The organism is Kluyvera genomosp. 1, assembly GCF_001266615.1.
Lineage (GTDB): Bacteria > Pseudomonadota > Gammaproteobacteria > Enterobacterales > Enterobacteriaceae > Kluyvera > Kluyvera cryocrescens_A.
The window spans coordinates 1-57,671 of record NZ_LGHZ01000022.1 but is presented as its reverse complement, the minus strand read 5'-3'; the positions used below and the strand labels follow the sequence as shown (position 1 = coordinate 57,671).

Here is a 57,671-nt window from a genome sequence, read left to right as displayed (position 1 = left end):
GCACTGCTGGCAGGGTGATGACGTCGCGGGTTTTGAAAATCCAGAAGGCAATTTAACGGGTGGGATCCAGGCGACCGGTAACTATCCGGGAAAAGCGCGTAACGCCACCGAGCTGCGTGCCGATCTGGAACAGGCGCTGAGCCTGATCCCAGGGCCAAAGCGTCTGAATCTGCATGCCATCTATCTGGAGTCTGATACCCCGGTTGCACGTGACCAAATCAAACCAGAGCACTTTAAAAACTGGGTGGAGTGGGCGAAAAAACACAAGCTGGGTCTCGATTTCAACCCGTCATGCTTCTCACACCCGCTGAGCGCAGATGGCTTTACCCTGTCCCACGCCGACCCAAAAATCCGTCAGTTCTGGATCGATCACTGTAAAGCCAGCCGCCGCGTGTCCGCCTATTTTGGCGAGCAGTTAGGAACGCCATCGGTGATGAATATCTGGATCCCGGACGGCATGAAAGATGTCACCGTTGACCGTCTGGCACCGCGCCGGCGTCTGGCCGCCGCGCTGGATGAAGTGATCAGCGAAAAACTCGACCCGGCGCACCACATCGATGCGGTGGAAAGCAAACTGTTCGGTATCGGCGCGGAAAGCTACACCGTCGGCTCTAACGAATTCTATATGGGTTACGCCACCAGCCGCCAAACCGCACTGTGCCTGGATGCGGGTCACTTCCACCCTACTGAAGTGATCTCCGACAAAATCTCCGCCGCTATGCTGTATGTCCCTCGCCTGCTGCTGCACGTGAGCCGCCCCGTGCGCTGGGACAGCGACCACGTGGTGCTGCTGGATGATGAGACCCAGGCCATCGCCAGTGAAATCATCCGCCATGACCTGTTTGACCGCGTTCACATTGGCCTCGACTTCTTCGACGCCTCTATCAACCGTATCGCCGCATGGGTTATCGGCACCCGCAACATGAAGAAAGCCTTGCTGCGCGCGCTGCTGGAGCCAACCGCCGAGCTGCGCCAGCTGGAAGCCTCCGGCGACTACACCGCCCGTCTGGCACTGTTGGAAGAACAGAAATGCCTGCCGTGGCAGGCGGTGTGGGAAATGTACTGCCAGCGCAATGACACTCCGGCGGGTAGCCAGTGGCTGGAAAGCGTGCGCGGCTACGAGAAAGCGATTCTGAGCAAGCGTGGGTGAGTGACCCTCCTCCTCTCCCTAAAAGGGAGAGGGGAAAACCCACACCAATAACAGTCATTGCCAGCCCGATAGGCGCTGCGCCATCGGGCATCAAAGTACACAGGACAACAAGATTATGCAGAAAATTACCGATTCCTGGTTCGTCCAGGGGATGATCAAAGCCACTTCCGACGCCTGGTTAAAAGGTTGGGATGAGCGGAATGGCGGCAACCTGACCCTGCGTCTGGACGAGGTCGATATCGCGCCATTCACCGCCGATTTCCACGCGAAACCGCGCTATATCGCCCTGAGCCAGCCGATGCCAATGCTGGCTAATACGCCGTTTATCGTGACCGGTTCCGGTAAGTTCTTCCGTAACGTTCAGCTTGATCCCGCGGCAAATCTCGGCGTAGTGAAAGTCGATAGCGACGGTGCGGGCTACCATATTTTGTGGGGGCTGACTCACGAAGCGGTACCAACCTCCGAGCTGCCTGCGCATTTCCTGTCACACTGTGAACGTATCAAGCTGACCGATGGTAAAGACCGCGTGATCATGCACTGCCACGCTACCAACCTGATTGCGCTGACCTACGTGCTGGAAAACGACAGCGCGCTGTTCACCCGCAAACTGTGGGAGGGCAGCACTGAGTGTCTGGTGGTCTTCCCCGACGGCGTCGGCATTCTGCCGTGGATGGTACCGGGTACCGATGAAATCGGTCAGGCGACCGCCGTTTCGATGCAGCAGCACTCCCTGGTGCTGTGGCCGTTCCACGGCGTCTTTGGCAGCGGTCCAACGCTCGATGAGGCTTTCGGTCTGATTGATACCGCCGAAAAATCTGCCGAAGTCCTGGTGAAGGTGTACTCGATGGGCGGCATGAAGCAGACCATCACCCAGCAAGAACTGATTGCCCTCGGCCAGCGCTTTGGCGTGACCCCGATGGCCAGCGCGTTAAATCTGTACAAGTAAGAACATCGCATAACCCCTGCGGGCAACGATCCGCAGGGGAAAAATTCTGTTACCTGCAAACCAACTAACTCAAAACCGTGGAGTACAAGCAATGAAAATAAAAGCAAGCTTCATCCTCACCGTTGCCGCCCTGGCGTTGTCCGGTTCCGCTTTAGCTGAAGTGAAAATTGCCCTGGTGGCAAAGTCATTAGGCAATGGATTCTTTGAGGCCGCAAACGTCGGCGCTCAGGAGGCTGCCAAAGAGTTAGGAGATGTTAAAGTCATTTATACTGGCCCCACTACCACCACTGCCGAAGCACAGATCGAAGTGCTTAACGGGTTGATCGCCCAGGGTGTCGATGCGATCGCTATTTCCGCCAACGATCCCGATGCGGTCGTCCCGGTGCTGAAAAAAGCCATGCAGCGTGGCATTAAAGTCGTGTCATGGGACTCCGGCGTCGCCGCCGGCGGGCGTCAGATCCACCTGAATCCATCAAACAACCAGCTTATTGGCGAAACCAACGTCAAGCTGGCTGCCGATGCGCTCAAAGCGCTGAACGTGGATAAGGGGGATGTCGCCATCCTCAGCGCCACGCCAACCTCGACCAACCAGAACATCTGGATTGCCGAGATGAAGAAAGTATTACCGAACTACCCGTCAATTAATCTGGTGACCGTAGCCTATGGCGACGATCTGTCAGATAAAAGCTACCGCGAAGCGGTTGGCCTGCTGAAATCCTATCCCGATCTGAAAGTCATCGTTTCACCCTCGTCCGTCGGCATTGTCGCTGCCGCACAGGCGGTAAAAGACCAGGGCAAAATCGGCAAAGTGTACGTCACCGGGCTGGGGCTACCGTCTGAAATGGCGGGCGCAATCAAGTCCGGTGCCAGCAAAAGTTTCGCCATCTGGAACCCCATCGATCTGGGCTACGCCGCTACCTATCTTGCCGATGATCTGGTCAAAGGATCCGCCACGAAAACCGAAGCCAGCATGGGCAAACTGGGCAAAGTGAAGTTGGATGCTGACGGCAGCGGCGCGATGTCTGAGCCGTTCGTCTACGATGCCAGCAATATTGATAAGTTCTCAAAAATCTTCTGATGCGTTTTGTAGACCGGATAAGCCCCGCGCCATCCGGCAAACCGGCGGGTGGCGCTCTCGCTTACCCGTCCTACAAAACCTCCCACGATGGAGAACTATCATGTCGACACCTTTGCTACAGCTTAAGGGGATAACCAAAGTTTTCCCCGGCGTGCGCGCGCTTGAAAATGTGCAGCTCGATCTTTGGCCCGGAAAAGTCACCGCCTTAATCGGTGAAAACGGCGCGGGAAAATCGACGCTGGTCAAAGTCATGACCGGCATCTATCAGCCCGAAGAGGGTGAAATTCTCTATAAAGCCATCCCCATTTCGCTACCGACGCCGGATTCGGCACACAAAATCGGTATCACCGCTATCCATCAGGAAACCGTACTGTTCGATGAACTGTCGGTCACCGAAAATATTTTTGTCGGCCAGTATCTGTATAAAGGCTGGTTAAAAAAGCTCGATTGGCCCGCCATGCACCAGAAAGCGCACGCCATCTTAAGCCGCCTCGACGTGCAGATTGACCCACGCGCCATACTGAAAACCCTTAGCATCGCCCAGCGCCATATGGTCGCCATCGCCCGAGCGCTGTCGTTTGAAGCACAGGTGGTGATCCTCGACGAACCGACTGCCGCCCTATCCCAGCATGAAATTCTGGAGTTCTACCAGATCGTTGAGCGCTTAAAACAGGAAGGTAAAGCCATCCTGTTTATCTCGCATAAGTTTGATGAAATCTTCGAGCTGGCCGATCACTACACTATTTTGCGCGATGGCGTGTACGTCGGCTCCGGTACGATAAACGACATTACCGAAGAACGCATGGTCGCCATGATGGTCGGGCGCGCGATTACCCAAACCTACCCAAAAATCGCCTGCGAGAAGGGCGAGACGGTGCTGAAAGTCAACGATCTCTGTCACCCCACCGAGTTTGCCCATATCAATTTTACGCTGCGTAAAGGTGAGATCCTCGGGTTTTATGGTCTGGTCGGTGCCGGACGGACCGAGCTGATGCAGGCGCTTTCCGGGGTGACACATCCGTCATCTGGGCAAATCGTGCTTAACGGAAATACGGTCAATTTCCGCCAGCCCGCCGACGCCATCAACGCCGGGATTGTCTGCGTGCCGGAAGAACGACAAAAGCAGGGCGCGATTATCGAGCTGCCTATCGCGCAGAACATCAGCCTGCCGCAATTAAGCAAACTCAATCCTCGCGGCGTGCTCAACGATGCCCGCGAGTGGCAGTTAGCCGACGAGTACGCGCGCCGCCTGCAGGTAAAAGCCTTTAGCTGGCGACAGCCGGTGGAGACGCTTTCCGGCGGGAACCAGCAAAAAGTGGTGATCGGAAAATGGCTGGCCACCCATCCGGACGTCATCATCCTCGATGAACCGACCAAAGGTATTGATATCGGCTCCAAAGCTGCGGTGCATCAGTTTATGTCTGAGCTGGTGGCGCAGGGACTGGCGGTGATTATGGTGTCGTCGGAACTGCCGGAAGTAATGGGCATGGCCGACCGCATTATCGTTATGCATGAAGGGCTGATAGTCGCCGAATATCAAGCTGGCGAAGCCACCGCAGAAACCATCGTCAGCGCCGCAAGCGGTGCAGGTAAGGAGGCAGCATAAATGTGGCAATCCTTATTTAAGCATCGCGAAGCGCTGCTGGCGGGCGTCATCATTCTGATGGTGGCGGTGATTGGCAGCCGCGTCCCATCTTTTGTTTCCCCGGGTAATCTGGTCGAGATGTTCAACGATACCGCCATCTTAATCATCCTCGCGCTGGGGCAGATGATGGTGCTACTGACCAAAGGTATCGATCTGTCGATGGCCGCCAACCTGGCGCTCACCGGGATGATTGTCGCTCTGCTCAATTTCCACTACCCGGCTATTCCCGTTTGGGCGCTGTTGCTGCTGGCAACCACCCTGGGGCTGGTGATGGGAATGATTAACGGCCTGCTGGTCTGGAAGCTGGGCATCCCTGCTATCGTGGTAACGCTGGGCACCATGAGTATCTACCGGGGCATTATCTTCCTGCTCTCCGACGGCGGCTGGGTGAATTCACACCAAATGAGTGCCGATTTCCTCGGCCTGCCGCGCGCCGCGCTCCTGGGTTTGCCGGTGCTGAGCTGGTTCGCCATCGCTGCCGTCGTTCTGGTCGGCTATTTCTTGCGGTTTAGCCGTACCGGGCGTGCACTGTACACCGCCGGCGGCAACGCCACTGCGGCGTACTACACCGGAATCAACGCCGGGAAAATGCAGTTCGTCAGCTTCTGCCTCTCCGGTGCACTGGCCGGGTTCTGCGGCTACTTGTGGATTTCGCGCTTTGCCGTCGCCTATGTTGACGTCGCCAACGGCTTCGAACTGCAGGTGGTAGCCGCCTGTGTGATTGGCGGCATCAGTACCATGGGCGGCACCGGCCGCGTCATCGGTTGTCTGTGTGGGGCGCTGTTCCTCGGCATTATCAACAATGCCCTGCCGGTGATTGGCATTTCGCCATTCTGGCAGATGGCCATTTCCGGCACGGTGATCGTGGTGGCGGTGCTGTTGAATGAACGCGGTAATAAGCGCAAAGGACGGCTGATTCTGCGCGATGCCGCGCTGGCTCGACAAAAACAGGCGGTGCGCTCATGAGCAAAATTATGATGCCGGAAGAGATTAAAACCGAGATCGCTGCGCCGTCGTTTGTTCAGCGACTGCTGTGTTGGGAAGGCTTTTTACTGGCAGTTACCCTGCTGGTATTTGTCGTCAACGCCCTGGCGTCGCCGTACTTCCTTAATATCTGGAATCTCTCGGACGCCACGTTCAATTTCACCGAGAAGGCAATCATCGTGCTGCCGATGGCGATGCTGATAATCGCTCGCGAAATTGATCTATCCGTTGCGTCAACCATCGCTTTGAGCTCAACGCTGATGGGCTTTTGCGCCGCTGCTGGCGTCGACACTCCACTGTTGGTTTGCGTGGGGCTGGTCGTTGGATTGCTGTGTGGTCTGTTTAATGGCCTGCTGGTGACACGCTTTAACCTCTCCTCCATCGTCATCACCATCGGCACCATGAGCCTGTATCGCGGGATCACCTACATTCTGCTGGGCGATCAGGCGCTGAATAAATATCCGGAGAGTTTCGCCTGGTTTGGACAGGGCTACGTGTGGGGCGCGCTGTCATTCGAGTTCGCGCTGTTTATCGTACTCGCCGCCCTGTTTGCCTTCCTGTTACACAAGACCAACTTTGGCCGTCGCACCTACGCCATCGGCAATAACCCGACCGGCGCCTGGTATTCCGGGATTAACGTCAAGCGTCACAACCTGATGCTGTTCGCGCTGGTCGGTCTGATGTCGGGGCTTGCGGCAGTGCTGCTGACTTCACGTCTGGGCAGCACGCGCCCAACCATCGCCATGGGCTGGGAGCTGGCAGTGGTGACGATGGCGGTATTGGGCGGCATCAATATTCTTGGCGGTTCCGGCAGCATGGTCGGCGTGATTATTGCGGCATTCCTGATGGGGCTGGTCACCTTCGGCCTGAGCCTGCTTAACGTGCCCGGCATCGTAATGTCGATAATCATCGGCGCGATGCTGATTGTGGTGATTTCGCTGCCGATCATCACCCGTCGGATCACGCAGCGGCGACGAATTTAAATTTCCCCCTCACCCCACAGGATGAGGGGAAGACAGGATTTCACAAAATAGGTATCAAGGAGAAACACCATGAGTTTTATGTTAGCACTGCCAAAAATCAGCCTGCACGGTGCGGGCGCTATCGCTGATATGGTTAACCTGGTTGCCGGGAAGCAATGGGGCAAAGCGCTGATCGTCACCGACGGTCAGCTCGTGAAGCTCGGCTTACTGGACAGCCTGTTCACCGCATTAGACGCACATAAAATGTCTTACCATCTGTTCGACGAGGTTTTCCCCAACCCAACGGAAGAACTGGTGCAAAAAGGTTATGCGGCATATCAGGCGGAGTCTTGTGACTATATCATCGCCTTCGGCGGCGGTAGCCCGATAGACACCGCCAAGGCGATTAAGATCCTCACCGCCAACCCTGGTCCCTCCACCGCCTATTCCGGTGTTGGCAAAGTGGTCAATGCCGGAGTGCATTTGGTGGCCATCAACACCACCGCCGGTACCGCCGCAGAGATGACCAGTAATGCTGTGATTATCGACACCGCGCGCCAGGTGAAAGAAGTCATTATTGATTCCAACATTATCCCGGATATCGCAGTAGATGATGCCAGCGTGATGCTGGATATCCCAGCCTCCGTGACCGCTGCAACCGGTATGGATGCCTTGACCCACGCGGTGGAAGCGTACGTTTCCGTCGGGGCGCATCCACTCACCGATGCCAACGCGCTGGAAGCCATTCGCCTGATTACCTTGTGGCTACCGAAAGCCGTCGACGACGGTCATAACCTCGAAGCGCGCGAGCAGATGGCGTTTGGTCAGTACCTGGCCGGCATGGCGTTTAATAGCGCCGGTCTGGGCCTGGTTCACGCGCTGGCGCACCAGCCGGGGGCAACTCACAACCTGCCGCACGGCGTTTGTAACGCTATTTTGCTGCCAATCATTGAAAACTTTAACCGTCCTAATGCGATCGCGCGTTTTGCCCGCATCGCACAGGCAATGGGCGTCGATACGCGCAATATGAGCGATGAAACAGCCAGCATGGAAGCCATCAACGCCATCCGTCAACTGAGCGCTCGCGTGGGGATTCCGGAAGGATTCAGCAAACTGGGTGTGACTAAAGCCGATATCGAAGGGTGGCTGGATAAAGCGCTGGCTGACCCTTGCGCACCGTGTAATCCACGCACCGCCAGCCGCGACGAAGTTCGCGAGCTGTATCTGGAGGCATTATGATCCGCAAAGCCTTTGTGATGCAGGTTAACGCCAACGCACACGAGGAATACCAGCGACGCCATAGCCCAATCTGGCCAGAGCTGGAGGCCGTGCTAAAAGCACACGGTGCCCACCATTACGCTATTTACCTCGATAAAGAGCGCAACCTATTGTTCGCCAGCGTGGAGATCGAATCCGAAGAGCGCTGGAACGCGGTTGCCAATACCGAGGTGTGCCAGCGTTGGTGGAAACACATGGCTGACGTGATGCCCGCCAATCCGGATAACAGCCCGGTGAGCGCAGAGTTAAAAGAGGTGTTTTACCTGGCTTAGTGCGCTAAAAGTAAAAGGCCTCTGCTTGCAGAGGCCTTTTATGGCATTAGAAGTAGTATTTGAAACGAACGCGTGCACCGTAACGATCGTCAGATCCGGTACCATTATGGTTATCGCCATCGCTATCCAGGATGGAGTAATACGCGCCGAGATAGATATTAAAGTTCTGCATATCCATGACGTTAGCAAACTGATACGACGCATGGAAAGTATGAATATCATACGTCCCTTCATCGTTAATCCAGCAGTCGTTGTCGCACACGACGCCCGCATAGTCGTCAACCTTGTTATGGGCGTAAATGTAGCCCAATTCAAAGCGTTTCCACAGCACGTTAGCCGCCGCGGTAAAGTCTTTTTCGTTATCCGCATCAAGGTAGGCGGTGTTCGCGTTAATCACGACGCCATCATCCGGATCGCTCTTCAGCCCGTTCCAGGTCATGGTTAAGCCGTAGCCCGTACGGTCAGACTGGTCGACAAACTGTCCCTGGCCGTTGGTATAGCCGTAAGCGTTATTAATAACGTTACTTTCCATACCCGCAGATACGGTGAAATTATCCGTTGCAGACCACGCCACAACGGGACGCAGATAGATGACGTTTTTCTGCTGATCGATATCACGCCCGTGATATTGCTGATCCTGGTACAGCGAAGTACCGTCTTCCATCAGGGTGTTTAATTCAAAGTACCAGTTATCAATCTGCTTGCTCATCAGGAAATTGCCGCCAGAATCAGAACGACCACGACCTTCTTTCATCATGTAAATATAGCCGCTGCCGTCGTCATAAAGATCGTTCGCGGTATTTCCTGAATGTTCAACAAAGGTATCCTGATTAAGCGGGAACATATCGTAGGCTTCAAAACGACCCACTTTAATTTTCCAGTCATTTTCTTTACCAAAGAAGAACACTGAGTCATCGATATTCACAGAACCGGAGAGATCGCCCAGCGGCTGCGCTGAGAAGCCGGCATAATAACCGTTGTCTAATTTACGCGTACCATCAAAACCGAGCAGTATACGGCCATTTACATCCCATTTTTCATTCGAGGGATCGCTGCCATTCGGATTCGTCATAGCCAGTACGCCATGATTACTTGCTGCATCCATGTTGAATTCGACATCACCATAGATTTTCAGATCGCCATAGCCTGAAAGTATCAGGTTTGGCGTTGAGGCGTTTTTCTTGGTTTCTTCCGCTGGCGTCTGGCCATTCACCGGCGTATTGCCTTGTGCGGCCTTAATCTCTTTAATTTCAGTTGCCTGCTGAACCTGCAGGTCCTGCACTTTCTGCTCCGCCTGATCGGCGCGCGTTTCTGCGGCTTCCAGACGTGTTTCTAACTGTTCCAGTCGCTGTTCCAACGTCATTTTCGTTGTTTTAGCGAAACCGGTATTGGCCACTAATAATAATCCAATAGCGATTGCTAAGGTCGATTTCTTCATTATTCACTTTCCTTGAAATAAAGAATACCTCTGAAATCCCAGGAGAGATTCCGTGCGCATTTATATAATAACGATGAATGTTTTTGTAATTTAACCAGAAAACAAAATGTTCAGACTTAAATAAACACATTTTTAAGCTGACCCAAGCACACTAGCTAATAAATTTTAGCGCGTAAACAACGGCTACTTAAAGATCGTGAGCGAGATAACACTGAAAATGAAGAAAGAGTCACTACTGTCGATAAATATCAAGGATGGTTATTTTTAAATTAAAATAATAAAAATATAATATCTGTCTAGCGATATGATTATTATTAACGGATACGATTATATATATGTATTATCGTATCCGTTCATCTTTTAATTTTGTTCAGCTACCAGCAGTGCCATTGTATCCGGCTCCAGCGCTTTGAACAGATGCTCTTCATCGGCCGGATAGCAAATATAATCTCCGGCACCCAGTTCTTCAGGCCCACTGGTTAAGCCGACCAGCGCTCGCCCCTGTGTGATAATAATGTGCTCAACCGAACCCGGCGGGTGAGGATGCGAAATTCTATCCGCACCAGGTTGGGTGGTTAGCAGATAGATATCACGACGTGCGCCTGGCGGACAGGCGGCGAGCAGCGTGGCCTGATAATTTGCCTGCTCGGCAATCACCTTAGTCCCCTCGCCACGACGAATAACCTGCGTTTTGTTCGGCTGTGGCTCAAGCAGGCGGGCAAAGGGAATCCCCAGAGCCACGCACAGCGCCCACAACGTTTCGAGGCTTGGGTTACCGTTCCCCGCTTCAAGCTGAGACAACGTAGACTTAGCAATACCGGCACGGCGAGCTATTTCAGCTAAAGACAGCCCCGTCCTTGCACGTTCACGGACCAGACTTTTTGCAATCACGCTGATTGGCTGTGTCATACACAACTCCATCGTTTTATATATCGAACAAATCGTTCGCCTTGAACTACCACTCTGATTCGTTCATTATAATGGAGATCTCGTTCGATATGGTAAACTTAGATGTCTCTGAAAATGTTCTCCTGCCTGAAAGGCGGTACGATTAAAGCCATTTTCCTCGTCTGCCTTGCCGTCGGCGTCGTGGGCGTTTCCTACGGCTCGCTGGCAATGGCGTATGGATTTCCGCTTTGGGTTCCGCTGTTGCTTTCAGTTTCTGTGCTTGCGGGCGCATCAGAATTTATGTTTATCGGTATTGTTGCCAGCGGAGGTAATCCACTCGCCGCCGCCGCCGCAGGGCTGCTGGTGAATGCCCGACACATCCCATTTGGCGTAACGGTGCGAGATCTCGTGGGGCGTCGCACCGCCAGCTTTATTGGCTGCCATATCATGAATGATGAGAGCGTCGTTTTTGGCCTCTCACAACCCACACCTGAACAGCGCAAAGCCGCATTCTGGCTATGTGGAATGGGTGTCGCACTTTTCTGGCCGCTGGGCGCACTATTTGGCGCGGCAGTGGGCAAGCTCTTACCCGCCCCAGAAACCATCGGCCTCGATGCGGTATTCCCAGCCATTTTGCTTGCGTTAGTGGTTCCCGCCTTTAAAAACCGCACAACACTTATTCGTGCCTGCAGCGGTGCTGCGCTTTCGCTGGCTAGCGTGCCTTTTGCGCCGGTTGGCTTACCGGTGCTGTTGTCCCTGTTTGGCCTGCTGGCGAGGAAAAAATAATGGAAAACATGACGCTGTTTATTGCCGGTATTGTCATTCTGTCGGTGGGAACTTATCTCATGCGCCTTGGCGGTGCAAAACTGGGAAATCGTCTGGCATTTTCAGAACGCTCACAGGCGCTACTTTCTGATGCCGCAACGGTACTGCTTTTTTCCGTCGCACTGGCGACAACATTTTATGAAGGAGAACACTTCTCCGGAATGGCACGCGTACTGGGGGTGGGATTTGCGGTTTTTCTTGCCTGGCGTAAGGCGCCGTTAATCGTGGTGATCTTTGCGGCGGCTATCGTCACAGCGCTATTGCGTCTAGCAGGTATAAACTAAAAAAGCGCCCCAGGGGCGCTCTTTCGACAGTGGCTAGCGGCTTATTTGGTCAGTTCAGCCGTCATGTGAACACGGTTACCGGTGTAAGCCTGAGTGATTTTGTAAGAGCTTGCACCTGCTTGTTCAGCCTGAGCAGCAATTTTCGCTTCTGCACCATCAATAGTAGAGGCGGTTGCGGTCACGGTTTGTGCTGCAAAAGTACCGAAAGAAGTAGCCAGAGCGATAACTGCGACGAAAGTTTTGATGCTTTTCATGATATAAACCCTTTAATTTAGTTGTTTGGATAAGGCGTGTCGCCTTGATGTGATAAATAATAGGTCACATCTTCATCAACTAAAAGCGGAAGGATTTGCTGATCTCAGTCAAAATAATTGACTTAATTTTAATCGACATTATTCCCTTCAAAAAAATCCCAAAATCTACCGTTTCACTACGTATGAACTGTGGGCTGCCGCACAAAGTCCACGCTTACTTATTAAGCAAAATGTCATAGACGGCTGACATATTGCCGCTCATCACCCTCTACGCGCGTCGTTAAAATTGGGCTTCACCTATTTTAATGGAGCCCCACCGTGCCCGCCCTTACAGCAAAGTGCATCAACCTGAATATTCAGGGCAATAGTGTGTATTCCATTCTTAAACAGCTGGCAGATATGGCTTTTCACAACGGGCATATCACCGACCGTCAGGCGTTTCTTCAAACGCTGCTGTTGCGAGAAAAAATGCACTCCACCGGATTCGGCTCCGGCATCGCCGTCCCTCATGGCAAAAGCGCCTCAGTACAGCGGCCTTTTGTTTTGTTCGCCAGAAAATCTGAGTTCATTGACTGGAAGGCCAGCGACGGCGAGGCCGTCAATTGCTGGATCTGCCTTGGCGTACCGCAAACCGGTGAAGACGCCCAGGTCCAAATCATCGGCACCCTGTGCCGAAAAATTATCCATCAGGATTTTATCAGCCAGCTGAAACAGGGCGATGCCGACCAGGTACTTGCTTTGTTAAATCAAACCTTAACCTCATAGGGAAATAGCCATGGCGTCATCCTTACGTTTAGTGGCGATCACCAACTGCCCTGCTGGAATTGCCCACACCTACATGGTTGCAGAAGCGCTAGAGCAAAAAGCCCGTGCGCTCGGCCATACGATTAAAGTCGAAACTCAAGGTTCCAGCGGTGTCGAAAACCGGTTGACCAATGATGAAATCGCCGCCGCTGATTACGTTATTCTGGCGACTGGACGCGGCTTGAGCGGTGAAGACCGAGCGCGTTTCGCGGGGAAAAAAGTATATGAGATTGCTATTTCACAAGCACTGAAGAATATCGACCAGATATTCTCGCAATTGCCTTCACATTCACAGCTTTTCACCGCAGATAGTAGCGTGAAGCTGGGTCAGCAGGATGTACCACAAGGCAGCGTGATGAGCCACCTGATGGCCGGTGTTTCAGCGGCCCTACCCTTTGTTATCGGTGGCGGTATTCTGGTTGCTATTGCCAATATGCTGGTGCAGTTCGGCCTTCCCTACACCGATATGTCGAAAAGCGCGCCGTCGTTTACCTGGGTGGTCGAATCTATCGGTTATCTGGGTTTCACCTTTATGATCCCCATTATGGGAGCGTATATCGCATGGTCGATTGCCGATAAACCCGCATTCGCGCCTGCGTTTCTGGTGTGTTACCTCGCCAACGATAAGGGCCTGCTGGGCACACAGTCCGGCGCGGGGTTTCTCGGCGCGGTAGTACTGGGGCTGGCAATCGGCTATTTCGTCCTGTGGTTTCGCAAAGTGCGCCTTGGTAAAGCACTGCAGCCTTTGCTCGGCTCCATGCTAATCCCCTTCGTCACTCTGCTGATTTTCGGTGTGCTGACCTACTACGTTGTTGGTCCTGTGATGTCAGATATCATGGGCGGTCTGCTTCACTTCCTGAATACGATTCCACCTTCCATGAAAATGGGTGCCGCCTTCCTTGTTGGGGCGATGCTGGCCTTCGATATGGGTGGGCCAATCAACAAAACCGCCTGGTTCTTCTGTTTCTCTCTGCTGGAAAAACATATTTATGACTGGTACGCCATTGTTGGCGTCGTGGCATTGATGCCGCCCGTCGCGGCGGGTATTGCCACCTACCTGGCACCCAAATTATTTACTCAACAAGAGAAGGCTGCTGCCAGCAGCGCAATTGTCGTTGGTGCAACGGTTGCCACAGAACCAGCCATTCCTTACGCCCTTGCCGCACCGCTGCCGATGATTACCGCGAATACGCTCTCTGGAGGTATTACCGGCATGCTGGTGATCGCCTTCGGGATAAAACGGCTGGCTCCAGGTTTAGGTATTTTTGATCCGCTGATCGGCTTGATGTCTCCAGTAGGCGCATTTTATCTGGTATTGGCGATTGGTCTGGTACTCAACATTTTGCTCATCATCATTCTGAAAGGATTGTGGCTCAGACGTAAAGCCACGCAGCAGGAGCTATCCCATGAACATTGAGTTACTACAGCAGTTATGCGAAGCCACCGCCGTCAGCGGGGATGAACAGGAAGTTCGCTCAATTTTAATTCACGCCCTGGAAGACTGTGTTGACGAAATCAGCTTTGATGGTCTCGGCAGCTTCGTTGCCAGAAAAGGGGCTCGCGGGCCAAAAGTCGCCATCGTCGGCCATATGGATGAAGTGGGCTTTATGGTGACTCACATCGATGAAGGTGGATTTATTCGCTTCACCACCATCGGCGGTTGGTGGAATCAGTCGATGCTTAATCACCGGGTGACTATTCGTTGCCGCTCAGGTGCCAAGATTCCTGGCGTAATTGGTTCCGTAGCACCACATGCGCTGACTGAAAAACAGAAACAACAGCCGTTGTCATTTGATGAGATGTTCATTGATATCGGGGCGAATTGCCGCGAGGACGTAGAGAAATTCGGCATTGCGATCGGCGATTTTATTAGTCCCGAAGCGAATTTTGCTCGCTGGGGGAAAGATAAAATCGTCGGCAAGGCGCTGGATAACCGCGTAGGCTGCGCGCTGATGGCTGAGCTCATACAGGCCGTTGATAACCCAGACATCACTCTCTACGGCGTTGGCAGCGTCGAGGAAGAGGTCGGCTTACGCGGAGCGCAAACCTCCGCAGAACATATCAAACCTGATCTTGTCATCGTACTGGACACTGCCGTAGCAGGCGATGTACCCGGTATCGACAGCATCAAATACCCGCTTAGGCTGGGCGATGGTCCGGGACTAATGCTGTTTGATAAGCGCTATTTCCCTAATCAGCGCCTGATTTATGCGCTAAGAAACTGTTCCCAAAGCAGCTGTACGCCACTCCAGTTCTCCACCATGAAAACCGGCGCGACGGATGGCGGCCGCTATAACGTCATGGGCGGTGGCCGGCCGGTTGTGGCGTTATGCCTGCCTACCCGCTACCTCCACGCCAACAGCGGTATGATTTCCTTAACAGATTACGATGCCTTGTTTACGTTAGTACACGAGCTGCTCATCTCGCTTAATGCCGAAACCGTCAACGCCTTTCGCGATTTTCGTCAGGTACCCTGATGCTCAGTGAACGCCAGCTAAAACTCGTGGACATTCTCGAACAGCGGCCCAGCTCGCTAAGCGAACTTGCACGGCAAACCGGTGTATCAAGCCGTACGATTCTGCGCGACATTGATTACCTAAACTTTACGCTCAGCGGCCGGGCCCGCATTCAGCCCGGCGGTAGTGCTGGCTATCAGCTAGATATCGCCGACAGACGCAGTTTTTTCCAACTTTTACAACGTCATGATAATGATGATCGGTTGCTGGCGTTTCTGCTACTTAACACCTTCACGCCACGAGTAGAACTTGCCGCAGCGCTGAATTTGCCTGAAACCTGGGTGGCAGAAAAATTGCTGCGCCTGAAGCAACGCTACGAGCGGGCCTTTTGCCTGAGTAGCCGTCCAGGAATGGGGCACTTCATCGATGTTCCAGAAGATAAACGCATTATTTTGCTGGCAAACCTATTGAAGCGTGATCCCCTATTAATTCCACTTCCAGGCATTACGACAGGCAATATTGAAAAACTCTACGCGGCATGTGGGGCTATTGATGCCTATCCTCAAATTTCAGGTGAGTACCTCACTAGCTTGATTCTGGCAGTCTATGCTCTGCGCAATCAGCTCACGGTCATCTGGCCAGAATCTCGTCATTTCTCATTGAAGAATGCGGTAGAGCAGGCTGACATTTACCTTAGCAATAAAACATTCAGAACGTTGACGGGCCTTCTGGAAAAACAACGGCGGCAGGCGATGGCTATCTCCTCAGATACTGTTGTCTCACTATTGCAAAGCATTCCTGGCGTCACCTCATTAAATATCATCGACGACCCGCTTATCGAAAACATTACCGGGCACCTGCTCAGATGCCTATCCGCTCCCGTGTGGCTACCAGAACATCGACAAGGCAGCATGAACAACCTGAAGGCCGCATGGCCAGCCGCTTTCGACATGAGTCTGCGTTTTTTGGCGTTGCTACGCGAAAAGCTCGATATCCCACTATTCGATAGCGATCTCATAGGGCTTTACTTTGCCTGTGCGCTGGAAAGGCATCAAAACGAACGCCAGCCCATTATTTTGCTGTCCGACCAGAATGCCATTGCAACGATTAACCAGCTGGCTATCGAGCGGGACGTCTTAAATTGCCGAGTGATGATTGCGCGAACACCTTCAGAAGTGACCGCAATGAGTCTGGAAGTGGAGCCCATACTGATCGTCAATAACAGCCACCAGTTGCTGGAGGATTCACTCAACAACGTCCTGACAATTAAAAATATCATTACATCAGCGGGTACTGAGCAGATCAAAAATTTCCTCACCACTGCCTTTATTCGCCAGCAGCCGGAGCGTTTCTTTTCGTCACAGGGCAGTTTTCACTATGCCAATACACCTGATGAATCATGGCAAAGCATTACCACTCAGATATGCAGCCAACTCACAGCGCTGGGTTTGATCACAGACGATGAAGCACAGAGAATCTGCGCCCGGGAAGAAGAAGGCGAGAATTTGATCGTCAATCATCTGGCAATCCCTCACTGCTGGAGCGAACAGGGCCGCCATTTTCGCGGATTTTTTATCACGCTAGACCACCCATTGCTGGTCAACAATGAGCCGGTACACCACCTGCTCGTCGCATGCGCTGCCGCCGACGCGCGCAGTGAGCTAAAAGTATTCAGTTATTTAGCAAGCGTTCTGTATAGCCTTCCCGCTGACATGATTCACGGGCTAACCGGCTACAACGACTTCATTGCATTGCTCAAACGGTAGAAACGAAAAAAGCGCCCCTGGGGCGCTCTTTCGACAGTAGCTAGTGGCTTATTTGGTCAGTTCAGCCGTCATGTGCACACGGTTACCGGTGTAAGCCTGAGTAATTTTATAAGAGCTTGCGCCTGCTTGTTCAGCCTGAGCAGCAATTTTCGCTTCTGCACCGTCAATAGTAGAGGCGGTTGCAGTCACAGTTTGTGCTGCAAAAGTACCGAAAGAAGTAGCCAGAGCGATAACTGCGACGAAAGTTTTGATGCTTTTCATGATATAAACCCTTTAATTTAGTTGTTTGGATAAGGCGTGTCGCCTTGATGTGATAAATAATAGGTCACATCTTAATCAACTAAAAGCGGAAGGATTTGCTGTTATCTGTCAAAATAATTGAATATAAATCAAGCACCGATTAATCGCTGTGGATGGGTATAAATCGTCGCTCTTCCCGGCTTGCAGAAACCGACCAGCGTCAGGTTGCAGCGCTCAGCCACTTCCACCGCCAGTGTGGTAGCCGCAGAGACGGCAAACAGGATCTCGACGCCGCACATCGCCGACTTTTGCACCATTTCATAGCTGGCGCGACTGGAGACCAGCGCAGCTCCTGCCTGCCAAATGGCGCCTTCTTTTGCCCGGTGCCCCAGCAGTTTGTCGAGCGCCACATGGCGCCCCACATCTTCATGTCCCCCCACCAGCTTGCCCGATGGCATAATCCAGGCAGCAGCATGAGTACAACCCGTTTCGCGACCGACCGGCTGAACGTCGTTTAAATGGTGAAGCGCATGGTCGAGGTAGGCCAAATCGAACGTCTGGCTAAAAGGCAGCGGCTTGATGGGTTTACCAATATCGTTAAGCTGTTCAACGCCGCAAACACCACAGCCCGTGCGTCCAGCAAGCGCACGGCGACGCTCTTTAAGCCCCATAAAACGGCGGCTGGAGAGTTCAATGTGAACTTCCATGCCATTACAGGCAGGAACCACGTCCATACCGAAGATTTCCCGTGGATGCTCGATAATGCCTTCAGATAACGAGAAGCCAATAGCGAATGCTTCCAGATCTTTCGGCGTCGCCATCATCACGACGTGCGAAATGCCGTTGTAGACCAACGCAACGGGAACTTCTTCAGCAAGAATGTCCTGGGTGGGTTGCATAATGTGTGGCCTTCTGAAGACAGAACGCTCGACCGCACCAATCAACTGCAGCGTGGGTTTAGGTTCGACTTCATCTTTAAAATTAAACACGGCAAATACTCTGAACAACGTCGGGAAATACGGGGCCTCTATTCCATCACAAGATGAGGGAATTGAGGCTTATTATGGATCAAGTTTGTGGTGCAATAACGCACAATTCCTATTTTTGATGCCATATCGCGAAAAAAGCCTGGCGAACGGCGCATAACCCCTAATGGTTAATGCTGTTAATAATGTCCTCAAATGCACCAAAAATCAGACTAAATTGCGATCAACATCGCAGTTCAATGTTAATTCGAGCAAAATCCATTCACCTACCATTAACCGCATTAGAACAAGCCTACCGATAATGTGGTATTCTGAATCAAAGCCCTCCTGGAATTGAGGGCATAGCAGGATTCAGTGCCTTTGCCACACCCCGGCGAAGAAAAACTACAAGCAATGACAATGTCGAAACAAGGAGCGATCCATGCAGGTCAGCAGAAGGCAGTTCTTTAAGATCTGCGCTGGCGGTATGGCAGGAACCACGGCAGCGGCGCTGGGCTTTGCCCCAGGTATCGCACTCGCGGAAACACGGCAGTACAAATTGCTGCGCACCCGCGAAACCCGTAACACCTGCACTTACTGCTCTGTCGGTTGTGGGCTTTTAATGTATAGCCTCGGCGACGGCGCAAAAAACGCGAAAGCCTCAATTTTCCATATCGAAGGGGATCCAGATCACCCGGTAAACCGCGGTGCTCTATGCCCGAAAGGTGCTGGTCTGGTGGACTTTATCCACTCCGAAAGCCGCCTGAAGTATCCAGAATATCGCGCGCCAGGCTCCGATAAATGGCAGCAAATCAGTTGGGATGAGGCATTTGACCGCATCTCTAAACTGATGAAAGCCGACCGCGATGCCAACTTTATTGAGAAAAACGATGCCGGCACGACCGTCAACCGTTGGCTCTCCACCGGTATGCTGTGCGCATCAGCATCCAGTAACGAAACCGGCTATTTAACACAGAAATTCACTCGCGCGCTGGGTATGCTCGCGGTCGACAACCAGGCGCGTGTCTGACACGGACCAACGGTAGCAAGTCTTGCTCCAACATTTGGTCGCGGTGCGATGACCAACCACTGGGTCGACATGAAGAACGCCAACCTCATCGTAGTGATGGGTGGGAACGCGGCAGAAGCGCATCCGGTGGGATTCCGCTGGGCGATGGAAGCCAAGATCCACAATGGCGCGAAGCTGATTGTTATCGATCCCCGCTTTACGCGTACCGCGTCAGTGGCGGATTTCTATGCCCCTATTCGCTCCGGTACTGACATTACTTTCCTGTCAGGCGTCATGCTGTACCTGTTGAATAACGAAAAATTCAACCGTGAGTACACCGAGGCCTATACCAATGCCAGCCTGATCGTGCGCGAAGACTTTAGCTTCGACGATGGCCTGTTCAGTGGTTATGACGCAGAAGCGCGTAAATACGATAAAACCTCCTGGAACTACGAGCTGGATGAGAACGGTCACGCTAAACGCGATACCACCCTCAGCCATCCACGCTGCGTCTGGAATCTGTTGAAACAACATATTTCCCGCTATACGCCGGAAGTGGTTGAACAGATTTGCGGTACGCCGAAAGCCGACTTCCTGAAGGTCTGTGAGTACATCGCAGAAACCAGCGCTCACGACAAAACCGCATCGTTCCTGTACGCACTGGGCTGGACTCAGCACTCCATCGGCGCACAGAACATCCGCACCATGGCGATGATCCAGCTGCTGCTGGGCAACATGGGGATGGCCGGTGGTGGTGTGAACGCCCTGCGCGGCCACTCCAACATCCAGGGGCTAACTGACCTTGGCCTGCTGTCACAAAGCCTGCCAGGCTATATGACGTTGCCAAGCGAAAAACAGGCTGACCTGCAAACCTATCTCACCGCCAACACGCCAAAACCGTTGCTGGATGGTCAGGTTAACTATTGGGGCAACTACCCGAAATTCTTCGTCTCAATGATGAAGTCCTTCTACGGCGATAAAGCCACGGCGGAAAACAGCTGGGGCTTTGATTGGCTGCCGAAGTGGGATAAAGGGTATGACGTCCTGCAGTACTTCGAAATGATGAACCAGGGCAAGGTCAATGGCTATATCTGCCAGGGCTTTAACCCGGTCGCTTCGTTCCCGAACAAGAATAAGATTGTCGCGTCACTGTCGAAACTGAAGTTCCTGGTGACCATCGATCCGCTCAACACCGAGACATCGACCTTCTGGCAGAACCACGGTGAGTCGAACGATGTCGACCCATCGAAAATTCAGACCGAAGTGTTCCGTCTGCCATCGACCTGCTTTGCCGAGGAAAACGGCTCTATCGTCAACTCCGGGCGCTGGTTACAGTGGCACTGGAAAGGCGCGGATGCCCCAGGGATTGCACGGACCGACGGTGAGATCCTGGCCGGTATCTTCTTACGCCTGCGTAAGATGTACGCCGAAGAGGGCGGCCCGGTTCCAGAGCAGGTGCTAAACATGACCTGGAACTACTCAACGCCAGAAGAACCGGCGTCTGAGGAAGTGGCAATGGAGAGCAACGGCAAGGCGCTGGCCGATATTATCGACCCGGCCACCGGCGCGGTTATCGTGAAAAAAGGCCAGCAGCTTAGCTCGTTTGCCCAACTGCGCGATGACGGTACCACCGCCAGCGGCTGCTGGATCTTCGCCGGTAGCTGGACGCCTGATGGAAACCAGATGGCACGTCGTGATAACGCCGATCCATCCGGCCTTGGCAACACGCTGGGCTGGGCCTGGGCATGGCCGCTGAACCGCCGCATTCTGTATAACCGTGCTTCCGCAGACCCGCAGGGTAAACCGTGGGATCCGAAGCGTCAGCTCCTGAAATGGGACGGCGCGAAGTGGGGCGGCGTGGATATTCCAGACTACAGTGCCGCCGCACCAGGCAGCAACGTGGGGCCGTTTATCATGCAGCCTGAAGGGATGGGACGCCTGTTTGCCCTCGATAAGATGGCGGAAGGTCCATTCCCGGAACACTACGAGCCGTTTGAAACACCGCTGGGCACCAATCCGCTGCATCCGAACGTTATCTCTAACCCTGCCGCTCGTATCTTTAAAGGCGACAAGGAAGCGTTGGGTAAAGCGGACAAGTTCCCGTATGTCGGTACCACCTATCGTTTAACCGAGCACTTCCACTACTGGACCAAACATGCGCTGCTGAACGCTATCGCTCAGCCGGAACAGTTTGTCGAGATCGGTGAGAAGCTGGCGAATAAGCTCGGCATCGCCCATGGTGATACCGTCCGCGTCTCCTCCAACCGTGGCTATATTAAGGCCAAGGCGGTGGTGACCAAGCGTATTCGCACGCTGAAGGTAGACGGTAAGGATATCGATACCATCGGTATTCCAATCCACTGGGGCTATGAAGGTGTGGCGAAAAAAGGCTTTATTGCCAACACATTGACGCCATTCGTCGGCGATGCGAATACGCAAACGCCGGAGTTTAAGTCCTTCCTCGTGAACGTGGAAAAGGTGTAACGGAGACGATCTATGGCTTATCAATCTCAAGACATTATCCGTCGTTCCGCCACTAACGGTTTCACCCCCGCGCCTCAGGCGCGGGATCACCAGGAAGAGGTGGCGAAGCTCATCGACGTCACCACCTGTATCGGCTGTAAAGCCTGTCAGGTGGCCTGTTCAGAGTGGAACGACATCCGCGATGAAATCGGTAGCAACGTCGGGGTTTACGATAACCCTGCCGATTTGACCGCCAAATCCTGGACGGTGATGCGTTTTTCGGAAGTGGAGCAAAACGACAAACTGGAATGGCTTATCCGTAAGGATGGCTGTATGCACTGCGCCGACCCGGGCTGCCTGAAAGCATGTCCGTCGGAAGGGGCTATCATTCAGTATGCCAACGGCATCGTCGACTTCCAGTCTGAACAGTGCATTGGCTGCGGCTACTGTATTGCGGGCTGCCCGTTCAACGTGCCACGCCTCAACCCGGAAGACAACCGCGTCTACAAATGTACGCTGTGCGTCGACCGCGTAACGGTTGGCCAGGAGCCGGCCTGCGTGAAAACCTGTCCAACTGGCGCTATCCACTTTGGTTCCAAAGAGGATATGAAGGTGCTGGCAGGTGAACGCGTTGCCGAGCTGAAAACCCGTGGCTATGACAATGCCGGTCTTTACGACCCGGCGGGCGTGGGCGGTACACACGTCATGTACGTGCTGCATCATGCCGACAAGCCAAACCTGTATCACGGGCTGCCGGAGAACCCGGAAATCAGTGCTACCGTGAAATTCTGGAAAGGCGTCTGGAAACCGCTAGCGGCTATCGGCTTTGCCGCAACGTTTGCAGCGAGTGTCTTCCACTACGTCGGCGTAGGTCCAAACCGCGCGGAAGAGGAAGAAGACAATCTGCATGAAGACAACGATGAGGTGCGCAAATGAAAAAACGTGACACCATCGTGCGCTACACGGCGCCGGAACGCATCAACCACTGGGTCACCGCCTTCTGCTTCATTCTGGCGGCGGTGAGCGGGTTGGGATTTTTCTTCCCTTCCTTCAACTGGTTAATGCAAATCATGGGCACTCCACAGCTGGCGCGAATTCTGCACCCGTTTGTCGGCGTCATCATGTTTGCTTCGTTTATCATCATGTTTTTCCGCTACTGGCACCACAATCTAATCAATCGGGATGATATCTTTTGGGCGAAGAATATTCGTAAGATCGTCGTCAACGAGGAAGTAGGTGACACCGGGCGTTATAACTTCGGCCAGAAATGCGTATTCTGGGCGGCGATTATCTTCCTGGTGCTGCTGCTGGTGAGCGGTGTGATTATCTGGCGTCCGTACTTTGCGCCTGCTTTCTCAATCCCGGTGATCCGATTTGCGTTAATGCTGCATTCATTTGCCGCAGTGGCGTTAATTGTGGTTATCATGGTGCATATTTACGCCGCCCTTTGGGTGAAAGGCACCATTACCGCGATGGTGGAAGGATGGGTAACCAGTTCATGGGCGAAGAAACATCACCCGCGCTGGTACCGTGAAGTCCGCCAGAAACAGGAAAAGTCATCTGAATGAGTATCCGCATAATCCCGCAAGATGAGCTGGGTTCGAGCGAGAAACGCACGGCGGAAGTAATTCCGCCGTTACTATTCCCCAGACTCAAGAACCTCTACAACCGCCGTGCTGAGCGTCTGCGCGAGCTGGCAGAGAACAATCCATTAGGCGACTACCTGCGCTTTGCCGCGCTTATCGCCCACGCACAGGAAGTGGTGCTGTATGACCATCCGCTGCGGATGGATCTGACTGCGCGTCTGAAGGAAGCGAATGACCAGGGCAAACCGCCGCTGGACATTCACGTTCTGCCACGCGACAAGCACTGGCACACTCTGCTGCAATCAATGATTGCCGAGCTGAAGCCTGAAATGAGCGGCCCGGCGCTGGCCGTCATTGAGAACCTGGAAAAGGCCTCCGAACAGGAGCTGGAGAAAATGGCCAGCGCGCTGTTTGCCTCCGACTTCGCCTCGGTCAGCAGCGATAAAGCCCCGTTTATTTGGGCCGCGCTGTCGCTTTACTGGGCGCAGATGGCAAGCCTCATTCCGGGGAAAGCCCGCGCTGAATACGGTGAACAACGCCAGTTCTGCCCGGTCTGTGGCTCGATGCCCGTTTCCAGCATGGTACAAATTGGTACTACGCAGGGGCTTCGCTATCTCCACTGCAACCTGTGTGAAACCGAATGGCACGTAGTACGCGTGAAGTGCAGCAACTGCGAACAGAGCCGTGATTTACACTATTGGTCGCTGGACAACGAGCAGGCCTCCGTCAAAGCCGAAAGCTGCGGTGACTGCGGTACTTACCTGAAGATTCTTTATCAGGAAAAAGACCCGAAAGTCGAAGCAGTCGCAGACGATCTTGCCTCACTGGTACTGGACGCACGAATGGAGCAGGAAGGGTTCGCCCGCAGCTCCATCAACCCGTTCCTGTTCCCTGGTGAAGGCGAGTAAATCGCATCATTAGCCGGGCGAAACTTGTCCGGCTAATCACATCATCAAGCCAATTTATCTCTGTTCATATTCACATCCTTCTTTTGCGATCCGCTTTCCGAAATTAGCGAATAACCCAACGCTCCCGTTTTCATCGACAAAAAACCAGGATATAACTGTATAAACATACAGGCAAAAGGAAACTGCGATGGCGCTGGAAAATGGCATTGCCGGGTTGGTAGACGAATTTATTGCGGCAGGCAGACCCTCTTCACGACTGCAGAATATTGATGACCGGAGAGCCGGGTATATTGCCAGCACGGTTCTGGCTGGTGAGAAAGAGTTGCATGTGACATCAGAGGATATTGTGCTTGAAGGGATGATGTTTCGCGTGATTTCGCCTCTCAATTCCGCCGCCTTACTTCCTTGTGTGATTTATTATCACGGTGGCTGTTTCGTGAGTGGCGGTTTTGCCACACACGATAACCAACTGCGACAGTTGGCTTATTACAGCGGCTGCAGGGTGATTGCCGTTCAATATCGCCTCGCTCCTGAACATACTTTTCCTGCCGCTCACGACGACGCTGAGCGTGGTGCCAACCTCATTCATCACCACGCTGAACGGCTAGGTGTGCTCGCTGAGCGCATTACGCTCGCTGGAGATAGCGCGGGTGGGCATCTGGTGCTCATAACCGCTCTGCGCTTGAAAGCCGCCGGACAATGGCAACCGGCACAATTGCTTCTGATTTACCCCATGCTCGACGCTACCGCCCGCAGCACGAGCTATGTCAGTAACGGCGACGATTACATCATCACCAAAGATACGCTGCTATCGGGCTATGAAATGTATCTTGTGGGCACCGATAGTCACCATCCCGAGGCCAGCCCACTCTGGCGAGAAGATTTTAGCGGTTTGCCGTCAGTGCATATCATCACCGCAGAGTACGATCCGCTGCGCGATGAAGGCGAAGCGCTGTTTCAGAGAATGACAAAGCAAGGCGTGCCGTGTACCTGTCAGCGCTACTCAGGCGTGATCCACGGTTTTTTCCAACTGGGAGGTGTAAGCCAAACGGCGCGTGATGTTATGCAAGACGTGGCCTGGCGAAGCGCCAGGCACTGTACTTAATGACGTAAGAAGAGTAGAGCCTTTGCTTTACTCTTCCTCGTTACCGCCCTCTTCATAAGCGCCAAAAGGCTTAGCAGGCAGCACAATATAGGTGCCTTCAAAGACCACACCCGGTGCATCGTCACCAAAAAGCTCAACCTGCATCTGGACGCGCGCTTTACGGCCTCTCGCCAGACGGTCAAGATCGCCACTTAGCGAGCCCAGATCGGCAATTGCTGTTGGTCTGCCGGTAATCGGTCGGCTATAGCGGATATGGGCATCGGCGAGAATAATCGTACCGCCCAGATGGCGCTCGCGGAGCATCAGCCAAATCAGCCCCCAGCCGGTTAACGTAGCCAATGAGAACAGGCTGCCAGCGAACAGCGTATGGTGTGGGTTCTGATTGCCGGTTTCCGGCATGGTGGTAATAAATTTCTGCCCGGTATACTGCTGAATACGCACACCCATCTTTTCGCTCAGTGGGATATGATCGTACCAGGCCTGCTGTAGCTGAGCACACCAGTCACCGCGATGCAAAATATCATCAAGCGATGCAACCGGCTTAATCATCAAAAAGTGGCGGACCGGTGTGGTTTGCGGGGTCGTAATTTCGCCCTGATTCACAAAACCCAGCTTAGCGAAAAACGGCACCGCGTCTTCGCGGGCGCTACAGGTTACACGCTTAACCCCTTCCTGACGCGCCACGGACTCGAGAGTCATCGCAATCAGCGTCCCCAGACCTTTATCCTGCACATCAGGGTGGACTGCCATAAAGCGGATAGACGCTTCGCTATCGGCATTAATGTACAGACGACCGACGGCCACCAGCCGTCCCTCTTCATCGACCACCATCTGATGATGCGCTAATGCATCCCAGGCGTCACGCTCGGAGCCTTTGGGTTGATGAAGTGGTTTACGCAGCATTTCCCAGCGAAACTGGTAATACTGATCTAACTCTTCTGCTGTTTGCGGTACTCGGAGATGGTACATAATGGCACTCTCTTTTGTCCCCCGCGTCCTACCGGGAAGTGGGCTCATACCTGCAACCAGAACGTGACAGGGCCATCGTTGACCAGTGACACCTGCATATCTGCAGCAAATCGTCCTGTTTGGGTGTTCATTTCCTGTTGGCGACAACGCTCAACAAAGTATTCATATAGCGCTTCAGCGCGATCGGGCGCAGCACCTTTCGAGAACCCCGGACGCATACCGCGTTCGGTATCGGCTGCAAGCGTAAACTGTGACACCACCAGCACGCTGCCACCCGCCTGCTTCACGTTGAGGTTCATTTTGCCGTCAGCATCGCTGAAGATTCGATAGCCAAGTACGCGTTCGCATAAGCGATTCGCTTTCTGTTCGTCATCATCCTTTTCGACACCTAACAGGACCAAAAGTCCTGGGCCGATTTCACCCGTCACCTCATCCTCCACGGTGACGCTGGCACGGGTTACGCGCTGAATTAATGCAATCATGGTTACTCTGCTTCTTCTTGTTCTTCGGCTAGTTTGAGTTTGCGGTATTCACCGAGAGTGACAGTTATTTCCGCACCAAGCAAGACGATACACCATGTCCAGTAAACCCAGACAAACAAAATGGGGATAACGGCCAGCACACCGTAAATCAGCTGGTAGGAGGGAAAAGCAGTGATGTAGAGGGAGAATACCTTCTTACCTAATTCGTGTAGTAAGGCTGCGACCAGTGCCCCGATTACCGCATCGCGGTTCGGTACCTGCGTCGTGGGCACAATGCTGTACAACAGCCAGAAAGAGAGCCACGAGAGCAGCAATGGGAAGACACGTAATACATTATCGATAACGCCATGCAGTTCGCTGGCCCAGCGTAATGAAAGCAGATAAGAGCTGATGGCCAGGCTAACGCCTGCCAGCAACGGCCCCAGGGTCAGGATCATCCAATAGACGGCGAACGAGTAAATTTTTGGCCGTGCGCGCTTGCTCCGCCAAATGGTGTTCAGCGCACTGTCGATGGAGTACATCAGCAGCAACGCGGTAATAATCAAACCACAGGCACCAAATGCGGTCATCCTATTGGAGTTAGCCACAAACTGTTCGATATAGCGCTGGATGACGTCACCGGTTGCCGGGAGAAAATTGGCGAAGACAAAGTGACGGATTTGCAGGCTGACTTCCGAAAACATCGGGAATGCCGCGAACAGCGCAAAAATCACCGCCACCAACGGCACAAGTGATAACAACGACACATAGGCCAGGTTTCCGGCCAGCGTCGTCATATTATCTTCTTCGATGCGCCGCCAGAGGAATTTACTCCACGCCACCAGCGGCCGGGTATGATGAATACATTTTTGATGAACGGTTTTCAACATAACGACTTCATAAAATAGTTGGGTAGGGTTTCTCTCCCGGTCACCAGAACGCTGGTGATCCCCAACTGGTTAGCTCCCTCTATATTATCGGCGTTATCGTCGAAAAAGACCGCATCGGCGGCAGAAAAACCTTCAGACTCAAGCACCCGCTGATAAATTCTGGCTTCCGGCTTGCGCATTCCCATCTCCTGAGAAAGGTAAACATGGTCAGCCGCTGCGTAGATTTGCGGATATTCATTAGGCCAGAAAGTGGTGTGTAGCGCGTTCGTATTGGAGAGAACAACCACGCGATGCCCTTGCTCACGCAGGGTATTCATGATGTCGATAACTTCAGGGCGTAGCTCAACAAATATTGCCTGCCAGCCGTGGGAAAACTGCTCATAGCTGAGCGGAAGCTCCATGTCGTGGCACATGGCTTTCGCAAACTCTTCGTCAGATATCTCACCACGCTCATGCTGATGAAACACCTCACCCATCGTAAAACTCTGCTTTAGCCGGGCCAGCGGCACGCGGGCAAGATCGCTCCACGTTCCCAGAACACGGTTGAAATCAATGTCGACAATCACATTACCTAAATCAAAGATATAGAGCATTTTTGCCTCCGTTCACGCCGTGGAAATTTTACTGTAGCGGGAAAGGGGGAGTTTGACTACCGGGATAAATGCCCTGAAAGAAAATGCGACTCAGCCTTATGCTTTTGACCCGCATTTTCTTAGCCTTCAGGCTTGTACGGCTTCCTCTCCGCCAGCGGAAACTTGCACGATTTCAACCTGATTCACGTTAAGAATGTTTTGCAGTGCACTTCCCGGTGCGTCATCGGTAAACAGCGCCGTCATCTGCGCGACGTTGCCAATTTCGACCGCCGCCGAAGCGTGATATTTAGTGTGATCCGCCGCCAGAAGCAGATGGCGAGAATGCGCCATCATTGCCTGCACTACGCTGGCTTCGTTGACGTCAAACTCCAGCAACGTGCCGTCATTTTCAATCGCGCCGACGCTTGTCACCAGATAATCCGCCCGGAATCCTGACACAAAGGTATTCGCCGCAGGGCCGATAATCCCGCCGTTGTGCGCCCGCAGCGTGCCGCCAGGCACCATCACTTCAAAACGCGGATTCTTGTAGAGAATGTGCGCCACCCGCAAGCTGTTGGTGATGATACGCAGATGATTATGGTTGAGCAGCGCGCGGGCGACGTGCTCAACCGTAGTGCCAATGGTGATAAAGATGGTTGAACCGTCCGGGATGTAATCGGCAATCGCTTCGGCGATCGCCTTTTTCTCTTCGGTCCAGGAGACTTCACGCTGCTCGAACGCGGTGTTGACCACGCTGGACGCACGCCCGGCCCCGCCGTGATGGCGAGTGATTAAGCCCTGATCGCTGAGCTTACGAATATCGCGGCGCACCGTCTGGGTGGAGACATCCAGCAGTTGCGCCAGTTCATCAATGTTCATGTAGCCGCGATCGGCGATCAGCGTCAGTAACTGGTCGTGGCGCGGATTACCGGTCAGTTCGGTAAGGCTCATGGGTTGTCCTCTGAAAACCATCTCGTCCCGCATTTTATACATAAAGTGACAAAAAAGAGCGGGTTTGATCACAGTCGGGGATCCCCGCGCGCCCACCTGGACGGGTACATTTTAGCGCTGCCACGGCACTGGCGAAGCGTACCCCATCAACACCCGCCTCGCCCTGCGCCAGGCTGTAGGCGAATGCGCCGTGGAAAACATCCCCTGCGCCCGTGGTGTCCACCACGTCGACAGAAAAGCCTGACTGATGCGCAATCTGCTGATTTTCCAGCCAGAAGCAGCCTTCCGATCCGTTGGTGACATACACGTGACCGTTTGTGAGCATTTGCGATTTTTTCAGGCCCGTCAGCAAGTCCTGCTCGCCCGTCATTCGCCGCAAACCCGGGGCCGAAAAAACAGCGTGGTCGCTTAGCGCCACCAGATCGGAAATGTCCTGCGGCGTGGTATCGCCGTCCAACACGGTGGGTACGCCTGCGGCCCGTGCCTGGGTGAAAGCGTTTTTGGTGCCTTCGTGCCAGCGCACATCGGCGAGCACCACGTCCCATTGGCTGAAATCAATGTCGTTGAGCCAGCTGGCGTCGGCCTGCAAATCCGGGCTGGGATAAGTGACAATAATGCGTTCACCACGGGCATCGACCACAATCGCGGACTGCGAGGAACGGGCGTGGCTAAACCGTTTGGTGTAGCGCGTGCTGACGCCAAACGACTCCAGTTCCTGCAACAGGCTGGTGCCGGTGTCGTCGTCGCCTACTCGGCCGATGAAGTCCACCTTCGCACCCAACTTTGCCGCCGCAACGGCGGCAGTGGCAGCGGGACCACCGCCCACTTCGCGATAGTTGTTCGCCACGTATTTTCCCCCTTCGGTTGGGAGATCCCCGACGTAATAGAGCCTGTCCATTACGGTAATGCCGACACAAGCGATGCGAATCATAGCGAATCCTTTAGCGTGAAAAACCTGCCGCTATTTTAATTTCGCCAATTGTTTAAAAAGTGACGGCTGTCAATTTTTTGACTATAAATTACAAATACGATCAAAAACAGACAACACAAACGCGCAATTTTTGACAAAACATGACATCCATCAGGAGAACCTTATGTCGGTCATCGCTTTTATCGGATTAGGACAAATGGGCGCGCCTATGGCGAGCAACCTGCTTCAACAGGGCCATTCGCTCCAGGTTTACGACGTGAATCCGCAGGCCGTTGCCGCGCTGAAAACCAAAGGCGCACAGCCAGCCTCCACACCCGCCCAGGCCGCGAAGGGCGCAGAGTTCGTGATAACGATGCTGCCGAATGGCGATCTGGTGCGCTCGGTGCTGTTTGGCGAACACGGTGTGTGCGAAGGGTTATCGCCGGATGCGCTGGTGATCGACATGTCCACCATTCACCCGCTGCAAACGGACAGGCTCATTGCCGACATGCAGCAACGCGGTTTCAGCATGATGGACGTTCCGGTCGGCCGTACATCCGACAACGCCATTTCCGGCACCCTGCTGTTGCTGGCGGGCGGCACGGAAAAACAGGTACAACGCGCCACGCCAGTATTGATGGCGATGGGCAATGAACTGATTAACGCAGGCGGCCCCGGCATGGGCATCCGCGTGAAGCTCATCAACAACTACATGAGCATTGCGCTGAATGCGCTGTCGGCAGAAGCCGCGACGCTTTGCGAGGCATTGGGGCTGGATCTGAACGTCGCCCTGAAAGTGATGAGCGGCACCGCCGCCGGAAAAGGCCATTTCACCACCACCTGGCCGAACAAGGTGCTCAAAGGCGACCTCTCCCCGGCATTCATGATTGACCTGGCCCACAAAGATTTGGGCATTGCGCTGGACGTCGCCAATCAGCTGCACGTGCCGATGCCGCTCGGTGCCGCTTCCCGCGAAGTCTACAACCAGGCGCGAGCCGCAGGACGCGGGCGCGAAGACTGGTCCGCCATTCTGCAACAGGTGCGCACCAGCGCCGGGATCTCCCACTGATTTTTACGTATCTACAAGGACTTATGTTATGACGCAGTACACCCTGAAAGAGATAGCCCGCCCTTCTGGCGGTTTTGCGATGCTGGCGGTCGATCAGCGCGAGGCAATGCGTACCATGTTTTCGGCGGCAGGCGTGAAGGGGCCTGTGACCGATCAGCACCTGACGGATTTCAAAGTGAGCGCCGCCAAAATCCTGTCGCCGTTCGCCTCGGCGATTCTGGTCGATCAGCAGTTCTGCTACCGCCAGATCGTGGAGCAGCAGGCGGTCGCCAAAAGCTGCGCGACGATTGTGGCTGCCGATGCGTTCATTCCCGGCAACGGCATTCCCGTCGACAGCGTGATGATCGATAAAAACATCGACCCGCAGGCGCTGAGACGCGACGGCGCAAAAGCACTGAAGCTGCTGGTGCTGTGGCGCAGCGATGAAGACCCGCAGCAGCGCCTGCAGATGGTTCGCGAATTTAACCAGCTCTGCCACAGCCAGGGGTTGCTGAGCATTATCGAACCCGTGGTACGCCCACCGCGCCGTGGCGATAAGTTCGACCGCGAGCAGGCCATTCTGGATGCAGCGAAAGAACTCGGCGACAGCGGCGCGGATCTCTACAAAGTCGAGATGCCGCTGTACGGCAAAGGCACCCAGCCGGAATTGCTGGCCGCCGCGCAGAAGCTGAATGAACAAATCAGTATGCCGTGGGTGATCCTCTCCTCCGGCGTGGACGAAAAACTGTTCCCGCGTGCCGTGCGCGTGGCGATGCAGGCTGGCGCATCAGGTTTTCTGGCCGGGCGCGCGGTGTGGTCCACGGTGGTGGGACTGCCGGATACCGGGCTGATGCTGAGCGATATTTCTGCCCCGAAATTGCAACGTTTAGGCGACATCGTCGACGAAATGATGGCCCGCCGCTAATAAAAGGACATTCCGATGAAATGGTTTAACACCCTGAGCCACAACCGCTGGCTCGAGCAGGAAACGGATCGCATTTTTGAGTTTGGCAAAAACGCCGCCGTGCCGACAGGCTTCGGCTGGCTCGGCAATAAAGGGCAGATCAAAACCGATCAGGGCACGCATCTGTGGATCACCGCCCGTATGCTGCACACCTATTCCGTTGCCGCCAATATGGGCCGCCCGGGCGCTTACGCGTTGGTTGAGCACGGTATCAACGCCCTCAACGGCCCGCTGCGCGATAAAAAATACGGTGGCTGGTACGCCTGCGTGAACGACGAAGGGGTGATCGACGCCTCCAAGCAGGGTTATCAGCACTTCTTCGTGCTGCTGGGTGCCGCCAGCGCGGTGACAACCGGCCACCCCGCCGCGCGCAAACTTCTGGATGAAACCATTGAGATCATTGAGAAGTATTTCTGGAGCGAAGAAGAGCGCATGTGCCTGGAATCCTGGGACGAAGCCTTCAGCAAAACCGAGGACTATCGCGGCGGCAACGCCAACATGCACGCCGTCGAAGCGTTCCTGATTGTGTATGACGTAACCCACGACCGTAAATGGCTCGACCGCGCGCTGCGCGTGGCGTCGGTGATCATTCACGACGTCGCCCGCAAAGGGGAGTATCGCGTTAACGAGCATTTCGACACGCAATGGAACCCGATTCGCGATTACAACAAAGAAAACCCGGCTCACCGCTTCCGTGCCTACGGTGGCACGCCAGGCCACTGGATCGAGTGGGGCCGTCTGATGCTGCACCTGCGCGCCGCACTGGAAGCCCGCTTTGAAACGCCACCGGAATGGCTGCTGGAAGATGCCAAAGGTCTGTTCCACGCCACCATCCGTGATGCGTGGGCACCGGACGGGGCCGACGGCATCGTTTACACCGTCGACTGGAACGGCAAGCCGATTGTCCGCGAGCGCGTGCGCTGGCCGATTGTCGAGGCGATGGGGACGGCCTATGCGCTGTGGACGGTGACGGGCGAACAGCAGTACGAAACCTGGTATCAGACGTGGTGGGAATACTGCATCAAATACCTGATGGACTACGAAAACGGCTCGTGGTGGCAGGAACTCGACACCAATAACGAAGTCACCACCAAAGTCTGGGACGGCAAGCAGGACATTTATCACCTGCTGCACTGCCTGGTGATCCCACGTCTGCCGCTTGCGCCGGGGCTGGCCCCTGCGGTTGCCGCCGGATTGCTGGACAGCCTGGCGAAATAACGGCGAGGGAAACGCTCATGCATAAAAGCGGTAGCACTGTTGCGCTGAACGCCGGGGATTATCAGGCGAAAATCGTCACCGTCGGCGCGGGAATGGCTTCATTGACGCATCGCGGGCGTCACGTCGTGATCCCGCATCGTCCTGAGGAGATGCCGCTGGCGCATCTGGGGAAAGTGCTGATCCCGTGGCCCAATCGGATTACCGACGGGAGTTATCAGCACGACGGTAAAACGCTCCAGCCTGCGATTAACGATCGCGCCGGAAACACGGCGATTCACGGGCTGCTGGCGTGGGTGAACTGGCAGATTGTTGAACAGTCGCCCACCAGCGTGACGCTATCGGCCTTTTTGCCACCGTCCTATGGCTACCCTTTTATGCTGTCCAGCGAAGTGACGTACCAACTGAGCGAGGAGACGGGCCTGAGCGCCCGGATCCTCACGCAGAATATCGGCGACGTCACGGCACCTTACGGGGCGGGCGTGCATCCCTATCTGACGTGCAATCTGCACAGCGTGGATGAGTGTGAATTACGGCTGCCGACCAATCAGCTGTTCGATGTCGCCACCTCGACGCTGGCCACCACTCACGCGCTCGATTTTCAAACTCAACGAAGAATCGCCGCAACCCAAATCGACCACACCTTCACGGTGCCGAAATGCGCCACGCCGTGGCAGGTCACGCTGGCGCACCCTGAGCTGACGGTCTGGTTGCGCTCCAATCAGCTGTGGCTTCAGGTCTATTCCGGCGAAAAGCTCGACCGCAAAGGGCTTGCGGTGGAACCGATGAGTTGCCCGCCGGATGCGTTTAACTCCGGCATTGATGTCGTGCAGCTAAAACCCGGCGAAGCGCACCTGCTCTGGTTTGCTATCGGCGGCGAATAACTAAAAAAACAAACACCTTACCCTACAACGGAGGTCGTCATGGCTTCGCAATACCCTGAACTGCTGCTCCTCGACGATGGCTTTGCGCTGTCGTTTGAACACCGTCTTATTTTACGCCACACCCGCCAGGCACCGTGCCTGTGGATTGGCACCGGAGAAGCCGATATCGAGATGTTTCGCGGCAACTTCAGCATTAAGGACAAGCTGAACGAGAAAATTGCCCTGACCGACGCCAGTGTGACGAAGCAAGGCGCAGGCTGGACGATCCGCTTTTCCCGTGGCGAGACTACCGCGACGCTGCATATCGGTCAGGACGACACAGGCCGCCTACAGCTAAAACTGCACAACGATAACGCCAGCCATAACCGTATCTGGCTGCGTCTGGCCGCCAAACCCGAAGACCATATCTACGGCTGCGGCGAGCAGTTCTCGTATTTCGATCTGCGCGGCAAACCGTTCCCACTGTGGACCAGCGAACAGGGCGTGGGGCGCAATAAGAAAAGCCACGTCACCTGGCTTGCGGACTGCAAAGAAAACGCGGGCGGCGACTATTACTGGACCTTCTTCCCGCAGCCGACGTTTGTCAGCACGCAAAAATACTACTGCCACGTCGATAACAGCGGCTACATGAACTTCGATTTCAGCGATCCTGAGTTTCACGAGCTGGCATTCTGGGAAGATAACGCCACGCTGCGCTTCGAATGTGCAGAAACTTACGTCGATCTGCTGGAAAAACTCACGGCGCTGTTAGGGCGTCAGCCGGAACTGCCGGACTGGGTGTATGACGGCGTGACGCTCGGCGTTCAGGGTGGCACCGAAGTGTGTCAGCAAAAGCTCGATACGATGCGCAATGGCGGCGTGAAGGTTAACGGCATCTGGGCGCAGGACTGGTCCGGTATCCGCATGACCTCGTTCGGCAAGCGCGTGATGTGGAACTGGAAGTGGAATCAGGAACTTTATCCGCAGTTGGATGAACGGATCGCGCAGTGGAAACGCGAAGGCGTGCAGTACCTTACCTACATCAACCCGTATGTCGCGAGCGACCGCGATTTGTGTGCCGAAGCCGCGAAGCGCGGGTATCTGACCAAAGACGCGCAGGGGAATGATTATCACGTTGAATTTGGTGAGTTCTACGCGGGCGTGGTCGATCTGACAAACCCCGAAGCGTACGAGTGGTTTAAAGGGGTGATCAAACAAAACCTGATTGGCCTTGGCTGCGGCGGCTGGATGGCGGACTTCGGGGAATATCTGCCAACCGACACGTTCCTGCGCAACGGCATCAGCGCTGAAATCATGCATAACGCCTGGCCTGCGCTGTGGGCGAAGTGCAACTACGAAGCGCTGGAGGAAACCGGCAAGCTCGGCGAGACGCTGTTCTTTATGCGTGCGGGCTATACCGGCAGCCAGAAGCATTCATTGATGATGTGGGCAGGCGATCAGAACGTCGACTGGAGTCTGGACGATGGCCTGGCCTCAGTGGTACCGGCGGCGCTTTCCCTCGGCATGACCGGGCATGGCCTGCACCACAGCGACATCGGCGGCTACACCACCCTGTTCGAGATGAAACGCAGCAAAGAGCTGCTGCTGCGCTGGTGTGATTTCAACGCCTTTACGCCGATGATGCGCACCCACGAAGGCAATCGCCCCGGCGATAACTGGCAGTTCGACAGCGATGCCGACACCATCACCCATTTCGCCCGCATGACCACCGTCTTCACCACGCTGAAACCTTATATCAAACAAGCCGTTGCCCAGAACGCAAAAAGCGGCCTGCCGGTGATGCGCCCGCTGTTCCTGCACTACGAAGACGATGCCCGCACTTACGATCTGAAATACCAGTATCTGTTCGGGCGCGATGTGCTGGTGGCACCGGTTCACGAACAGGGCCGCAGTGACTGGACGGTGTATCTGCCGCAGGACAGCTGGATCCATGCGTGGACGGGCAAAGAGTATCGCGGCGGCGAAGTGACTGTCGCGGCCCCGCTCGGCCAGCCGCCTGTTTTTTATCGTGCTCATAGCGAATGGCAGCCGCTTTTCGCTCAGCTTCGCGCTTTGTAAGCAGAGGTGAACGATGGACTTTTTCACTCTATTCACGCCGGACGGCATTCAGCTTGATTACAGCGTGATGGCGATCGTCATCGCCATTATGTTTATGTACACCTTTGTCGGCATTTGCGCGGGCTTTGGCGGCGCGCTGACCACCATGCCGCTGATCACCCTGCTGCTGCCGTTAAAAATGGCGGCGCCGATGTCGGTGATTGTCGGCACGGCAACGGCGCTGTACGCCACCTGGCTGTCGCGCAAGGAAACCAACTGGAAATCGGCGCTGGTGCTGATCCTGTTCTCCTTTGCGGGCATTCCGGTGGGCATTTACGCGCTCTCTTATCTGCCCGATCACATCATGAAAATCGGGCTTGGCGCCTTCCTGATCCTCTACTCCTTCTACAGCCTGTTTATTCCGCGCTTACCTGTGTATGACAAAAACTGGATTGCGATGCCGATAGGCGTGATCGCCGGGGCGCTGGGCTCGGCCTTTTCCACCAACGGGCCGCCAGTCGTGATTTACGGCATGCTGCGTAATCTGGCTCCGGCGGCGTTTCGCGGCACGCTCAATGCGTTCTTCACCGCCAACAACATCGCCATTATCGGCGGGCTGACCACCAGCGGCATTCTGACGATTTCCACCCTCAAGCTGGTGCTGTTCTGCGTGCCAACGATGATCCTCGGCTCACTGGTGGGACAGTACGTCCATAAGCGTATTCCGGTGAATGTCTTCCGGGTGATGGTCTTTTTACTGCTGATCGCCTCAGGTGCGATGCTGATCAAAGGTGCGACGGGCATTTCCGCGCTGAGCGCATTGCTGCCTGCTTTCGGGCTGCTGCTGGTGCTGCAACTGCTGTTTGGCAAAAAGGTCGCGGCGATCCGCGCGGCCAATCAGGCTTAATGGGGAACAGAACATGTCTGAGAACACTGGCGATCCGGCTCGTTTGCGCCTGCCGTTTAAAGAGAAGCTGGCCTATGGGATGGGCGATTTAGGCTCAAATATCCTGCTGGATATTGGCACGCTTTATCTGCTGAAGTTCTACACCGACGTGCTGGGGCTGCCCGGCACCTACGGCGGGATCATCTTCCTGGTGGCGAAATTCTTTACCGCGTTTACCGATATGGGTACCGGGATCATGCTCGATTCCCGCAAGAAGATTGGCCCGATGGGCAAGTTCCGCCCCTTCGTGCTGTATGCAGCGTTCCCGGTGACGCTGCTGGCGATTGCGAACTTTGTCGGCACACCGTTTGATGTGACAGGCAAGACTATCATGGCGACGCTGCTGTTTATGCTGTACGGGCTGGTATTCAGCATGATGAATTGCTCTTACGGCGCGATGGTGCCGGCGATCACCAAAAACCCGGATGAACGTGCATCGCTCGCGGCGTGGCGGCAAGGCGGCGCGACGCTCGGCCTGCTGCTGTGTACCGTTGGCTTTGTGCCCGTGATGAACCTGATTGAGAGCAGCCCGCAGGCCGGGTACATCTTCGCCGCCACGCTGTTTTCCCTGTGCGGTTTGCTGTGCATGTGGGCCTGTTTTTCGGGTGTGAAAGAGCGTTACGTCGAAGCGCCCTCGGCGCACAAACCCGGGCTATTGCAGTCTTTCCGGGCGATTGCCGGAAACCGCCCGCTGTTTATTCTCTGCATCGCCAACCTATGTACGCTCGGCGCGTTCAACGTCAAACTCGCTATTCAGGTTTATTACACCCAGTACGTGCTCAACGACCCGATCTTGCTGTCGTGGATGGGCTTTTTCAGCATGGGCTGCATTTTCATCGGCGTGTTCCTGATGCCCGGCGCGGTGCGGCGCTTCGGCAAGAAAAAGGTCTATATTGGCGGGTTGCTGATTTGGGTGGCGGGCGATTTGCTCAACTACACGCTGGGCGGCAGTTCGGTGAGCTTTGTGGCGTTCTCCTGCCTGGCTTTTTTCGGCTCGGCGTTCGTCAACAGCCTGAACTGGGCGCTGGTTTCCGACACCGTGGAGTACGGCGAGTGGCGCACGGGCGTGCGCTCCGAAGGCACGGTCTATACCGGTTTTACCTTCTTTCGCAAAGTCTCCCAGGCGCTGGCAGGCTTTTTCCCTGGCATGATGCTGACGCAAATCGGCTATGTGCCTAACGCTGTGCAGTCCACCAGCACCGTGGAAGGCCTGCGCGAACTGATTTTCATCTGGCCTTGTACGCTGGCGGTGATCACCATTGTGGCGATGAGCTGTTTCTATAACCTCAACGAGAAAATGTACATCCGTATCGTTGAGGAGATAGCACTGCGTAAGCGCACGGCCTGAGCCACGAGGAGCGATGATGACCTATCCCGATCCGTTAACCCTGAAGCTGAGCCTGCGCGAGAAATGCGCCTACGGCGTTGGCGATCTGGGTTCTAACCTGATGTTGAGCATTGGCACGCTGTACCTGCTGAAGTTCTATACCGACAAGCTGGAAATGCCAGCGGTGTATGGCGGCATCATTTTTCTGGTGGCGAAGTTCTTTACGGCGTTCACCGATATGCTGACCGGCGTGCTGCTGGACTCGCGGCGCAATGTTGAAACGAAAGGGAAATTCAGGCCATTTATTCTTTATGCATCGCTGCCCGTCGCCGTGGTCGCTTCGGCGCAGTTTATGGCGAACGATTTCGACATGACGGTGAAAATCGCCCTCGCCACCACGCTGTTTATGCTGTTCGGCCTGTTCTACAGCCTGATGAACTGCTCTTACGGTGCGATGGTTCCGGCCATCACCAAAAACCCGCAGGAACGCGCGCATCTGGCGGCGTGGCGTCAGGGCGGTGCCACGCTTGGGCTGCTGTTGTGTACGGTCGGGTTTATGCCCCTTCAGGCGCTGTTCACTGACCAGCCGTCGATGGGGTATCTGGTGGCTGCGCTGGTTTTCGCCACGGGCGGGCTGTTCTGCATGTGGTGGTGCTATAGCGGCGTGAAAGAGCGTTACGTCGAGGCCGCGCCCGATCATCACAAACCTAGCATGCTGAAATCGTTCTGTGCCATCTTCCGCAACCCGCCGCTGCTGGTGCTGTGCCTCGCCAACCTCTGCACGCTGGCGGCGTTCAACATCAAGCTCGCTATTCAGGTCTATTACACCCAGTACGTGCTGAACGATGTGCATCTGCTGTCGTGGATGGGCTTTTTCAGCATGGGCTGCATTTTGATTGGCGTGCTGCTGGTGCCGACGGCGGTCAAACGCTTTGGCAAGAAGCAGGTTTATCTTGGCGGATTGATCCTGTGGGCAGTGGGCGATGTGCTGAATTTTGTCTGGGGCAGTACGTCGACGCTGTTTGTGGCGTTTTCGTGCATGGCCTTTTTCGGCACGGCGTTCGTTAACAGCCTGAACTGGGCGCTGGTGCCGGATACCGTGGATTATGGCGAGTGGAAAACGGGCATTCGCGCTGAGGGGTCGGTCTACACCGGTTATACCTTCTCACGCAAAATCTCCGCCGCGCTGGCGGGTTTTCTTCCTGGGATTATGCTCACGCAAATTGGCTATGTGCCAAACATCGCACAAAGCGCCGGAACGCTGCTGGGCCTGCGCCAGCTGATTTTCCTTTGGCCGTGCGGGCTGGCTATTCTGGCGGCGCTCACGATGGGATTCTTTTATAAGCTCAACGAAGCCCGGTTTGCTTTGATAATTGAGGAAATAACCCAAAGAAAGAAAAAAAATCTACAGCCGTGTATTAACAGCAATAACAACAGTACTCCTACCGTAAACGTATAAAAGCCATTGCCGCTAGTTACCAATGGCTTACCCATGCCTGTCAGGTGTGGAACAGGCAAAAAAAAACCTGCCATTGCTGGCAGGTTTTTGTATCCGTTAAAGAGAGAAATTAATCTTCTTTAGGACCACGGTTCGCACGTTTGCGATCGTTTTCAGTCAGGTGACGTTTACGGATACGGACAGAAGTTGGGGTCACTTCTACCAGTTCGTCGTCATCGATGAATTCCAGAGCTTGCTCCAGAGTCATTTTCAGCGCTGGGACCAGAGTGGTGGCTTCGTCAGTACCGGAAGCACGCATGTTGGTCAGTTTCTTACCGGTCAGGCAGTTTACAGTCAGGTCGTTAGAACGGCTGTGAATACCGATGATCTGACCTTCGTAAACTTCTGCACCGTGGCCCAGGAACAGCTTACCGCGGTCCTGCAGGCTGAACAGTGCGAACGCAACTGCTTTACCCTGGCCATTGGAGATCAGTACGCCATTCTGACGCTGGCCCACTTCGCCCGGACGAACATCGTCGTAATGGCTGAAGGTGGAGTACAGCAGGCCGGTACCGGAAGTCATGGTCATGAATTCGTTACGGAAGCCAATCAGGCCACGGCTTGGGATCACGTAGTCGAGACGTACGCGGCCTTTTCCGTCTGGATTCATGTTTTTCAGGTCGCCTTTACGCTCACCCAGTGCCTGCATGACAGAACCCTGGTGCTGCTCTTCGACGTCCAGCGTTACGTTTTCGAATGGCTCTTGTTTACGACCATCGATTTCGCGGAAGATAACTTTCGGACGGGAAACCGCCATTTCGAAACCTTCACGACGCATGTTTTCAATCAGAACGGACAGGTGCAGTTCACCACGGCCAGAAACGCGGAACGCATCAGCGTCTTCGGTTTCTTCAACGCGCAGTGCCACGTTGTGTACCAGTTCTTTCTTCAGACGGTCAAGAATCTGACGAGAAGTAACGTATTTACCTTCTTTACCACAGAATGGAGAGGTGTTGACGTTGAAGAACATGGTTACGGTTGGTTCATCTACAGACAGCGCTGGCAGCGCTTCAACATTCTGCGGGTCGCAGATGGTGTCAGAGATGTTCAGTTCGCCCAGACCAGTGATTGCGATGATATCGCCCGCTTCTGCCTGGTCGCTATCAATACGCTCCAGACCCAGGTGAGTCAGAACTTTACCGACTTTACCGTTACGGGTTTTGCCTTCGCTATCAATGATAGTGATCTGCTGGTTTGGCTTCACTTTACCGCGTTTGATACGGCCGATACCGATAACACCAACGTAGTTGTTGTAGTCCAGCTGGGAGATTTGCATCTGCAGCGGGCCATCCAGGTCTACGTCTGGAGCCGGTACGTGATCAACGATAGCTTGATACAGCGGGGTCATATCTGCCGCCATATCTTCGTGATCAACACCCGCAATACCATTCAGCGCGGAAGCATAAATGATAGGGAAGTCCAGCTGTTCGTCGGTCGCGTCAAGGTTAACGAACAGGTCGAATACCTGGTCAACAACCCAATCAGGACGTGCGCCTGGACGGTCAACTTTGTTGATAACAACGATAGGCTTCAGACCGTGGGCAAATGCTTTTTTGGTCACGAAGCGCGTCTGCGGCATCGGGCCATCCATTGCATCAACAACCAGCAGCACGGAGTCAACCATGGACATGACGCGCTCAACTTCACCACCGAAGTCGGCGTGCCCTGGGGTATCAACGATGTTGATACGGTAATCATTCCATTTGATTGCGGTGTTTTTCGCGAGGATGGTAATCCCACGCTCTTTCTCCAAATCGTTGGAGTCCATCACACGCTCTTGTGTTTCAGCACGCGCATCAAACGTACCGGATTGCTGCAGCAGCTTATCAACCAGGGTAGTTTTACCATGGTCAACGTGCGCGATGATGGCGATGTTACGCAAATTTTCGATCACAACTTTGCCTCGGGCATTAGAAATAGCGCGTTATTGTACACGGATTAATCGCACTACAAAACAGGATCACAGAGATCCTCCGCAAACAAGTATTGCAGAGTTTCTTTGTGATCGCTTTCACGGAGCATAAAAAGGGCACCTAATCGCAATTTGCACCAATATGGTGCTCAACAATCACAGATAAGCACTATAATGGTGCAAACAAGCTATCGTGGTGCAGCCCTTTTGCACTATGGTGCGCATGATAACGCCTTTTGGGGGTAATTTAAAAGTTGGCACAGATTTCGCTTTATCTTTTTTAAGGCAACAACGCCAATTAAGCAGTGATTGAAGACCTCGTTACCACGACGACAATGATAAATCCGGGAGATGTTAAGTATGTCCGCTGAACACGTTTTGACGATGCTGAACGAGCACGAAGTGAAGTTTGTTGATTTGCGCTTCACCGATACCAAAGGTAAAGAACAGCACGTCACTATTCCTGCTCATCAGGTGAATGCCGAATTCTTTGAAGAAGGCAAAATGTTTGACGGCTCCTCAATCGGCGGCTGGAAAGGCATTAACGAATCAGACATGGTTCTGATGCCAGATGCTTCTACTGCGCTCATTGACCCGTTCTTTGAAGAATCTACCCTGATCATTCGTTGCGACATCCTGGAACCAGGTACGCTGCAGGGCTACGACCGCGACCCACGCTCCATCGCAAAACGCGCTGAAGAATACCTGCGCGCTACCGGCATCGCGGACACCGTTCTGTTCGGGCCAGAGCCAGAATTCTTCCTGTTTGATGACATTCGTTTCGGCGCATCCATCTCTGGTTCCCACGTAGCTATCGATGATATCGAAGGCGCATGGAACTCCTCCACCAAATACGAAGGTGGTAACAAAGGTCACCGTCCTGGTGTGAAAGGCGGTTACTTCCCAGTTCCTCCGGTCGACTCTTCCCAGGACATCCGTTCTACCATGTGTCTGATCATGGAAGAGATGGGCCTGGTTGTTGAAGCACACCACCACGAAGTGGCGACTGCTGGCCAGAACGAAATCGCTACCCGCTTTAACACCATGACCAAAAAAGCGGACGAAATTCAGATCTACAAATACGTTGTTCACAACGTGGCTCATCGCTTCGGTAAAACTGCGACCTTCATGCCAAAACCAATGTTTGGCGATAACGGTTCCGGTATGCACTGCCACATGTCTCTGTCCAAGAACGGCGTGAACCTGTTCTCCGGTGACAAATATGCCGGTCTGTCCGAGCAGGCGCTGTTCTACATCGGTGGTGTTATCAAACACGCTAAAGCGATCAACGCCCTGGCGAACCCAACCACCAACTCCTACAAGCGTCTGGTCCCAGGCTACGAAGCCCCAGTTATGCTGGCTTACTCTGCCCGTAACCGTTCTGCTTCTATCCGTATCCCAGTGGTTGCTTCTCCGAAAGCACGCCGTATTGAAGTGCGCTTCCCGGATCCAGCAGCTAACCCATACCTGTGCTTCGCAGCACTGCTGATGGCGGGTCTTGACGGTATCAAGAACAAAATCCACCCAGGCGAAGCCATGGACAAAAACCTGTACGATCTGCCGCCAGAAGAAGCGAAAGAGATCCCACAGGTTGCAGGCTCTCTGGAAGAAGCACTGAATGCGCTGGACGCAGACCGTGAATTCCTGACTGCGGGTGGCGTATTCACTGATGAAGCTATCGACGCTTACATCACGCTGCGTACCGAAGAAAATGACCGTGTACGCATGACGCCGCACCCGGTTGAGTTCGAACTGTACTACAGCGTTTAAGAAAATTTGAGTTGTACTGTCCAGCTGACATCGCGCCATGACCACCAGGCTCTGGCGCAATGCCTGGAATTGAGTTGCCGTGGAAACTTTCAGCCCATCTCAGGATGGGCTTTTTTCTCCACCAACAACCTGATCTTTCGCGCTTTTTAGCAATAAAAAGCTATACTGCACTAAAACAGTGCAAGCCTTTTCAGGAGACTGCTAAATGGCAACAGGCGCACTGCCCGATGCTGGGCAGATCCTCAATTCGTTAATCAACAGCATCCTCCTGGTCGATGACGACCTGGCCGTTCACTACGCGAACCCTGCCGCCCAGCAGTTGCTGGCACAAAGCGCGCGTAAGCTTTTTGGCACCCCGTTACCTGAGCTCCTGAGCTATTTTTCGCTCAATATTGGCCTGATGCAGGAAAGCCTGCAAACGGGTCAGGGTTTTACCGATAACGAGGTGACGCTGGTCATCGACAGTCGTTCACACATTCTCTCGCTCACGGCGCAGCGTCTGCCGGATGGTTATATTCTGCTGGAAATGGCGCCGATGGATAACCAACGCCGTTTAAGCCAGGAGCAGCTCCAGCACGCTCAGCAAATCGCGGCGCGCGATCTGGTACGTGGCCTTGCGCATGAGATAAAAAATCCGCTAGGTGGCTTACGCGGCGCAGCACAGCTATTAAGCAAAGCACTGCCCGACCCGGCACTAACGGAATACACCAACGTTATTATCGAACAGGCCGACCGCCTGCGTAATTTGGTTGACCGCCTGCTTGGGCCGCAGCATCCCGGGACACACGTCACGGAAAGTATCCATAAAGTCGCCGAGCGTGTGGTGAAGCTGGTGTCAATGGAGCTGCCGGATAACATCAAGCTGGTGCGTGATTACGATCCAAGCCTGCCGGAGCTTCCACACGATCCTGACCAAATAGAACAAGTTCTGCTGAATATTGTGCGTAACGCCCTTCAGGCTTTAGGGCCAGAAGGCGGCGAAATTGTCCTGCGCACCCGCACGGCTTTTCAGCTCACGCTTCACGGCGTTCGCTACCGCCTGGCAGCCCGCATCGATGTTGAAGATAACGGCCCTGGCATTCCATCCCATTTACAGGACACCCTGTTCTATCCGATGGTCAGCGGTCGTGAAGGTGGCACCGGGCTGGGTCTGTCGATTGCGCGCAGCCTTATCGATCAGCACTCCGGCAAAATTGAATTTACCAGTTGGCCGGGCCATACCGAGTTCTCGGTTTACCTGCCAATTAAAAAATAAGGTGTGTTTATGCAACGAGGGATAGTCTGGGTCGTAGATGACGATAGCTCCATCCGTTGGGTGCTTGAACGCGCACTCACCGGCGCGGGGCTGACCTGTACCACGTTTGAAGGCGGGAAAGAAGTGCTCGACGCACTGGCGACCAAAACGCCTGACGTGCTGATGTCCGATATTCGTATGCCCGGAATGGACGGTCTGGCACTGTTAACGCAAATCAAACAGCGCCATCCGATGCTTCCGGTCATCATAATGACGGCGCACTCCGATCTGGATGCCGCCGTCAGCGCCTACCAGCAAGGGGCGTTTGATTACCTGCCAAAACCGTTTGATATCGACGAAGCGGTTGCGCTGGTTGAGCGCGCCATTAGCCACTACCAGGAACAGCAGCAGCCACGCAACGTTCAGGTTAACGACCCGACAACCGATATTATCGGTGAAGCGCCGGCAATGCAGGATGTGTTCCGCATTATTGGTCGCCTTTCTCGTTCTTCAATCAGCGTATTGATTAACGGTGAATCTGGTACCGGTAAAGAGCTGGTTGCTCATGCGTTGCACCGCCACAGCCCGCGTGTAAAGGCACCGTTTATCGCGCTGAATATGGCGGCGATCCCGAAAGACCTGATTGAGTCCGAGCTGTTTGGGCATGAGAAAGGGGCTTTTACCGGCGCCAATACCGTACGCCAGGGGCGTTTTGAACAGGCCGATGGCGGCACCCTCTTCCTCGATGAGATCGGCGATATGCCGATGGATGTGCAAACTCGCCTGCTGCGCGTACTGGCCGATGGCCAATTCTACCGCGTCGGCGGCTATGCTCCGGTGAAAGTGGATGTGCGTATTATTGCCGCCACCCATCAGAACCTTGAACAGCGGGTGCAGGAAGGTAAATTCCGTGAGGACTTATTCCACCGTCTGAACGTCATCCGCGTGCATCTGCCGCCTCTGCGCGAGCGCCGGGAAGATATTCCCCGCCTGGCGCATCATTTCCTGCAGGTTGCCGCACGGGAACTCGGTGTTGAAGCCAAACTGCTGCATCCCGAAACCGAAGCGGCGCTCACCCGCCTCGCCTGGCCGGGTAACGTACGTCAACTGGAGAACACCTGCCGCTGGTTAACGGTAATGGCTGCAGGACAAGAAGTGCTGATTCAGGATCTGCCCAGCGAGCTGTTTGAAGCCAGCATGCCCGACAGCACCACCTCTTCTTCGCTCCCGGATAGCTGGGCCACGCTGCTGGCACAGTGGGCGGACCGTGCACTACGTTCCGGTCATCAAAACCTGCTTTCTGAAGCACAGCCAGAGATGGAACGTACGCTGCTCACCACCGCGCTGCGTCATACGCAGGGGCATAAACAGGAAGCGGCTCGCCTGCTCGGCTGGGGTCGTAATACCCTGACGCGTAAGTTGAAAGAGTTAGGAATGGAGTAAGGCCTGGGTGAAGTGTAAATATTGCTCGATTCGCGCAAACTGCTGCAATTTTATACTTTACTGTTCCGATGAGTTAAGTATCATGCTGCCCGGCAATCCACGGGGGGACGAAAATGCTTGAATCATTGATTAACCTGGCGTCGAGCGGCGCTGCTGGTCATTCGCCGCAAACGGCGATGGCTGCGGTACTTTGCGCAGCGCTGGTTGGGCTGTTTAGCTAATTTTGTGCTGGATGGCGCTAACGCCCACCCAGCCATATGTAGAACAGGCCCGGTCGGCGCAATGCCTCCGGGCTGTTTTTTAGATGACCCGAGAGAACTGCTGCATCCGCGCCTTTTGACGCAGGTAAGCATCAAAGCACATGCAAATATTACGAATCAACAGACGACCTTTTGCGGTCACCTGAATCCCGCTCTCATCAACGTCCACCAGCCCATCGTTCGCTAGAGGCGCCAATAGCGCCAGATCCTCAGCAAAGTATTCGCTAAAGTTCAGATCCCACTGCTGTTCTATCGCCGCAAAATTCAGGCCGAAATTACAAATTAGCGCCTTAATCACGTCACGACGAATACAGTCATCACGGGTCAACGCAATACCGCGCCACAGCGCATTCCCCTGCTCAGCCACCTGCTGATAGTAAAGCTTCAGCTCTTTTTGGTTCTGCGCATAGCAGTCGCCAATCATGCTGATGGCGGAAACGCCCATACCCAGCAAGTCAGTATCACCCTGGGTGGTGTAGCCCTGGAAGTTGCGGTGCAGTACGCCTTCACGCTGCGCCACCGCCAGTTCATTGTCCGGGCGTGCGAAGTGATCCATGCCGATAAACTGATAGCCGGCATCGGTCAGTGAGCCAATGGTCTCCTGTAGGATATCCAGCTTCTGCTGCGCTGACGGCAGATCGGCATCTTTGATTTTACGCTGCGCGGCAAACAGCGTCGGCAGATGTGCGTAGTTAAACACGCTCAGGCGGTCGGGATTCAGCTCGGCAACGCGTTTTAAAGTGAAGGCAAAACTTTCCGGCGTCTGCTTTGGCAGGCCATAGATCAGATCGATATTGGTCGAAGTGAAGCCAATTTCACGCGCGCGGTTGAGCAACGCAAAGATAAATTCTTCATCCTGTTCGCGGTTCACCAGCCGCTGCACTTCTTTGTTGAAGTCCTGCACACCCATGCTCAGGCGGTTGAAGCCTTCACTGCGCAGATGGTCAATCACATCCAGCTCGATTTCGCGCGGGTCGACTTCAATCGAAATCTCCGCGTCTGCATCGAAATGGAAGCACTCGCGTAGCAGCGTCATCAGGCGGCTGATTTGCGCTTTATTCAGATAGGTAGGAGTACCACCGCCCCAGTGCAATTGGCTGACATGACGCCCGGAAAACAGCGGCGCACGCTGGCGGATTTCCTGTTCCAGAACGTCGAGATATTGATCGGCTTTGTGCTGCTGCCGGGTGACGATTTTATTGCAGCCGCAGAAATAACAAAGCTTATGGCAGAACGGGATATGCACGTACAGCGACAGAGGCCGTTCTGGATAACGCGCAACGGCGTTAACAAACTCGCTTTCGCCAAAGGCGTCAGAGAATTCCAGCGCGGTGGGATATGAGGTATAGCGTGGCCCGGAATAGTTGTATTTCTGGATCAGGGCCAGATCCCAGTCGATTAACTGCACAGACATGCTCACTCCTTGCGATGGTGTCGAGAACGACGACGGCTTGCCGGCGTGGCCGCACTACTGCGCCACAGCCGGTTGCGCAGCCAACTTTGACGCCGCGACAACCGTCGTAGTTTAACGAATAACCACCCCAGATAACATACAACCAAAAGGGTTATAAGCAGGACCGGCAGGCCAATCGGGTGCAAACGTTAGTTTCCACCTCGCAGCAGACGCATCATGTCTTCCTTGCCCTCTTCTTCCTCTTCTTCTTCATCATCGTCGTAAGAGAGGCCAAGCTGCTGCATCAGCTCATCAATTCTGTCCAGTTTGGCATCAACCCACTTCTGGTCTTCAGCAGACAGGACTTCATCATTTTCAAGGCGTTCCAGCAGCGCATCCAGGCGCTCATCACTCTCCAGCATATCCAGCTCGGCCTGCGGTGAAAGCATAGGTTTCTCGCTCTTCGGTTTGGGCTGTTTAACCACTGGCGCGTCGGTAACGCCCAGCGCTATCGGTTTTTTACTACCAATACGAGGATCTTGTTGCTGCTTTTGTTTGTTACCGCCGGATGCACCGCCAGTGCCGTTCGCACGGCTACCCGCCGCGTTACCACGGTGCTTTTTGTCGTTTTTACGATCGCGAGCTTCCAGGTTCAGTTCTTCACGCGTTTTACGGCGCTGTTTGCCCGGAGCTTTACTGCGCGGTGCAGAGGTTGGTTTTTTCATGATGTCAGTCTTTAAGCCGTTTTATTCAGTATAGAATTGAGCCGGAATCTAGCAGAAAGCAAACAAAGAAAAAAGGCGACAGAGTAATCTGTCGCCTTTTTTCCTGACTCACAACCCATTACGGGTTCTACATTCCATGTTGGCTTACAACGCGCCCTGTTTATCCGTTAGCTTTATAACAGTCCCTGTTATTGTTCCCTATCCTTGCGTAACGTCTCCAGACGCTTGTCTTCCTGACAGATTCCGTAGGTCTTCGCCTCCTGGCGTTCCTGACCCCTCATCCTGAGTCTAATTCCTTCTGGCTCCCTCGCCGATGGGTGCTACTTTACCGTGTTGCGTTAAACTAACAAGCAATGAAAGAGAGGAAAACCGACAAATCAGATAATTGAACACTCATAACATGATGATTTTAAATAACACGGCTATTTTATCGTCAGAGATTTCTCTTATATTTCTCATAGCAACAATGGCAAATATCCTACACACGCAGGGGCTTCGGCTTACAGTGAATACGCTCTGAGGAAAACCAGCCTTTTTCTGCCGATCGGGTATAATCGCCCCTATTGCCTGATTTAACGGAGATAACCGTTTTGACTAACCTGAACTATCAACAGACGCATTTTGTGACAAGTGCGCCTGATATCCGTCACTTACCTTCCGATACTGGAATCGAAGTGGCCTTCGCTGGCCGTTCCAATGCAGGGAAATCCAGCGCCCTGAATACGCTGACCAATCAAAAAAGCCTGGCTCGTACCTCCAAAACGCCAGGACGTACCCAGCTCATCAACCTGTTTGAAGTGGTTGAAGGTAAGCGCCTTGTCGACCTGCCGGGATATGGCTACGCGCAGGTACCTGAAGAGATGAAAATCAAATGGCAGAAAGCGCTGGGTGAATACCTGGAAAAACGCCTGTGTCTAAAAGGATTAGTCATTCTGATGGATATCCGCCATCCGCTGAAGGATCTCGACCAGCAGATGATCGAATGGGCTGTCGCCAGTGATATTCAGGTTCTGGTGCTGTTGACCAAGGCTGATAAGCTGGCAAGCGGTGCGCGTAAAGCGCAGCTCAATCAGGTCCGTGAAGCTGTTGTTGCCTTTAATGGCGACGTGCAGGTTGAAGCATTTTCTTCGCTGAAAAAACTGGGCGTCGACAAACTGCGTCAGAAGCTGGATAGCTGGTATAGCGAGATTCCACCGCAGGAAGAGCCAGAAGAGGCAGCAGCAGAGTAACCCCGTCTTAATCCCGGATAGTGGCGCCTGGCGCCCTGTTCCGGGCCCGCACCATCCCTTCATTTGACCCCATCGTGACCGTCATGACTGATGCGAAAACTTTTCTTTCGCCCAATAAAAAACGCCCCAGTCATTACTGACTGGGGCGGCTAAAATATTCAGCCAAATCCGATTACGTGAAGTAAAAGGTCTGAAAGATAGAACATCTTACCTCTGTACCCTACGAGATTAACTCTACTCTTTTTTACGTTTCACAGAAAGCATTTTTTGTAGTTTTTTTTCACTAGTTACATAACGAATTCTAATGTTCATCACAAAATTAGATAAGTTATGTTGCTTACTTACATAAAACGACGTTTATCATCGAACACTTAATGCGCTTGATCCCAGTTTTCGCCGCTGCCAACTTCCACCAGCAGTGGGACATCGAGCTTAGTGCTGTTTTCCATCAATTCATGCACTTTCTTCGCTACCGCATCAACATCATCTTTATGCACTTCAAAGATCAATTCATCGTGTACTTGCATGATCAGACGTACGCGTGGCTTCTCATCTTCTAACCAGCGATCGACGGCAATCATCGCTCGCTTGATAACGTCAGCAGCCGTCCCCTGCATTGGGGCGTTAATCGCCGCACGCTCAGCGCCGGCACGACGCGCACCGTTGCTGGATTTGATGTCGGGAAGATACAGACGGCGCCCGTCCAGGGTTTCGACATATCCCTGATCTTTCGCCTGTGCACGCGTGCGTTCCATATAATCAAGTACGCCCGGATAACGTTCGAAGTAGAGATCCATGTACTTCTGCGCTTCTTTACGCGGAATATTCAGCTGACGCGCCAGACCGAAAGCGCTCATGCCGTAAATCAGACCAAAGTTTATCGCCTTCGCGCTGCGACGCTGTTCACTGCTGACGCTATCCAGTGGTAGGCCAAACACTTCGGCCGCCGTGGCACGGTGAATGTCTTTGCCTTCCGCAAATGCCTTCAGCAAACCTTCGTCACGGGATAGGTGCGCCATAATACGCAGTTCAATTTGCGAGTAGTCCGCAGACACGATGACGTAATCCTCCGGCGCAATAAACGCCTGGCGAATACGGCGGCCTTCTTCGCTACGTACCGGAATATTTTGCAGGTTAGGATCGGTAGAAGAAAGACGCCCAGTCGCGGTCACCGCCTGGTGATAGGAGGTATGGACACGCCCGGTTTTCGGGTTAATCATCAGCGGCAGCTTGTCGGTATAGGTCGACTTCAGTTTCGCCAGCCCACGATACTCAAGAATCACTTTTGGCAGCGGGTAATCCAGCGCCAGCTCCTCGAGCACCTCTTCAGAGGTGGACGGTGCGCCGCCCGGCGTTTTCTTCAGCGGCTTAATGCCCTGTTTTTCAAACAGGATCGTCTGCAACTGTTTTGGCGAAGAGAGGTTAAATTCTTCACCGGCAATCTCGTAGGCTTTTTGCTCTAGCTCAACCAGACGCTTGGCGATTTCCTGTGAATGTGCGTGCAGCACCGTCGGGTTAATTTTTACCCCATTGCGTTCAATACGCGACAGCACCGGCACCAGCGGCATTTCAATCTCATTGAAGATACGCAGTGGCCCTTCAATTTTCTGGAGCTTCGGCCACATTTTCAGGTGCAGCTGCAGGGTGACGTCCGCATCCTCCGCGGCATAGCGCCCCGCTTCTTCCAGTGCAATCTGGTTAAAGGTCAGCTGATTTTTACCTTTACCGGCAATCTCTTCAAAGGTGATGGTTTTATGTTTCAACCAGCGGTCGGAGAGACTGTCCATATCATGGCGGCCGGCAACGCTATCCAGGGTATAGGACTCGAGCATGGTATCGAAGGCAATTCCGCGCAGCTCGATGCCATAGTTAGCGAGAATCCCGCGATCGAACTTCAGATTCTGGCCAACTTTCAGTAGGTTGTTATCTTCCAGCAGCGGTTTAAGCAGCTCCAACACGTGCTCACGGGAGATTTGCTCCGGCGCATCAAGGTAGTCATGGGCGACCGGCACATACGCTGCAACACCAGGCTCAATAGCAAACGACAGTCCGACCATATTGGCGGAAATGTTATCGAGGCTATCAGTTTCAGTATCAAAGGCGAATAGCGGCGCTTTTTTCAGCTTTTCGATCCACGCCAGCAACGTTTCTTCATCAAGAATAGTGACATAATTTTCCGAAGAAAGTGTTGTCGCAATCTCTTCCTCTACCGGCTCAGTGGATGTCACTGCTGTTTGGGATGGTTTTGCGGCAGGCTTACTGCCTTTAGCCTGCATCCAGGTACCGGATTCAACGTCGGTAATCCAACGCTTAAATTCATACTTTTTAAACAGTTCCAGCAATTCGTCGGCTGATGGCGGCGAGACGGTCAGCTGCTCACAGCCCAATTCCAGTTCCACGTCAGTTTTGATCGTGGCCAGCTTGTAGGAGAGATAAGCGAGATCCTTATTCTGCTCAAGTTTCGCCGCCATGGTTTTCGCACCACGGAAGGTCAGTCCGGCAATTTTCTCCGGCTCGCCATACAGAGCATCCAACCCACCCAGACCTTGCAGCAACGCCTGTGCGGTTTTCTCACCCACGCCAGGTACGCCGGGGATGTTATCCGAAGAGTCGCCCATCAGTGCGAGGAAATCGATAATTAGCTCTGGCGGCACGCCATATTTCGCCACCACTTCCTCAGGACCCAGGATCGTATTGGTCATGGTATTGATGAGCGTAATACCCGGCGTCACAAGCTGCGCCATATCTTTATCACCCGTGCTGATAAGCACCGGGCGGCCAATTTTTTCAGCTTCCCGTGCCAGCGTACCGATAACGTCATCGGCCTCAACGCCGGAAACCGCCATCAACGGCAGGCCCATCGCTTTCACCATGGTGTGCAGTGGTTCAATCTGTGCACGCAGATCGTCCGGCATCGGCGGACGATGTGATTTGTAGTCCTCAAACAGTTCATCACGGAAGGTTTTCCCCTTCGCATCAAAAACCACAACCGCATGCGTCGGCTGATACTGCAAGATCAAGCTACGCAGCATATTTAAAACACCATACATGGCGCCAGTTGGCTCGCCCGCACGGTTAGTCAGCGGTGGGAATGCATGATATGCCCGATAGAGATAAGAGGAGCCATCAACGAGGATAAGAGGGTTTTCTGGGATCTGAACCATAATTTCCGTGCCTGTTTATCAGATTATGGGTAAAGGATGCCACAGACAGCATGAAAACATGAATTTTTCGCCAAAATAACGTGAAAAGATTTAGAGATCTCCGCGATCGCACGCAAAACAAATTGTGGATAAGTTTGTGAATAGTTTTATTTTATTCATAACATATAATATGTAACCCAGAGTTAAATAAAAAATAATTCTTATTTTTCAGTTAATTAAATAAAGATCATTACAATAGATCACAGTTTGATGATAATTCACACAATGTGGATAGACATGATGCTCTTTTTTCTATTCTGCTAAGACCCATCATTTAACGCGTTTTCTGGTAAAATCAGCGCCTTGTGTTCTTTTATCTGTGCACGTTAAATAACTAACTATCTGAATAAACAAACTATGTCGAGACTGCTCGCAGCGATAACACTACCTATTAGTATCGCGCTTACCATTTTATTGACGATATTGTGCTCTATTCCCATCATCCTCGCAGGGATCGTCAAGCTCATCCTCCCTGTCCCGGCGATCTGGCGTTCAGTCTCGGTATTTTGTAATTTTATGATGTACTGCTGGTGCGTGGGTCTTGCCGCGCTGCTGCATTTTAATCCCTGGCTCAAATGGGATATCCAGGGACTGGATACCTTAAATAAGAAAAATTGGTATCTGCTTATCTGTAATCACCACAGCTGGGCAGACATCGTGGTGCTGTGCGTTATTTTCCGTAATCACATTCCGATGAATAAGTATTTCCTCAAGCAACAGCTGGCCTGGGTGCCGTTTATGGGGTTGGCATGCTGGGCTCTGGATATGCCGTTTATGCGCCGCTATTCACGCAGCTATCTGATTCGCCACCCTGAACGTCGCGGTAAAGATGTTGAAACCACTCGCCGCTCGTGTGAAAAATTCCGCGTCCACCCGACGACTATCGTTAATTTTGTAGAAGGGTCACGATTCACGCCAGAAAAACGTCTGCAGACCCGCTCTCCGTATAATAACCTGCTGCCGCCAAAAGCAGCCGGCATTGCAATGGCATTGAATGTACTGGGCTCTCAGTTTGATAAGTTGCTGGACGTCACCCTGTGCTATCCAGAAAACGATAAGACACCCTTCTTCGATATGTTGAGTGGGAAACTGACGCGTATCGTCGTTCGGGTCAATCTGCGCCCTATCGATCCAGAACTGCACGGCGATTATGTTGGGGATAAGAATTTCAAACGGCGCTTTCAGCTTTGGCTGAATGCGTTATGGGAAGAGAAAGATCAGCAGATAAAGACAATCAAAGCAGAGTACAAAAACGCCGGTCAATGACCGGCGTTTTCTTTTTTATTTTTTCTCAACAAGCTGTTTTACGGCATCAGCATACTGAGCAACAAAGACATCCATATTGCTGGTGTCCATGCCCTGCGGATTCAGCTGGTATTTACCGTTAACAAACATCGCCGGAACGCCCTGAAGCTGAAGGTCGGCAGCCGCTTTTTCCTGCTGAGCAACCATCGATTTCACCACGAAGCTATTCCATGCAGCGTCGTAATCATCGCCTTTCACGCCAGCGTTGATGAAGACGTTACGAATATCAGCCACGGTCTGAACCGTTTGTGTTTTCTGCACGGCTTCAAACATTGGTGCGGTTACCTTGTCTTCAACACCCAGCGCCATCGCAACCGCCCACGCCTGAGTCAGGTCTTTGCCCAACGGGCCCAGGAACTCAACGTGGTACTTGGTCATTTTGACACCTTCAGGAAGCTTTTTCCGCACGTTATCAGAAACGTGCAGAACTTCCTCAAACTGATAGCAATGCGGGCAGTAGAAGGAGAAGAACTCCAGCACTTGCGGCTCACCTGCAACCGGTTTATCGATGGTAATATATTGTTTGCCTTCGGTAATCTGAGCAGCAGATGCGCTGAATGCCAGAATCATACCTGCCAGCGCAAGCCAAACCTTTTTCATAACTCACTCTCTCCTGACTGTGTCGAATTAATACATTGGCGTTAGCTGTAGAGGGGGTTCTTGCAGAACCTTCACCTGCTCAACGAAAGTAGCAATCTGCCGATGCCAGAAATCTTCCCCGGTTAACCAAGGAAAATTTTTCGGAAATGCAGGGTCATCCCAACGCCTGATAATCCAGGCAAGATAATAAACCAACCGCATTGCGCGTAAAGGCTCAATCAGCGCTAATTCATCTGAATTAAAGCTGCTGAATTCTTCGTAAGCCTCTACGATCATTTCAAGCTGCATACGTCTCTCAGCAAGAGAGCCATTAAGCAGCATCCAAAGATCCTGAACTGCGGGGCCATTGCGCGCGTCATCAAGATCGACAAACATCGGGCCATCGCGCCAGAGAATATTCCCGGCATGACAGTCGCCATGTAAGCGCAATACATCAAAACGCCCATGCCACTGCCCCATGACAGCATCAATCAGGTCATCAGTGGCTTTCAGAAAATGGTCTTTTAAGGCCGCAGGAACCAGTGCCGAATGTTCAAACACGGCGCGAGGTTCAATAAGATACTCTTTAACACCAATATCAGGACGCGCCACAAAGCGCGATTTTCGCCCTGTCTGATGCAGCCGGCCAAGATAGCGTCCAACCCATTCCATCTGGTCCAGATTATCAGACTCAAACTGCCGGCCCCCCACGCTCGGGAAGACGGTGAAATAAAAACCATCATGGGTTAACAGCGTTTTATCGTTAAAGGCGAGCGGAGCTGCGACCGGTACATCGTCTCGTACCAGCTCCAGCGCAAACTGATGCTCTTCGAGAATCTGCGCGGCAGACCAGCGCTCCGGACGATAGAATTTCACCACCATACGACGGCGATCTTCATCCTGAAACTGGTAAACCCGGTTCTCATAGCTGTTTAGTGGAGTGAGACCAGAGTCCACCCGGATGCCCTGTTCAAATAGGGCATCGATAATAGTGTCCGGGTGGAGTGTCTGGAAAGTGAAAGCCTTGTCGTTCATCCTGACATCCGTTAACGATACGAATGAGTCAGGATATCATTTCGCAGCGAGTTGAGCGGCACTGCTTACAACCTTTTACTCTTTAATCACACCACGCGCGCGCAGCAGCGCGGTTTTGAAATCTTCTTCATAATCTTTCTGAATACCCGGGATCACCGCGTCTTTAGCCGAGTCACGCATTTTCAGATGGTAGATCAGGATATCGTCCGTTAAATCGGCCAATTCACCGTCATAGCCTGACTCTTTCGCCAGTTTCTGCAAAAATTGCATAAGATTCAACTCAGGCTCTTTCTGCCAGGCTGGCTGGAGGAGTTCAATAACTTCATTCAGACGTTTACATTTCATGGTCGTGCTCCTTACGCTTGATGAAGATACGGTAGCAGGGTAAACCCCACAATAAAAGAGGCGATAGCAGTGAAAGCAAAGAGCCAGATAACCGGCGTAGTGCTGGCAGGTGGCAAAGCCTCCAGAATGGGTGGGCAGGATAAAGGATTGGTACTGCTTAACGATAAGCCCCTCTGGCAGCACGTGGCCGACCGTCTACGTCCTCAGGTAGGCGCCATCGTGATCAGCGCCAACCGTAACCTATCAATCTATCAGGCAAGTGGTTTACCGGTCATTAGCGACATACTCTCTGATTATCCAGGACCACTCGCCGGTATTTTATCGGTTATGCAGCAGGTTCCTGACGAATGGTTTCTCTTCTGTCCCTGCGACACCCCTTTCATCCCCTTAAACTTAGCGGAGCGATTGGACGACAAACGTCTCCAGGCACCCGTTGTTTGGGTACATGATGGAGAACGCGATCATCCAGCCGTGGTGTTAGCACATCGTTGTCTTGCACCAAAAATCGAAGCCTATCTGGCTCGTGGCGATCGGAGAGTAATGGTCTTTATGCGCGAAGTTGGCGGTCATTCTGTCGATTTTAGCGACATGAAACCAGCATTTCATAACATGAATACCCCTGACGATTTACTGAAAAATCAGGTGGCAAAATGATTCCACTATTAGCGGTCGCCGCCTGGAGTGGTACAGGAAAAACAACACTCCTTAAGAAATTAATACCGGAACTCTGCGCGCACGGTATTCGCCCAGGGCTTATTAAACATACTCATCACAATATGGATGTCGATAAACCCGGTAAAGATAGTTATGAATTACGCAAAGCCGGGGCTGCGCAGACTCTGGTTGCCAGTAAGCAGCGCTGGGCGCTGATGACGGAAACTCTGGAAGAACAGGAACTCGATCTCGGGTGGCTTGTGAGCCGGATGGATGCGTCAAAATTGGATCTGGTACTGGTCGAAGGGTTCAAACATGAAGCTGTCGCCAAGATTTTACTCTTTCGGGAAGCGGCAGGACATAGCGTGAGCGATCTGGTCATTGATGAACATACGATAGCGGTGGCCAGCGATACTGTATTAGACGTTGGCGTACCAGTTCTCAATCTGAACGAGCTGCCGGAAATAGTGGCGTTTATAGTTAATTGGCTGTCACATCAGAACGACTAACAACCTATTGGCTACTATTCAGTAGCCAATTGCGTATCACCGTCGCATTTGCAATGAGCTAAATTCATTTTACCAACGTGCAGACGCAAAAAAGCCC

General features: G+C 53.5%; 53 protein-coding genes (1 of these 53 running past the window's edge). 35 read left to right on the top strand and 18 right to left on the bottom strand.

Features of this window, described 5'->3' with window-relative positions; genetic code table 11:
* The 8 genes from rhaA to rhaM form a co-directional block, all read left to right on the top strand.
* Positions 1-1,150: the 3' portion of an L-rhamnose isomerase gene (rhaA, locus tag KP80_RS13685; RefSeq protein WP_052284205.1), read on the top strand. Its footprint begins 110 nt before the window's first position; only the last 1,150 of its 1,260 coding nucleotides appear in the window; the start codon falls outside the window, past its left edge; it ends in the stop codon at positions 1,148-1,150.
* 115 nt (positions 1,151-1,265) lie between these two features.
* Positions 1,266-2,096 (top strand): rhamnulose-1-phosphate aldolase, encoded by an 831-nt coding sequence (rhaD, locus tag KP80_RS13680; RefSeq protein WP_052284204.1) that lies wholly within the window; start codon positions 1,266-1,268, stop codon positions 2,094-2,096.
* A gap of 91 nt (positions 2,097-2,187) precedes the next feature.
* Positions 2,188-3,174: a rhamnose ABC transporter substrate-binding protein gene (gene rhaS / locus KP80_RS13675; RefSeq protein ID WP_052284203.1), complete on the top strand. Its 987-nt coding sequence runs from the start codon at positions 2,188-2,190 to the stop codon at positions 3,172-3,174.
* Between the two features lie 100 nt (positions 3,175-3,274).
* The gene (locus tag KP80_RS13670) at positions 3,275-4,780 is read left to right on the top strand and encodes a sugar ABC transporter ATP-binding protein (protein ID WP_052284202.1); all 1,506 of its coding nucleotides are present in this window, start codon (positions 3,275-3,277) and stop codon (positions 4,778-4,780) included.
* A complete protein-coding gene (locus KP80_RS13665; protein WP_052284201.1) occupies positions 4,781-5,785 on the top strand; it encodes an ABC transporter permease in 1,005 nt (334 codons plus the stop codon).
* A complete protein-coding gene (locus KP80_RS13660; protein ID WP_052284200.1) occupies positions 5,782-6,786 on the top strand; it encodes an ABC transporter permease in 1,005 nt (334 codons plus the stop codon). Before KP80_RS13665 ends, KP80_RS13660 begins: the two co-directional genes overlap by 4 nt.
* 69 nt (positions 6,787-6,855) lie before the next feature.
* Positions 6,856-8,004 carry a lactaldehyde reductase gene (gene fucO, locus KP80_RS13655; protein WP_052284199.1) on the top strand — a complete coding sequence of 383 codons (1,149 nt, stop codon included), beginning with the start codon at positions 6,856-6,858 and terminating at the stop codon, positions 8,002-8,004.
* The gene (gene rhaM, locus KP80_RS13650) at positions 8,001-8,315 is read left to right on the top strand and encodes an L-rhamnose mutarotase (protein ID WP_052284198.1); all 315 of its coding nucleotides are present in this window, start codon (positions 8,001-8,003) and stop codon (positions 8,313-8,315) included. Before fucO ends, rhaM begins: the two co-directional genes overlap by 4 nt.
* A gap of 46 nt (positions 8,316-8,361) precedes the next feature.
* On the opposite strand, the gene KP80_RS13645 is transcribed toward rhaM, so the two are convergent.
* Together KP80_RS13645 and KP80_RS13640 are read right to left on the bottom strand one after the other, a co-directional pair.
* A complete protein-coding gene (locus tag KP80_RS13645; RefSeq protein WP_052284197.1) occupies positions 8,362-9,753 on the bottom strand; it encodes a carbohydrate porin in 1,392 nt (463 codons plus the stop codon).
* A gap of 360 nt (positions 9,754-10,113) precedes the next feature.
* Positions 10,114-10,662: a helix-turn-helix domain-containing protein gene (locus KP80_RS13640; RefSeq protein WP_052284196.1), complete on the bottom strand. Its 549-nt coding sequence runs from the start codon at positions 10,660-10,662 to the stop codon at positions 10,114-10,116.
* 114 nt (positions 10,663-10,776) lie between these two features.
* On the opposite strand from KP80_RS13640, the gene KP80_RS13635 reads away from it, so the two are divergent.
* Both KP80_RS13635 and KP80_RS13630 read left to right on the top strand, forming a co-directional pair.
* Positions 10,777-11,427 (top strand): AzlC family ABC transporter permease, encoded by a 651-nt coding sequence (locus tag KP80_RS13635; protein ID WP_156315665.1) that lies wholly within the window; start codon positions 10,777-10,779, stop codon positions 11,425-11,427.
* Positions 11,427-11,750 carry an AzlD domain-containing protein gene (locus KP80_RS13630; protein WP_052284194.1) on the top strand — a complete coding sequence of 108 codons (324 nt, stop codon included), beginning with the start codon at positions 11,427-11,429 and terminating at the stop codon, positions 11,748-11,750. Before KP80_RS13635 ends, KP80_RS13630 begins: the two co-directional genes overlap by 1 nt.
* 41 nt (positions 11,751-11,791) lie before the next feature.
* On the opposite strand, the gene KP80_RS13625 is transcribed toward KP80_RS13630, so the two are convergent.
* A complete protein-coding gene (locus KP80_RS13625) occupies positions 11,792-12,004 on the bottom strand; it encodes a DUF1471 domain-containing protein (protein WP_052284189.1) in 213 nt (70 codons plus the stop codon).
* A gap of 318 nt (positions 12,005-12,322) precedes the next feature.
* On the opposite strand from KP80_RS13625, the gene KP80_RS13620 reads away from it, so the two are divergent.
* Genes KP80_RS13620 through KP80_RS13605 form a run of 4 tightly spaced genes read left to right on the top strand, consistent with a single transcriptional unit; the run spans position 12,323 to position 17,030 of the window.
* A complete protein-coding gene (locus tag KP80_RS13620; protein WP_052284193.1) occupies positions 12,323-12,769 on the top strand; it encodes a PTS fructose transporter subunit IIA in 447 nt (148 codons plus the stop codon).
* A 10-nt stretch (positions 12,770-12,779) separates the two neighbouring features.
* Positions 12,780-14,225: a PTS fructose-like transporter subunit IIBC gene (locus KP80_RS13615; protein ID WP_052284192.1), complete on the top strand. Its 1,446-nt coding sequence runs from the start codon at positions 12,780-12,782 to the stop codon at positions 14,223-14,225.
* Positions 14,215-15,285, top strand: coding sequence for an aminopeptidase (locus tag KP80_RS13610; RefSeq protein WP_052284191.1), 1,071 nt, complete (start codon positions 14,215-14,217; stop codon positions 15,283-15,285). Before KP80_RS13615 ends, KP80_RS13610 begins: the two co-directional genes overlap by 11 nt.
* Positions 15,285-17,030, top strand: coding sequence for a putative frv operon regulatory protein (locus KP80_RS13605; protein ID WP_052284190.1), 1,746 nt, complete (start codon positions 15,285-15,287; stop codon positions 17,028-17,030). Before KP80_RS13610 ends, KP80_RS13605 begins: the two co-directional genes overlap by 1 nt.
* 48 nt (positions 17,031-17,078) lie before the next feature.
* Here KP80_RS13605 and KP80_RS13600 read toward each other — a convergent pair whose 3' ends face one another.
* Positions 17,079-17,291: a DUF1471 domain-containing protein gene (locus KP80_RS13600; RefSeq protein WP_052284189.1), complete on the bottom strand. Its 213-nt coding sequence runs from the start codon at positions 17,289-17,291 to the stop codon at positions 17,079-17,081.
* A gap of 128 nt (positions 17,292-17,419) precedes the next feature.
* Positions 17,420-18,169, bottom strand: coding sequence for a formate dehydrogenase accessory sulfurtransferase FdhD (fdhD, locus tag KP80_RS13595; RefSeq protein WP_231625928.1), 750 nt, complete (start codon positions 18,167-18,169; stop codon positions 17,420-17,422).
* A gap of 508 nt (positions 18,170-18,677) precedes the next feature.
* Here fdhD and fdnG point away from each other — a divergent pair.
* The 5 genes from fdnG to KP80_RS13565 all read left to right on the top strand — a co-directional run bounded on the left by fdnG (position 18,678) and on the right by KP80_RS13565 (position 25,306).
* Positions 18,678-21,728, top strand: coding sequence for a formate dehydrogenase-N subunit alpha (gene fdnG, locus KP80_RS13585; RefSeq protein ID WP_156315661.1), 3,051 nt, complete (start codon positions 18,678-18,680; stop codon positions 21,726-21,728).
* 12 nt (positions 21,729-21,740) lie between these two features.
* Positions 21,741-22,643, top strand: coding sequence for a formate dehydrogenase subunit beta (gene fdxH / locus KP80_RS13580; RefSeq protein WP_052284186.1), 903 nt, complete (start codon positions 21,741-21,743; stop codon positions 22,641-22,643).
* Positions 22,640-23,275, top strand: a complete 636-nt coding sequence (fdoI, locus tag KP80_RS13575; RefSeq protein WP_052284185.1) for a formate dehydrogenase cytochrome b556 subunit — start codon at positions 22,640-22,642, stop codon at positions 23,273-23,275. Before fdxH ends, fdoI begins: the two co-directional genes overlap by 4 nt.
* The gene (gene fdhE / locus KP80_RS13570; protein WP_052284184.1) at positions 23,272-24,201 is read left to right on the top strand and encodes a formate dehydrogenase accessory protein FdhE; all 930 of its coding nucleotides are present in this window, start codon (positions 23,272-23,274) and stop codon (positions 24,199-24,201) included. Before fdoI ends, fdhE begins: the two co-directional genes overlap by 4 nt.
* A gap of 187 nt (positions 24,202-24,388) precedes the next feature.
* Positions 24,389-25,306, top strand: coding sequence for an alpha/beta hydrolase (locus KP80_RS13565; RefSeq protein WP_052284183.1), 918 nt, complete (start codon positions 24,389-24,391; stop codon positions 25,304-25,306).
* Positions 25,307-25,333: 27 nt separating this feature from the next.
* Here KP80_RS13565 and fabY read toward each other — a convergent pair whose 3' ends face one another.
* From fabY to KP80_RS13535, 6 genes are all read right to left on the bottom strand, one after another.
* Entirely contained in the window at positions 25,334-26,275 is a 942-nt protein-coding gene (gene fabY, locus KP80_RS13560) for a fatty acid biosynthesis protein FabY (RefSeq protein WP_052284182.1), read from the bottom strand.
* Between the two features lie 44 nt (positions 26,276-26,319).
* Positions 26,320-26,757, bottom strand: a complete 438-nt coding sequence (gene dtd, locus KP80_RS13555; protein WP_052284181.1) for a D-aminoacyl-tRNA deacylase — start codon at positions 26,755-26,757, stop codon at positions 26,320-26,322.
* A gap of 2 nt (positions 26,758-26,759) precedes the next feature.
* Positions 26,760-27,626, bottom strand: coding sequence for a virulence factor BrkB family protein (locus KP80_RS13550; RefSeq protein WP_052284180.1), 867 nt, complete (start codon positions 27,624-27,626; stop codon positions 26,760-26,762).
* Complete coding sequence (gene yihX, locus KP80_RS13545) at positions 27,620-28,219, bottom strand: glucose-1-phosphatase (protein ID WP_052284179.1); 600 nt, start codon at positions 28,217-28,219, stop codon at positions 27,620-27,622. Before yihX ends, KP80_RS13550 begins: the two co-directional genes overlap by 7 nt.
* Positions 28,220-28,345: 126 nt before the next feature.
* On the bottom strand, positions 28,346-29,149 hold the full coding sequence (locus KP80_RS13540; protein ID WP_052284178.1) for a DeoR/GlpR family DNA-binding transcription regulator: 804 nt from the start codon (positions 29,147-29,149) through the stop codon (positions 28,346-28,348).
* A 34-nt stretch (positions 29,150-29,183) separates the two neighbouring features.
* On the bottom strand, positions 29,184-30,080 hold the full coding sequence (locus KP80_RS13535) for a sugar kinase (RefSeq protein ID WP_052284177.1): 897 nt from the start codon (positions 30,078-30,080) through the stop codon (positions 29,184-29,186).
* A gap of 163 nt (positions 30,081-30,243) precedes the next feature.
* On the opposite strand from KP80_RS13535, the gene yihU reads away from it, so the two are divergent.
* The 8 genes from yihU to KP80_RS13495 are packed head-to-tail and all read left to right on the top strand — an operon-like array spanning position 30,244 to position 39,939.
* Entirely contained in the window at positions 30,244-31,128 is an 885-nt protein-coding gene (yihU, locus tag KP80_RS13530) for a sulfolactaldehyde 3-reductase (RefSeq protein WP_052284176.1), read from the top strand.
* A gap of 28 nt (positions 31,129-31,156) precedes the next feature.
* Complete coding sequence (gene yihT / locus KP80_RS13525) at positions 31,157-32,032, top strand: sulfofructosephosphate aldolase (protein ID WP_052284175.1); 876 nt, start codon at positions 31,157-31,159, stop codon at positions 32,030-32,032.
* Between the two features lie 15 nt (positions 32,033-32,047).
* Positions 32,048-33,289 (top strand): sulfoquinovose isomerase, encoded by a 1,242-nt coding sequence (yihS, locus tag KP80_RS13520; RefSeq protein WP_052284174.1) that lies wholly within the window; start codon positions 32,048-32,050, stop codon positions 33,287-33,289.
* A gap of 17 nt (positions 33,290-33,306) precedes the next feature.
* A complete protein-coding gene (locus KP80_RS13515) occupies positions 33,307-34,170 on the top strand; it encodes an aldose-1-epimerase (RefSeq protein ID WP_052284173.1) in 864 nt (287 codons plus the stop codon).
* Between the two features lie 39 nt (positions 34,171-34,209).
* Entirely contained in the window at positions 34,210-36,228 is a 2,019-nt protein-coding gene (locus KP80_RS13510) for an alpha-glucosidase (RefSeq protein WP_052284172.1), read from the top strand.
* 13 nt (positions 36,229-36,241) lie between these two features.
* A complete protein-coding gene (locus KP80_RS13505) occupies positions 36,242-37,114 on the top strand; it encodes a sulfite exporter TauE/SafE family protein (RefSeq protein WP_052284171.1) in 873 nt (290 codons plus the stop codon).
* A gap of 13 nt (positions 37,115-37,127) precedes the next feature.
* A complete protein-coding gene (locus KP80_RS13500) occupies positions 37,128-38,501 on the top strand; it encodes an MFS transporter (RefSeq protein ID WP_052284170.1) in 1,374 nt (457 codons plus the stop codon).
* A gap of 16 nt (positions 38,502-38,517) precedes the next feature.
* Positions 38,518-39,939 (top strand): MFS transporter, encoded by a 1,422-nt coding sequence (locus KP80_RS13495; protein ID WP_052284169.1) that lies wholly within the window; start codon positions 38,518-38,520, stop codon positions 39,937-39,939.
* 109 nt (positions 39,940-40,048) lie between these two features.
* On the opposite strand, the gene typA is transcribed toward KP80_RS13495, so the two are convergent.
* A complete protein-coding gene (gene typA, locus KP80_RS13490) occupies positions 40,049-41,872 on the bottom strand; it encodes a ribosome-dependent GTPase TypA (RefSeq protein ID WP_052284168.1) in 1,824 nt (607 codons plus the stop codon).
* Positions 41,873-42,250: 378 nt separating this feature from the next.
* Between typA and glnA the strand changes: the two genes are divergently transcribed.
* The 4 genes from glnA (at position 42,251) to KP80_RS23105 (ending at position 46,558) form a co-directional block, all read left to right on the top strand.
* Complete coding sequence (gene glnA, locus KP80_RS13485; RefSeq protein ID WP_052284167.1) at positions 42,251-43,660, top strand: glutamate--ammonia ligase; 1,410 nt, start codon at positions 42,251-42,253, stop codon at positions 43,658-43,660.
* Between the two features lie 205 nt (positions 43,661-43,865).
* Positions 43,866-44,915 (top strand): nitrogen regulation protein NR(II), encoded by a 1,050-nt coding sequence (gene glnL, locus KP80_RS13480; protein WP_052284166.1) that lies wholly within the window; start codon positions 43,866-43,868, stop codon positions 44,913-44,915.
* A 9-nt stretch (positions 44,916-44,924) separates the two neighbouring features.
* The gene (gene glnG, locus KP80_RS13475) at positions 44,925-46,337 is read left to right on the top strand and encodes a nitrogen regulation protein NR(I) (RefSeq protein WP_052284165.1); all 1,413 of its coding nucleotides are present in this window, start codon (positions 44,925-44,927) and stop codon (positions 46,335-46,337) included.
* 113 nt (positions 46,338-46,450) lie between these two features.
* On the top strand, positions 46,451-46,558 hold the full coding sequence (locus KP80_RS23105) for a YshB family small membrane protein (protein ID WP_112202478.1): 108 nt from the start codon (positions 46,451-46,453) through the stop codon (positions 46,556-46,558).
* A gap of 79 nt (positions 46,559-46,637) precedes the next feature.
* Here the strand turns inward: KP80_RS23105 and hemN are convergent, their stop codons facing one another.
* Positions 46,638-48,011, bottom strand: coding sequence for an oxygen-independent coproporphyrinogen III oxidase (gene hemN / locus KP80_RS13470; RefSeq protein ID WP_052284164.1), 1,374 nt, complete (start codon positions 48,009-48,011; stop codon positions 46,638-46,640).
* 188 nt (positions 48,012-48,199) lie between these two features.
* Positions 48,200-48,715: a Der GTPase-activating protein YihI gene (gene yihI / locus KP80_RS13465; protein WP_052284163.1), complete on the bottom strand. Its 516-nt coding sequence runs from the start codon at positions 48,713-48,715 to the stop codon at positions 48,200-48,202.
* Positions 48,716-49,305: 590 nt separating this feature from the next.
* Between yihI and yihA the strand changes: the two genes are divergently transcribed.
* Positions 49,306-49,944, top strand: a complete 639-nt coding sequence (gene yihA / locus KP80_RS13460) for a ribosome biogenesis GTP-binding protein YihA/YsxC (RefSeq protein ID WP_052284162.1) — start codon at positions 49,306-49,308, stop codon at positions 49,942-49,944.
* 371 nt (positions 49,945-50,315) lie between these two features.
* Here the strand turns inward: yihA and polA are convergent, their stop codons facing one another.
* A complete protein-coding gene (gene polA, locus KP80_RS13455) occupies positions 50,316-53,108 on the bottom strand; it encodes a DNA polymerase I (RefSeq protein WP_052284161.1) in 2,793 nt (930 codons plus the stop codon).
* A 396-nt stretch (positions 53,109-53,504) separates the two neighbouring features.
* Here polA and KP80_RS13450 point away from each other — a divergent pair, with 396 nt between their 5' ends.
* Positions 53,505-54,413, top strand: coding sequence for an acyltransferase (locus KP80_RS13450; protein WP_052284160.1), 909 nt, complete (start codon positions 53,505-53,507; stop codon positions 54,411-54,413).
* 15 nt (positions 54,414-54,428) lie between these two features.
* Here KP80_RS13450 and dsbA read toward each other — a convergent pair whose 3' ends face one another.
* From dsbA to KP80_RS13435, 3 genes are all read right to left on the bottom strand, one after another.
* Positions 54,429-55,052: a thiol:disulfide interchange protein DsbA gene (dsbA, locus tag KP80_RS13445; RefSeq protein ID WP_052284159.1), complete on the bottom strand. Its 624-nt coding sequence runs from the start codon at positions 55,050-55,052 to the stop codon at positions 54,429-54,431.
* 27 nt (positions 55,053-55,079) lie between these two features.
* On the bottom strand, positions 55,080-56,066 hold the full coding sequence (locus KP80_RS13440) for a serine/threonine protein kinase (protein ID WP_052284158.1): 987 nt from the start codon (positions 56,064-56,066) through the stop codon (positions 55,080-55,082).
* A gap of 75 nt (positions 56,067-56,141) precedes the next feature.
* Positions 56,142-56,411, bottom strand: a complete 270-nt coding sequence (locus tag KP80_RS13435; RefSeq protein WP_052284157.1) for a YihD family protein — start codon at positions 56,409-56,411, stop codon at positions 56,142-56,144.
* A gap of 126 nt (positions 56,412-56,537) precedes the next feature.
* Between KP80_RS13435 and mobA the strand changes: the two genes are divergently transcribed.
* Positions 56,538-57,065, top strand: coding sequence for a molybdenum cofactor guanylyltransferase MobA (gene mobA, locus KP80_RS13430; RefSeq protein WP_052284241.1), 528 nt, complete (start codon positions 56,538-56,540; stop codon positions 57,063-57,065).
* Positions 57,062-57,574, top strand: a complete 513-nt coding sequence (mobB, locus tag KP80_RS13425; protein ID WP_052284156.1) for a molybdopterin-guanine dinucleotide biosynthesis protein MobB — start codon at positions 57,062-57,064, stop codon at positions 57,572-57,574. Before mobA ends, mobB begins: the two co-directional genes overlap by 4 nt.
* The last annotated feature ends 97 nt before the right edge of the window (positions 57,575-57,671 follow it).

Bases quoted from the DNA above. Each gene is read 5' to 3' on its own strand.
- yihS (WP_052284174.1), top strand. From the start codon at position 32,048: ATGAAATGGTTTAACACCCTGAGCCACAACCGCTGGCTCGAGCAGGAA.
- yihT (WP_052284175.1), top strand. From the start codon at position 31,157: ATGACGCAGTACACCCTGAAAGAGATAGCCCGCCCTTCTGGCGGTTTT.
- KP80_RS13540 (WP_052284178.1), bottom strand. From the start codon at position 29,149: ATGAGCCTTACCGAACTGACCGGTAATCCGCGCCACGACCAGTTACTG.
- KP80_RS13665 (WP_052284201.1), top strand. From the start codon at position 4,781: ATGTGGCAATCCTTATTTAAGCATCGCGAAGCGCTGCTGGCGGGCGTC.
- polA (WP_052284161.1), bottom strand. From the start codon at position 53,108: ATGGTTCAGATCCCAGAAAACCCTCTTATCCTCGTTGATGGCTCCTCT.
- fabY (WP_052284182.1), bottom strand. From the start codon at position 26,275: ATGTACCATCTCCGAGTACCGCAAACAGCAGAAGAGTTAGATCAGTAT.
- hemN (WP_052284164.1), bottom strand. From the start codon at position 48,011: ATGTCTGTGCAGTTAATCGACTGGGATCTGGCCCTGATCCAGAAATAC.
- KP80_RS13495 (WP_052284169.1), top strand. From the start codon at position 38,518: ATGACCTATCCCGATCCGTTAACCCTGAAGCTGAGCCTGCGCGAGAAA.
- mobB (WP_052284156.1), top strand. From the start codon at position 57,062: ATGATTCCACTATTAGCGGTCGCCGCCTGGAGTGGTACAGGAAAAACA.
- KP80_RS13510 (WP_052284172.1), top strand. From the start codon at position 34,210: ATGGCTTCGCAATACCCTGAACTGCTGCTCCTCGACGATGGCTTTGCG.
- glnA (WP_052284167.1), top strand. From the start codon at position 42,251: ATGTCCGCTGAACACGTTTTGACGATGCTGAACGAGCACGAAGTGAAG.
- KP80_RS13640 (WP_052284196.1), bottom strand. From the start codon at position 10,662: ATGACACAGCCAATCAGCGTGATTGCAAAAAGTCTGGTCCGTGAACGT.
- fdhD (WP_231625928.1), bottom strand. From the start codon at position 18,169: ATGCAACCCACCCAGGACATTCTTGCTGAAGAAGTTCCCGTTGCGTTG.
- yihX (WP_052284179.1), bottom strand. From the start codon at position 28,219: ATGCTCTATATCTTTGATTTAGGTAATGTGATTGTCGACATTGATTTC.
- KP80_RS13550 (WP_052284180.1), bottom strand. From the start codon at position 27,626: ATGTTGAAAACCGTTCATCAAAAATGTATTCATCATACCCGGCCGCTG.
- KP80_RS13660 (WP_052284200.1), top strand. From the start codon at position 5,782: ATGAGCAAAATTATGATGCCGGAAGAGATTAAAACCGAGATCGCTGCG.
- fucO (WP_052284199.1), top strand. From the start codon at position 6,856: ATGAGTTTTATGTTAGCACTGCCAAAAATCAGCCTGCACGGTGCGGGC.
- KP80_RS13450 (WP_052284160.1), top strand. From the start codon at position 53,505: ATGTCGAGACTGCTCGCAGCGATAACACTACCTATTAGTATCGCGCTT.
- rhaD (WP_052284204.1), top strand. From the start codon at position 1,266: ATGCAGAAAATTACCGATTCCTGGTTCGTCCAGGGGATGATCAAAGCC.
- dsbA (WP_052284159.1), bottom strand. From the start codon at position 55,052: ATGAAAAAGGTTTGGCTTGCGCTGGCAGGTATGATTCTGGCATTCAGC.
- rhaM (WP_052284198.1), top strand. From the start codon at position 8,001: ATGATCCGCAAAGCCTTTGTGATGCAGGTTAACGCCAACGCACACGAG.
- KP80_RS13500 (WP_052284170.1), top strand. From the start codon at position 37,128: ATGTCTGAGAACACTGGCGATCCGGCTCGTTTGCGCCTGCCGTTTAAA.
- KP80_RS13505 (WP_052284171.1), top strand. From the start codon at position 36,242: ATGGACTTTTTCACTCTATTCACGCCGGACGGCATTCAGCTTGATTAC.
- KP80_RS13645 (WP_052284197.1), bottom strand. From the start codon at position 9,753: ATGAAGAAATCGACCTTAGCAATCGCTATTGGATTATTATTAGTGGCC.
- KP80_RS23105 (WP_112202478.1), top strand. From the start codon at position 46,451: ATGCTTGAATCATTGATTAACCTGGCGTCGAGCGGCGCTGCTGGTCAT.
- KP80_RS13515 (WP_052284173.1), top strand. From the start codon at position 33,307: ATGCATAAAAGCGGTAGCACTGTTGCGCTGAACGCCGGGGATTATCAG.
- yihI (WP_052284163.1), bottom strand. From the start codon at position 48,715: ATGAAAAAACCAACCTCTGCACCGCGCAGTAAAGCTCCGGGCAAACAG.
- KP80_RS13615 (WP_052284192.1), top strand. From the start codon at position 12,780: ATGGCGTCATCCTTACGTTTAGTGGCGATCACCAACTGCCCTGCTGGA.
- fdoI (WP_052284185.1), top strand. From the start codon at position 22,640: ATGAAAAAACGTGACACCATCGTGCGCTACACGGCGCCGGAACGCATC.
- KP80_RS13630 (WP_052284194.1), top strand. From the start codon at position 11,427: ATGGAAAACATGACGCTGTTTATTGCCGGTATTGTCATTCTGTCGGTG.
- mobA (WP_052284241.1), top strand. From the start codon at position 56,538: ATGGGTGGGCAGGATAAAGGATTGGTACTGCTTAACGATAAGCCCCTC.
- KP80_RS13670 (WP_052284202.1), top strand. From the start codon at position 3,275: ATGTCGACACCTTTGCTACAGCTTAAGGGGATAACCAAAGTTTTCCCC.
- rhaS (WP_052284203.1), top strand. From the start codon at position 2,188: ATGAAAATAAAAGCAAGCTTCATCCTCACCGTTGCCGCCCTGGCGTTG.
- KP80_RS13605 (WP_052284190.1), top strand. From the start codon at position 15,285: ATGCTCAGTGAACGCCAGCTAAAACTCGTGGACATTCTCGAACAGCGG.
- yihU (WP_052284176.1), top strand. From the start codon at position 30,244: ATGTCGGTCATCGCTTTTATCGGATTAGGACAAATGGGCGCGCCTATG.
- glnG (WP_052284165.1), top strand. From the start codon at position 44,925: ATGCAACGAGGGATAGTCTGGGTCGTAGATGACGATAGCTCCATCCGT.
- fdhE (WP_052284184.1), top strand. From the start codon at position 23,272: ATGAGTATCCGCATAATCCCGCAAGATGAGCTGGGTTCGAGCGAGAAA.
- KP80_RS13535 (WP_052284177.1), bottom strand. From the start codon at position 30,080: ATGATTCGCATCGCTTGTGTCGGCATTACCGTAATGGACAGGCTCTAT.
- KP80_RS13435 (WP_052284157.1), bottom strand. From the start codon at position 56,411: ATGAAATGTAAACGTCTGAATGAAGTTATTGAACTCCTCCAGCCAGCC.
- KP80_RS13600 (WP_052284189.1), bottom strand. From the start codon at position 17,291: ATGAAAAGCATCAAAACTTTCGTCGCAGTTATCGCTCTGGCTACTTCT.
- KP80_RS13565 (WP_052284183.1), top strand. From the start codon at position 24,389: ATGGCGCTGGAAAATGGCATTGCCGGGTTGGTAGACGAATTTATTGCG.
- fdxH (WP_052284186.1), top strand. From the start codon at position 21,741: ATGGCTTATCAATCTCAAGACATTATCCGTCGTTCCGCCACTAACGGT.
- KP80_RS13610 (WP_052284191.1), top strand. From the start codon at position 14,215: ATGAACATTGAGTTACTACAGCAGTTATGCGAAGCCACCGCCGTCAGC.
- KP80_RS13440 (WP_052284158.1), bottom strand. From the start codon at position 56,066: ATGAACGACAAGGCTTTCACTTTCCAGACACTCCACCCGGACACTATT.
- dtd (WP_052284181.1), bottom strand. From the start codon at position 26,757: ATGATTGCATTAATTCAGCGCGTAACCCGTGCCAGCGTCACCGTGGAG.
- glnL (WP_052284166.1), top strand. From the start codon at position 43,866: ATGGCAACAGGCGCACTGCCCGATGCTGGGCAGATCCTCAATTCGTTA.
- KP80_RS13625 (WP_052284189.1), bottom strand. From the start codon at position 12,004: ATGAAAAGCATCAAAACTTTCGTCGCAGTTATCGCTCTGGCTACTTCT.
- KP80_RS13635 (WP_156315665.1), top strand. From the start codon at position 10,777: ATGTTCTCCTGCCTGAAAGGCGGTACGATTAAAGCCATTTTCCTCGTC.